Source organism: Thermogymnomonas acidicola, from assembly GCF_014646795.1.
Lineage (GTDB): Archaea > Thermoplasmatota > Thermoplasmata > Thermoplasmatales > Thermoplasmataceae > Thermogymnomonas > Thermogymnomonas acidicola.
Genome location: NZ_BMNY01000001.1, coordinates 1033144 through 1087797 on the forward strand (window position 1 = coordinate 1033144; position 54654 = coordinate 1087797).

Genomic DNA, 54654 nt, shown 5'->3' on the forward strand with positions numbered 1-54654 from the left:
GGAAGAAGATAATGCAGTACAAGGGCTACACCGTACTCCCGGGCCACGGGGAGACGGTCACACTCTGAGGCCTTCCCTCCCAATGTTCCTTATTTCACCGTATGTTGTGCTGATACGTGCGTAGGCGTTGTGGGGGTGTATGCTCTCATCGCTCTCCGAACTGACCTCAAGCGTGTAACTGTCAGGCATGTCCCTGAACCTCTCTGCCAGTGATGCCGCCACTTCCCTCACTATGTCCTCCACGAACATTGGCCTGCTGTGGGCCCTGTAAACGAACTTCCCCTCGTCCATCCTCTTCAGCACGGAAAGCAGGGCTCCACCAACAACCCCCTCCACGGTGTCTATGAGGTCGTCAGCCTCAACCTGGTGTTCCTCGGATACCTGCGTGATGACCCTGACCCTGTTCCTCTGGTTGTGCGTGACTGAAGGCATTTCCCTCAGTGCATCCGATAGCTCCGGCCTGGCGTCCAGTACCAGGGCCCTGGTGGTCTCCATGGCGCATGGGCACGCATTCATGGTCAGGACAGTAACACCGAGCCTTGAGAATTCACCATCACCCGATAGCCTTGTCTCCCCCAGGAGCTCGTACTTCACGTAAGATCCGGCGCCACGGTCACGTTCCCTGAAGTAGTTCGATGCAACCGTCACATCTATGCCTGTGGCGTATGGCATCCTCTCCATGATCTCCATGCACACCCTCCCCGAGAGGGACTCAAGGCCACTGTGCTCCGAAGACACCACTGCACCTATGGCCTCGAGCAGCCTTGAAAGGTCTGCACCCCTCCTTTCCCCGGGTATGCCAACGAACGCGTCAAAGGAAACGAAGGCTGGTATCCTCTTCCCTCCCCTGACCAGGGTCACTGGTGCCTGAACTCCCCTGACTCCCACCTGCTGGATGGGGATCCTGAAGTGTGGGGTCTGCGACTGTACATCCGGTATCTGCATCTACTGCTGTCCACCCTTTCTAAGGTCTTCCATTCTCTGCTTGATCAGGCCTTCAAGTTCCTTGTACTTGTCCTCAAGGGCCTTCTGCTGTTTCTCAAGCGTCTTCAGCCTGATCTCCGTGAGTTCCTTCTGTTCAGTTAGCTCGTCCACAACGGTCTTCTTGTCCTGCACCTGGTACATCACGGTGCCGAGGTTCTTGTACACAGGAACACCCTCAGGCACCTTCTCGAGTTCCTTCAGCGTCTTCTCGATCTCCTTGACCCTCAGGTCAAGCTGGTACCTCTGGGTGGCTATCTGCTCTATCTGGGTCTCAAGCTGCTGCGCCTGCCTTATCTGGTTCTGTATATACGTGCTGAGATTCGGTTCCATCTCTTCTAAACCTCCTCATATACCCTCTTTACAGTGATAAGCAACCTTGTCAACATGCCCAAGGAAGCCCGGAGCGAACTCCTGTCTGGGCATCGAAGTGAAACGTAAATACTTTCCCCATCCCTCCGTAGCGATACCTTTGACCTGCCCACCTCGGTACCCATGTCCGGTAGCAGGATGGCATCTATGCCAGGCATCTCCTCCTCGCTTATCCTGAGTTCCACCTCGTACACGCATTAATATGTGCACGTTGTAAATGTCCTTTTGGATCGCCAGGCGGAGAACTCGCCTCCCAGTCTTGCTGAAATCCCCATTTCACTGCGGGAAATACGCGCCGGAGGACGAAAAGTTAAAGTCACGACTTAAACTTACAGTCACGGGCCCGTGGCCTAGTTTGGATAAGGCACCGTCCTTCTAAGTCGGTGACCGTGGGTTCAAATCCCACCGGGCCCGTCTTCTGCGGCTCCCAGGCACTGAATGCTGCCCGTCCATCCAGTGGGCCTTGGGAAAAGGGGCCTGTGGATCCGTCTCCTGGGATATCGGTGACAACAGCGTGCTGGGGGTGAAGCGGTAAAAAGGACAGCAGATGGCAAACACTGCATTCCTGTGGTCTAGAGTCACCTGGTTCCGGCATTTTCGTGCGGAACCGGGAAATCCGATTCCTGCACATTCAATGAAGTGACGTTTTAGTTACTGGGGTTTGTGGATCCATCTGCCGTTATAACCTCGGACACGCACAATACGAACGGCCTGGTCATTTTCCAGGACATTCGGTGCGTACCCTGAACTCATGACAAGCTTGGGGCAGGATCGGGCTGGGGAGAAAGGGATCGGCATATGGTGGGCATCCTTACAGGAAGTCCCTCTGCATAGTTGCACTGGTGGACTTGGGATCACGGGCTATCAGCGCTTTCGTCCGTTCCCGCCCATGATGGATCCCATGGCATCGGAAATCTCCTTCCCTATCCTTTCAGCCTCTCCCTCCGCGTAGCTCTCCCTGGGCCAGAAGAAGCCCCTTAGGCCGTCCTTGTGCCTCCTGGGCACGACATGCACATGGAGGTGAGGGACAGTCTGGCTCACCTTGTTGTTTATCGCAATGAATGTGCCATCGCAGTGGAGGACCCTCTGCAACGCTAGCGAAGCAGCCCTGGCCACGCCCAGTATGGATCCCTCTATCTCTGGTGGCACACTGTCGAAGTTCTCCACGTGCGCCCTCGGTATGACAAGGAGGTGGCCCTTGAACAGCGGGCTCCTGTCCAGGAACACCACGAACCTCGGATCTGAATACACCGTTACGCTCTCCACCTTTCCCTGTGCGATGGAGCAGAAGACGCACTCACCGGGAGTCTCGTCTTCAAAGAGCTTCAGCTGCCTGCCGGGCATATACATGCAGGTATGGTGATCACAAAATATACTTAACCGGCGGAATGGTGGAGGCGCGGCTGACGGCAGCACCACCTCATATAACTGCAATGGCCTGCTTCACAGGCGTGCCCGTTGCCTTGCCCATTGCCATATAACTGCACCGCTTCCAGAGCCGGTTGTTCCAGAAAGATGGAAATACATCCAAGGCACTGGCTTTACGTGGAGATCAGGGTGGGCTGCTCAGGATGGTTCTACAACCACTGGTCTGGCTTATTCTATCCAGAGGGCATGCCGAAGTCCAGGTGGTTCCAGTTCTACTCCTCCCGCTTCGATACCGTGGAGATCAACTCCTCCTTCTACACCTTTCCCAGGAGGGAGAGCGTGAGGAGGTGGGCTAGGGCCGCACCGGAAGGCTTCATTTACAGCGTGAAGGCTCACAGGTCCATAACCCATGAGGGCAGGATGCGTGGTGTGCAAGAGGCCATCAGTGACTTCTATTCCACAGTGGGCCTGCTCGGGGGGAAGCTGGGCTGCATACTCTTCCAGTTCCCGCCATCTTTCAGGTACAGCGATGAGAACCTGTCTGCCATCATAGGTTTGCTGGACAGGCGTTATGAGAATGTTGTGGAGTTCAGGCACAGGTCCTGGTTGGAGGGAAAGGCAGCGGGAGATCTGATAGCCCAGGGCATACACGTGGCAGCAGTGAGCTCTGAAAGGATGCCATTCGTCCTTTTCGAAGACAGCGTCCTCTACATAAGGATGCACGGGGATCAGCAGGGCTACGCCACGGATTATTCGGACGAGAGGCTCCTGGGGCTGGCCAGGGAGATCGTTGGAGCATCGCCACGCGCCGTCTACGTTTACTTCAACAACGACTACAGGGCCATGGCACCGAAGAATGCCTCCACTCTCATCACAAAGATAAGGGAGATCATGAGATCCTGATGCCGCATATCCCCATGTGCAGGCAGCATTCAGGAAAACCCCTTTATCTGGACACAGGCAGCCATCACCGCACCTCCGGGGTGCTTATGGGTATGTAGGAGAGGAGGCCCCCATCGACCATGACTGCGGATCCGGTCATGAAGGATGCGGCATCGCTGCACAGGAATGCTATGACCTTGCCCACCTCCTCAGGCCTGCCTATCCTGCCGGTCAGGTGGGCCCTGCCCCACTCTGATATCTTCTCTGCCACCCTGTCCTCGCTGTTTCCCACCTCAAGTACAGCGGCTTTCCTCACCAGGGGCGTGTCTACCGTCCCGGGGCAGACAGCCAGGCACCTTATCCTGGGCCCGTAGTCAAGGGCAACGGATCTGGTGAGGCCAAGGAGGGCGTGCTTGCTGGTGACATAAGCAGCGGCGTTCCTCGTGGCCGAAAATGACTGGACAGAGGCCACATTGATAATGACACCCTGCTCCATAAGGGGAAGCACCTCCCTGATCATAAGGAACGCCCCTGTGACATTGACATCCATTACCCTCCTGAACATTGCCTCGTCCGTCAGGTGCACCGGTGCGTACTCCTCTATGCCGGCGGCGTTCACAAGTATGTCCACCTTCCCCATGCTCTCCTTGATCTCTGACACGGCCCCCAAGACTGCACCTCTGTCCGTGATATCTCCATTTATGTATTCAGCACCTGGTACCCTTTCCGTGGGTTCAGTGTTGGATACCGATACAGGGTGTGCACCCTCGTCCCTGAGGGCCTTCATAACAGCAGCACCTATGCCACCGGTTCCACCTGTCACGACAGCAACTTTCCCCCTGAGGTTTAGGTCCATGGGCTCATGAGGTGAAACCTGTATTATAAGGGATCACGGTGGCGCTGCGGGAGGTTCAGGCCCTCTCCAGGTGCTCCTCTGGCACCAGCTCGCTGCTCTCCACAATCCGGGCCCCGTAGACCCTCCTGAAGTACTCTTCCCAGTTCCCGTCGATCCTTGCGGCCACAGCATCTCTCACTACAACGATGCCGTATCCCCTGTAGAATGCATCAGCCGCCGTGTGCCTCACGCAGATGTCTGCGTCCAGGCCAACCAGGTACACCGTATCACAGCCCTTGACCCTGAGCAGTGTGTCCAGCTCAGTGCCCTGGAAGCCGCTGTAGAAGTGTTTCTCAAGGACGAGCTCGCCCGCCACGGGCCTCAGCTCCTCTATCACCTGTGCCCCCTCGCTACCCTTCATCGCATGCGGGCCCCACAGGGGCATCTCCACATCCTCATCTATGTGGGCGTCGTTCACGAAGAACACCGGGAAGCCAGACCTCCTGAAGTATGCCAGTGTCCTCGCGCATGGCCCCACGACCGATAATGAGGACGGCGTACTCAGGGGGCCATGGACAAAGTCGTTTAGCACGTCTACAATAATAAGTCCAGGTTTCATGCATTAAGTAACATATTCTGGTACAAATCATTTACGAACATGTGTACGTATGGCACTCACATCTGACACTTGATTTATAGGACATTTGAATATGATTTCGCGAGAAGTGACAAATTTCGTTAGCTAACGAACAGCTTAATAGCCCATTAAGCATGCTGACCGCATGCTCTTTGAGGGCATAGACTGGCTAAACCCGTTCGAACAGTACCGCGTGATGAGGGACCGCTCACCTGTGTACTATGACAGTTACGATGGCAGCTGGAACCTCTTCCTCTACGAGGACGTGGCAAGGGCGCTCAGCGAACACCAGACCTTCTCATCGCAGCTCAACGAGGCCGCTGAGATGCCTCTCTCGCAGAGTCTAATACAGCTGGATCCTCCCAGGCACACCAGGCTCCGTGCACTTGTAAGCAAGCCGTTCAGCCCGGCCTGGATAGGGAAGAGGGCTGACAAGATAAGGGAGATTTGCACCTCCCTCCTTGAATCAGTGAAGTCGGATCAGTTCGACTTCGTCAGGAATTTCTCATACCCACTTCCTGTCATGGTTATTGCAGACATAATAGGCATCCCCAGGGATCACATGGAGAGGTTCAAGGAATGGTCAGACGCCGTTGTCACGGGCCAGGCGTTCATGGGCCAGAGAGACTACATGTCGGAGATGGTCACATACTTCTCTGAGATGGTAAGGGAGAGGCAGAGGGACCCCAGAGACGACCTCATCTCGATGCTCATATCCTCCGAGGTAGACGGGAAGCCCCTGTCACCACAGGAGCTGATGGGATTCCTGATCCTGCTCCTCATCGCGGGCAACGAGACAACCACGAACCTGATAAGCAATGCGGTCTACAGCATGAACGAGAACCCCGGAACCTACGATATGGTCGTATCGGACAGGAGCCTCATACCTGGAATGCTTGAAGAGACGCTCAGGTACAGGTCTCCGGTCCAGTCGATGTTCAGGAGGACGAAGGCCGATGTTACTGTGCGAGGCGTAACAATACCGGCAAACTCCTATGTAACTGCATGGATCGGGTCTGCTAACCATGATGAGAGGGTATTCGAAGAGCCGGAGAAGTTCAACATAGAGAGAAAGGAAAACAGGCACATAGCGTTCGGCAACGGCATCCACTACTGCCTGGGTGCCCCCCTAGCCAGGCTTGAGGCGAAGATAGCGTTCGAGGAGATCACGGAGAGGTTCAGGGAAATAAGGGTCGGAAACATCGATTCCGCTAGCATGGTCAGCAGTACAATCGTCTACGGCTTTAAGTCCCTGCCCGTCTCCGTTGTTAGGTAACATAGATATATCTTTTTTTTAATATAGATAATAGTTATTAGAGTGGAGGTTATTGTGGCCTATGGAAATACCCGGCTACAGGGAAGAGCCATTCGAGTGGTACCGGAAGATGCGCAGCGAAAACCCGGTCTACAGGGAGGACAACAACGTCTACATATTCAAGTACAGGGACGTCACAGCAGTACTCGACGACTACAGGACATTCTCCTCGCAGTTCAGGGACCTCATGGCGCCGGAGATGAGGAGGCAGCTCGACGAGCTATCATCACCGAGCATCCTGATACTTGACCCGCCGAAGCACACCAAGCTCAGGAACCTGGTGAGCAGGGCATTCACCCCAATGAAGATCGCATCATACGAGCCAGAGATCAGGAAGATAACGAATGCCCTCCTGGACGTCGTGGATGGCAGGAGTACCTTCGACATAGTGAAGGCCCTCACTTACCCCCTGCCCGTTCTCGTCATATCGAAGATCCTGGGCGTCCCTGACAGGGACATGGAGAAGTTCAAGGAGTGGTCCGACAACCTGGTGCGTGTGCTGGGCTTCGGTGTGGACATGGACACGGAGAGGGAGATGGCCCAGTACTTTTCGGGCCTGATAGATGAGAGGAAGCACTCACTCTCCGACGACCTGATCAGCCTCCTCATAAGGGCAGAGGTCGACGGCGAGCACCTCACCAGGCAGGAGATCATCGGCTTCTCCATCCTGCTCCTCGCTGCAGGCAACGAGACAACCACGAACCTCCTGAGCAACGCCATTGTGACATTCTCCGAGCACCCTGGCTCGTTCGAGAGGCTTAGGGAGGAGCGTTCCCTTATACCGACGGCCATAGAGGAGGTCCTGCGGTACCGCTCACCAGTGCAGTCGACCAGGCGCCTGGTCAAGAGGGAGGGGCGCATAGGAGACATGAAGGTGGAGCCCGGGGACTTCATCTTCGTGTACCTGCAGTCTGCCAACAGGGACGAGGACGTATTCCCGAACTCAGAGGAATTCATAATCGACAGGAAGGAGAACAGGCACGTTGCATTCGGCGAGGGAATCCACTTCTGCCTGGGTGCTCCACTGGCCAGGCTGGAGGCAAGGGTTGCCATGGAGGAGCTAACGAAGCGCTACGGGGACATCAGAGCTGTGCACGTGTCCCCGGAGGACAGGGTGGACAGCTTCATAATGTACGGTTACAGGAGGCTCGAGGTTCAGGCCAGCTGATCCAGACATTTTTTCAACCCCCACCTGAATTCATTTATTAATCCAGGTCTCATACCTGAGGGATGTCAGATAAGCCCATACGTGTGGGAAAGGTGAAGGACGTTTACGATGAGGGCGACACGCTTCTCTTCAGGTTCAGTGACAGGATATCGGTGTTTGACAAGATAATACCCAACACCGTACCCCACAAGGGGGAGAGCCTGTGCAGGACATCGAGCTTCTGGTTCAGGGTGGCCAAGGAGAGCGCCAGGGTTGAGACCCACTTCATCGAAATGGTCTCGCCCAACGAAATGAGGGTGAAGAAGTTCTACATACCAGAGAGCGGTAAGGGCGACCCGCACGAGATCGAGTACGTCATCCCACTGGAGTTCATCACAAGGTACTACGTTGCTGGTAGCCTCTACGACAGGGTCAAGGAGGGCAAGGTCAGGTACGAGGACCTCGGCCTAAACCATGCACCGAAGTACGGTGAGGAGCTGGATGACCCTTTCTTTGAGGTCACAACCAAGTTCGAGAAGTACGACAGGCCCCTGAAACACGGCGAGATCATAGAGATCGGCGGCATGACTAACTCCGAACTCAACGAGATAAAGGAGGCCATACTCAGGGTCGACAGGCGCATCAACAAGTCCGTGTCGCAGAGGGGCCTCATACATGTTGATGGAAAGAAGGAATTTGCCTTCGGCATAGGCAGGGAACCCGTGCTCATCGATACCTTCGGGACCCTTGACGAGGACAGGTGGTGGGACAGGAAGGAGTACGATGAGGGGAAGATAGTGGAGCTGAGCAAGGAGTTCGTCAGGCAGTACTACAGGTCAACCGGCTACCACAGCGAACTTTACTCCGCAAGGGAAAAGGGCCTGCCAGAGCCAGAGATACCTCCGCTCCCCCCAGAAATGGTGAAGAAGACAAGCGACCTTTACGTGACCATGTACGAGAGGATAACCGGGGAAAAATGGTGATTCACTGCGTCCCGAGCTCCACCTGCGTCTCTATGAAGTGCCACAGGTGGTGCTCGAGCTCGTAGGGCCACAGGGATTCTGGTATCTCCAGGAAGTATGAGAGCGGGCTCTGAAATATCTTCTGGGCATCCTGCTGCTGTATCTCCACCTGCCACCTGGAGACGCCTATCTTTATCTTCGTATCTGACGGGTTCCCGTCTATGAGTATCAGGAATGCCCTGTCGGTCCTCAGGAGTGCCCTGTAGATTCCCCCCTTCCTTGCCATGAAGACCACACCCTGTGGGCACGTGCAGGACACTGTCCTGAAGCCCTCATCCTTGAAGAACTCAGATATGAGTGTGACCAGCTTCTCGCTGTTCACGTTTTTCCCGACGTACTGCCTCATTGCGTACAACATACCGGTGTGATGCGGAGTCCTCTAATAAAGTGTGCCACTTGGGGGTAATCCGGATTACCGGTAATCTTATTAGCAAGGTAGGTATGGACGTTCATGCCTGAAGAAGAGAAAAAACAGGACGAACAGGGGGAAGGCAAGACAGTGATATCCATAAAGGGCGTCAGGAAGGACATATACCAGAGGATGATGAGGCTCGCCAGGGATACGGGCAAGACCGTGGGGGAAATAACGAACGAGGCCTACAAGAACTTCCTGGGCACAGTGGACACTGCGAAGAAGGTATCAAGGGAGTTCATCGATTCTGCAAGGGCCCAGCAGGTCAGGTACATCGAGAACCTGGGCAGCCTTGAGATAACGGGGCAGGAGCTCAGGGAGTTCGGCAGGAAGGTGGTCTTCAGGAACATCAAGGAACTCAGGATTACGGATGTGGACGAGGACACCTTCACGTCTGTGGTGGACGGCATAATAAACGTGAACAGCCTGACGGTAACCGGCAACGTGAGGAAGATGACTGTCATCTCCAGGTGCAGCTTCGTGGAAAAGGTGAACAAGGAGTAAGGCCTTCCACTCATCGGTAGGTGGTTCTTTGGAGAGCTGGAACGCAGACCTCTACAGGGCCCTCATGGCCAGGGTCAGGGAGATGGACTGGAAGGGCCGCATCGTTTCCCTGGACCTCGAGACCCTTGTCAGGGGTAAGGGCCAGTTCCTGACCGGTGAGAGGATCATCGCTTACTCCATGAGCATTGCTGGTGACAGGACGGAGGACAGGGTCTACGTGGCCGACAGCGATGATGACGCATCCGAGATGGCACTCCTCAGGGAACTGGACAGGGACTTCGGGAAGTACAGGCCAATGGTGCTGACGGGCTACAACATCTCCGGGTACGACATACCGCTCCTGAACCTCAAGATGAGGAACCTCTCGTTCGAGAACCAGCTGTGGAACGTGAAGTACACCATTTCCACAGCATTCTGTCTGGATGCCATGTACGTCATAGCGGACGACCTCTACAGGTTCGACGGTGACTGGCACATAAGGAAGCTCAGGGACGTCATATCCCACGAGGCCTACGCAGGCCTGAACCTCATGAGGAAGAAGCAGAACGTCATGATGGAGGGCCTTGATGTCAGCGCTGCCATAGAGAGGCTTTGGAGGGAGGACAGGGAAAGGTTCAGGGAGTACTGTGCGGGCGATTCCCATGACGTCATGGAGATAGTAAAGGAGATATTCTCACTTCGATGACCTCCTGAGCATCACTGCGAAGACAGGCACTGCCACCAGGCATATCAGGCCCGCGGCCAGGAACGAAACGTCTATGCCGGTGACGAACGCAGCCTTCTGTGTCTCCGTCAGTGAGACCGATAGGCCCAGGAATGCAGAGCCCAGGATGCTCTCCGGCACGTAGGTGGCCACGATGGTGAAGACTATGGCCATGCCGACAACGGAACCCATGTTGACTATCAGCGACCTGAAGCCGGCCACGATGCCCCTCTGGCCGGGCTCCACCGACAGCATGATTGTGGAGTTGTTGGGCGTGTAGTACAGGCCTATGCCAACACCCATGAGGAGCATAAGGATAGCCAGGATGTAGTATGGTGTGCCTGTGCTGGAGATGAATAGCGCAGCCACCGAGGCACCTGTGAAGGCCAGGCCCAGGGTCTGCACTGTTATGTCGTTCACCCTCTTCACCACGTGCGGCGACATGTAACTGACAAAGCCAAGGCCTGCTGCATAAGGCATGAGGAGTATTCCGGCCAGCAGCGGGTTTATCCCCAGAGGGCCCTGGAAGTAGATGGTGAGGAGGAATATGGCCGAGAACCTGGTTATGGAGTTGAGAAGGACGGATATTATAGAGCCCGTGAACCTGCGGTTCCTGAAGAGGGAGAAGTTGATCAGCGGGTACCTTACTCTCCTCTCCATGATAAGGAAGAGCACCAGGAAGACCAGTGAAACCAGGAGGAAGAGGACCGTTGTGAAGTGTGCCCAGCCCTCGAGCGGTCCCACCGTCAGAAAGAGGACAATGAGCGTCATGAACGCTGAGAGCGTCACCGAACCCACGTAGTCAGGCCTCACGCCGGTCTCCACTGGCTTGACCTCCTTCAGCAGCCTTGATGATAGTACGAAGCCTGCAAGTGCTATCGGCGCGTTGAATACGAACACGTACCTCCAGTTTATGAAGGAGAGGAAGCCGCCCACCAGCGGCCCAACAGCTATTCCCACCCCCATGACACTGGAGTTTATTGCCATGGCCCTCCCCAGCTGGGGGCCAGAAAAACTGTCCGTGATTATCGCAAGGCTGTTGGAGAAGAGGCAGGCTGCGCCGGAACCCTGCACAACCCTGCCGAGGATCAGCACCTGCGGGTCAGGGGACACTGCGGCGATCGTGGAGCCTGCGAAGAACAGTATGTAGCCCGTGGAGTAGATCCTCTTCCTGCCCACCAGGTCCGCTTCCCTGCCGAGAAAAGGCGAGAGCACCGTGAGCACAAGGGAATATATGAGGAGTATCCAGACCGCAACGAAGAAGGTGGTGTGGAGGCTGATCATCACCGTCGGCAGGGCAACCAGCAGGGAGGTGGAGTTGACCACAGCAAGGAAAGTACCCATGCTGGTTATCGCCAGTACCCAGCCTCTGTATTCCATACCGGTCAGAAGGTGCCGAACCTGCTGATTATCTCTGACAGGTTATCCATGTAGTCCCTGAATATCCTCAGGATGTCGCGGGAAGTTATGACCCCGACAAGCTTCCCGTTCTCAACGATGGGGAGCCTCCTTATGTTGTTGGCGCTCATTATCTGCGTTATCTTATCCGTTGGCGTGTCAGGGGTGGCAGATATGACACCCTGTGTCATGATCTCGCTGAGCTTGACCTTTGATGGGTCGAGCTCCTTCGCGACCACCTTGCTGACATAATCCCACTCGGTGACTATGCCTTTCAGCTCACCGTTCTGGTGGACGATAGCGAAACCGACGTGATCGTTCGCCATAATCTTTGCAGCCTCGAGCGCGGTTATATCTCCCGGCAGCATGGTCGTGTACTTCTTCATGATGTCTCTGGCATAGAGAACCATAGAAAATGTATCATTATAAAAATAATAAGGATATTGCTTACTGTGCCTGTCCTGCACCGTAGTCTATGTCTATGCCTCTCGTTTCGTATCCGAAGAAGTACCAGATCGCTGCACCGGCCAGGCCTATGGCCCAGAGGATGAGGTTAACGAGTATGAACTGCCCAAGGTTGAGGGATGATGTAGCGTAGGTGAATATGGCATAAGCGATCATGGGGGCTAGCCTCACCATCCCTATCGACCTTGCCCTCACCCTGGTCGGGAAGAGTTCCGGCTCAAGCGTAGTCCTCGAGGCCCAGCCGAACTCGCTGGTGGCCATGTTAACGAAGAGCAGCGGAAGGAACAGGTCCATGTCATGGAGGTAGGGGACTGTTAGGAATATGGCCACCATCGATACAACCCCCGCCAGGTAAGAGTAGAGTGTATATGACTTCCTCTCCCTGTTAATGAGGGGTGCCGCGGCAAAGCCTGCAACCGATGCTCCCAGGAGTGCCACGAATATTATCTCGTTGTCAACTGCCGTGGACGGGAACTCGTACGGGCCTATGACGTATGCCATGAGGCCGAAAGTAAGGTACTGGGATATGCCTATGAGAACAAGTGTGGCGTATATGAACGGAACACCCATCCTCTGTGCCTTCGTCCCTTCTTCGTCTATCGAAAGGTGTGCCTTCTCCTCACTCGCGTCCCTCTCCCTGCCCACGGACGATAGCCACCTGTATGACTCCGGTATGCTGAGCCTCGAGTAGACCATGACACCGACCATAGCGAGCGAGGACCCCAGGAGCATGAGGCGGTCGAAGAGTGAGGACGAGGTTATGAGGAACAGTCCCGATATAAGGGCGCTGCCTATGTTGCTGAAGTTGGCCACCAGTGTGAGGTACTTGGCCCTCTTTGAGACAGGCGAGTCCTCAGCTATCAGTGACAGGGACGGGCTCTCCTCTCCGCCCACTCCGAACTGCGCAAGCATGAGGCCAGGCACCAGGCTCCAGACCGTTGAGCTCGCAGCCACTATGATTATCCCGATTGTGTAGGAGAGCATTGTGACCACGAAGACCCTCTTCCTGCCGAACATATCTGCAAGGAAGCCCATCGTGAAGTTCCCTATGGGCGCGAAGATCGGGCCGATTAGGAGGAGGAAGACCTTGAGCGCTCCCGTGACATGCCCGACTATTGAGCCAGATGCTGCCAGCGGGCCAATGGTTGCCACGATGCCCCAGAACGTGTAGCTCGCTGAAGACGACACGAGAAGAGCCTTCTGCCTGCTGCTCAGCTGCACAAAAACACCCCCTCTCGGGGGGCAGCTCTCCAAATACCATTTCCGTAACCCTTTTCCATCAATACGATCACTCTCCCTACGCCGGCATTACCCGGATCAGGTTCAAAGGGTCGACCCCAATGGGTCCTCTCAGCCCCCTACGGAGCTCCCCCGAACGGGGTTATATGGATATGAACGGTATAACCTTTGCCATCGCCGCAAGCCCTTCAGCGGCATGAATGGAGCACAAAAAGGGTTTAATAGGATGTAAAAATCTATGTGTGGGGTTTTACAGAGCGTGGTTATTATGGAGCAGACTCTACAGACAGGAACAACTACAGTAGGTGTAGTTGTCAAGGACGCCGTTGTGATGGCAACGGAGAGAAGGGTGACGATGGATCACTTCATAGTGCACAAGGACGGTAAAAAGCTTCACCAGATAGACACCCATGCCGCCATGACAATAGCGGGCCTGGTGGGTGATGCCCAGGTCCTGGTCAGGTACATGAAAGCAGAGCTGGAACTATATAGGTTACAGAGGCGGGTGAGCATGCCAATAGAGGCTGCCGCCACGCTGCTATCAAACATACTGAACCAGTCCAAGTTCTACCCTTACATGGTGCAGCTCCTTGTCGGTGGGTATGACAAGGCACCCCACCTCTTCTCCGTGGACGCTGCCGGGGGTGCAGTGGAGGACGTTTACGTGAGCACAGGCTCCGGCTCACCTTTCGTCTACGGTGTCCTCGAGAGGGACTTCAGGAAGGACATGCCCGTGGACGATGCCATCGAGATGGTGGTACGGGGCATCACTGCTGCAAAGCAGAGGGACTCGGCCTCGGGGGGCATGATAGACGTGGCCGTCATAGACAAGAAGAACGGCTTCAGGGCAGTGCCCGAGGACGAGGTAATGGAGATCATAAGGAAGCTAAAGCTTCCTCTCTGATTTTAATCAACGTAACATCATATCCATTTCATTTCCGCGGGTGTGTATGCGATGGCTTTTAGGGATTACGTTTCAGAGGCAAAGGCGTTGTTTGACAAGCTGCTCCCAGACAACCAGATAACGGAAATCGATTACGAGGGCCCAACCATTGTAGTCTACACGAAGAACATAGACCTCTTCTCCAGGAGGGATGACATAGCAAGGCAGATAGCCCAGGAGCTCAGGAGGCGCGTGATGATACGGCCCGACCCGTCGATCATGGAGCCGGAGAAGGAGGCTGAGGAGACAATAAGGAACATAGTACCCGCCGAGGCCGGGATACAGGACATCTACTTCGAGCCTGACACGGGAGAGGTGATAATAGAAGCAGACGAACCTTCCATAATAACGTCCAGGAGCTCGGACGTGATCAGCAGGATAAAGGAGAAGACCAAGTGGTCCCCCAGGGTTGTCAGGGCCCCACCAATGTATTCCAGAACTGTGAAGGAGGTCAGGGAGTTCCTGCGTGAGGTGAAGGCGGAGAGGAAGAAATTCCTCCATGACCTTGGCCTAAAACTGAACCAGCCCACCATGCCCGGTGAGACATGGGTCAGGATAACCGCCCTCGGTGGCCACAGGGAGGTGGGAAGGAGCGCCACCTTGGTCTCGACCAACAACTCAAAGATCCTGGTGGACTGCGGCATGCTCAACACCAACGAAATAGACGAGCAGCCGTGGGCCGGCGCCCCGTACCTGTACGTGCCGGAGGTGCAGCCGTTCAGCTCCCTGGATGCCGTGGTCCTCACACACGCACACCTTGACCACTCCGGCCTGCTCCCCATCCTGTTCAAGTACGGCTACGACGGCCCTGTGTACATGACCGCACCGACCAGGGACCTTGCCGCTCTCCTGCAGCAGGACTACATAAAGGTGGCACACGCGGAAGGCCACAAGGCACCCTACGAGTCGAAGCACATAAGGGAGATGCTGAAGCACACCATAGTACTGAAGTACAACGAGACCACCGACATAACAAGGGACGTGAGGCTCACATTCTACAACGCGGGCCACATACTCGGTTCCGCCTCCGTGCACCTGCACATCGGCGAGGGGCTCTACAACGTTGTCCTTAGCGGAGATGTGAAGTTCGAGCGGACCTGGCTCTTCAACCCGGCAAACAACAGGTTCCCCAGGGTGGAGACGTTCATGACGGAGAGCACATACGCTGGCAGGGACGATTACCAGCACTCCAGGCAGGAGGCATCCAACACACTCATCGACATAATAAACAGGACATTCGACCGGGGAGGTTCCGTGCTCATCCCTGTCTTCGCAGTGGGGAGGAGCCAGGAGGTCATGCTTGTGCTCGAGGACGCCATGAGGAACGGGAAGATCAAGAACGCGCCTGTTTACCTGGACGGCATGATAATGGAGGCAACCGCGATCCATGCGGCATATCCGGAGTACCTGAACAAGACGCTCAGGGAGAGCATCATGGTGAAGAAGGAGAACCCGTTCCTCTCGCCCATATTCAAGAGGGTGGAGACCAAGGAGCAGAGAGAGGATATATGTGACAGCGACGAGAACCAGATAGTCCTCGCCACGTCAGGCATGATGAACGGCGGGCCAGTGATGGAGTACTTCAAGGCATGGGTGGACGACAGCAGGCACACCCTTGTCTTCGTGGGCTACCAGGCAGAGGGCACGCTGGGCAGGAAGATACAGAGGGGTGCAACAGAGGTGACACTGACAGAGGGAGGAAAGCAGATAAAGCTCCCCGTGAGGATGGCCGTGGAGACTGCGGACGGCTTCTCCGGGCACTCAGACAAGAGGCAGCTCCTGGCCTACATAGCCACGATGCAGCCAAAGCCCCACAGGATACTGGTAAACCACGGTGATGGTGAGAAGACCGTGGAGTTCGCCAAGCTGATAAAATCAAGGTTCGGCATAGAGGCAGTGGCCCTGAGGAACCTGGAGACCATCAGGCTCTACTAGAGCGGGAGGTCTCCAGACGGGCTCACCTTTTTCCAGTCCTCCAGGAACCTGGCAAGCCCCTCGTCCGTCTTCGGGTGCACTGGCAGCTTCTTCAGCACCTCGAACGGCATCGTCACAACGTCTGCACCTATGATGGCTGCCCTCAGGACATGGACAGGGTGCCTCACAGATGCCACGAGGATCTTGGTCTTTATGTCGTAGTTGACGAATATGGTCTTCAGCTGGTCTATGATCTCCATCCCGTCCTGGCCTATGTCATCGAGCCTGCCCACGAACGGTGACACGTACTCTGCACCTGCCTTCGCGGCCAGCAGTGCCTGCACAGGGTTGAATATGAGGGTGCAGTTCACAGGTATCCTGGACTGCGACAACGTTCTTATGGCCCTGAGGCCGTCAGTTGTCATGGGTATCTTCACAACCGCGTTGTCCCCGAGCTGCCTTATCTTCTGGGCCTGCCTGACCATATCCTCGTACTTCGTCCCCACGACCTCTATGCTCACGGGGCCAGGCGTTATCCTAAGTATCTCCTTAACGACCTCCGAGAAGCTCTTGCCTTTCTCCTTGGATATGAGCGTAGGGTTCGTGGTGACGCCGTCGACAATGCCCCACTCCACTCCCTGCCTTATCTCGTCAACGCTCGCTGTGTCAAGGAATATTTTCATACCTCTTTTCCTCCCTGAAGCAGCTCTCTGCGATCCTCACTATATCCTCCACGCCAATATGAAAGTAATCGAAGAGCTCCCAGGCCTTTCCCGACTTCCCGAAGGTATCCCTCATGCCTATCCTCCACACCGGCACGGGATACTCCTCCCCCACCACCTCGGCAACCCTGCTGCCGAGGCCATTGTATATGGAGTGCTCCTCCGCAGTCACGATCCTTCCGGTCTCCCTGGCTGCCTTGATTATTGCGTACCTGTCTATGGGCTTTATTGAGGACATGTTGATGACCCTTGCATCTATCCCCCTGCTCTTGAGGGTCTCAGCAGCCTTCAGTGCCATGGAGACCATCACGCCCATGGCCACTATGGTTATGTCTGAGCCGTCCTTGAAGGTCACGGACCTTCCGGGCCTGTATTCGTAAGATTCGTCGTTCAGGATGGGGAACTTCTCCCTGCTCAGCCTCACATAATAGGGGGTCTTTGTCTCCTCCACAAGGTACTCGATAACGCTGGTAGTCTCCACGGAGTCCACTGGGACTATGACCCTCATGTTCGGGAGGCCGGACATTATGCCCACGTCCTCTATTATCTGGTGAGTTGCGCCGTCCTCACCCACAGTAATGCCCGCATGCGTTACGACGAACTTCACGTTCAGGTTGTTGTAGCACACGGACTGCCTGATCTGCTCGTAGGTCCTCATCAGGAACACTGCGAATGTGGACGCGAACACAATCTTTCCCGACAGCGCCAGGCCCGCCGCAGTGGTGACCATGGACTGCTCCGCTATCCCCATGTTGAAGAACCTGTCCGGGTACTTCTTCCCGAAGAGTGCGGTCTTTGTTGATGTGGACAGGTCTGCGTCCAGAACCACCAGGTCCCTGTACCTCCCGCCCAGCTCAACAAGCTTCTCCCCGTAGGCGTCCCTCAGGCTCTCCGTCACCATCATGCTCCCTCCAGGGTCAGTTCAGAGAGGGCCTTCCTGTACTCCTCCTCGTTGGCGGGCGGGCTACCGTGATACTTGGGGTTGTTCTCCATGTAGCTCACGCCCTTGCCCTTCACAGTGTTGGCGATGATGAATGTCGGCCCGTCCCTGTATGACTTGCAGAACTCTATTGCCGAGATTATCTGGTCGTAGTTATGGCCGTCTATCTCCAGAACCTTCCACCCGAAGCCCTCCACCATGGCCTTTATGTCGTTCACCGGCATGACATCCTTCGTGAAGCCGTCCAGCTGGACCCCGTTCCTGTCCAGTATTGCAGTGACGTTGGATACCCTGTACTTGAACCCTGCCATGAGGGACTCCCATACGTTCCCCTCCTGGATCTCGCCGTCTCCCAGGATCACGTAAACGTGGTAATCGAGGTTGTTCAGCCTTGCTGCCAGGCCCATGCCTATGCCTATGCCAAGGCCCTGCCCCAGGGAGCCCGTGGACGCCTCCACGCCCGGTACGCCCCTGTGCACATGCCCCTCCAGCTTGGAGTTGAGCTTCCTGAAGCCTGTCAGCAGTTCCTCGGGGAAGAAGCCCCTGACAGCCAGGGTGGCATAAAGGGCAGGTGACGCGTGGCCCTTGCTCATGATGAGCCTGTCCCTCCTTGGGTCATCCGGGTTCTGCGGGTCTATGCGCATCTCCCTGAAGTAGAGGACTGTGAGCACGTCGGTTATGCTTAGGGAACCGCCGGGATGGCCGCTCTTTGCGGAATAGACCATCTCGATTATGTGCCTCCTTATCCTGGTGGCCACCCTCTTCAGATCCTCAACGCTGTATTCATAAACCTGAGAATTGTCTGCCAATTTTACCATCCACCCGGCCTCTGGCCAGACTCATAACCTCTGCCTAATCCTAGACTGCTTTAAAAACATTTTTTGACCTTTGCTGCCACAATAATGCAACGGGTCAGTTTATGAAATCCAGGCCTGGCCCCTTGCTGTTGGGTGTTATGTTCATCTCCGCAAGCAGTGGCGATGTGACCCCTGTGGCGACTATGAGCACCTGGATCTTTCCGTTCATCTCCTTGTCAAGGGTGGCCCCCAGGATTATCCTTGTTCCCTTGCCGACCTTCTTCCTGACCTCCTCTGCCGTCGCGTTGACCTCCTCTAGTATCATGTCGAGCCCACCGGTGACATTTATTATGACGCCGGTTGCGGTCTTCATGTCCACCTTGAGGTATGGGAAGTTGAACGCGGCCTCTATGGCCTGCCTGATCCTGTCACCCGGCTCTCCGGTTGCCTGGCCGATGCCCACCATTGCCAGGCCGCTGTCCCTGACAACAGTTTTGAGGTCGTTGAAGTCCAGGTTTATGACCCCCGGCTTGGTCACGAGCTCCGATATGCCCTTTATCGTCCTCTCTATCACCTCATCCACGAACCTGAAGGCCTTGTCAAGTTCAGTGTCGGGGGATACGCTGGCCAGGCTGTCGTTAGGGATCACGAGGACGCAGTCTGAGGCGGAGAGCAGCTTTGTGAGGCCCCACTTGGCATTGTTCATCCTCACAGCGCCCTCAGAGGAGAACGGCAGTGTGACCACAGATATGGCGAGCGCCCCGGCCTCCCTTGCCCTCGAAGCTATGTATGGGGCACTCCCGGTGCCCGTGCCGCCCCCGAGGCCAGCAGCTACGAAGACTATGTCTGCGCCCGATATGTATTTCATTATCTCCGCATCCGCTTCCCTTGCCGCCTGCTCGCCGATCTGCGGGTTGGCACCGGAGCCAAGGCCCCTAGTGAGGTTCTTTCCCAGTATGATCTTGTGGTGCGCCTTCTTCCTCAGAAGGTGCCTGGCGTCTGTGTTGGCAGCTATGAGCTCGACCCCAGTCAGGTTGTCGTTGAAGAGCCTGTCAACCGTGTTGGAGCCTGCACCCCCGGCCCCGAAGACCTTGATCTTGACCCTCAGCTTCTCTATTATCTGCCTGAGCTCCTCATCCGTCACAAGCACCGATCTGTCGTCGTCATCAAAAAACTCGACGGACATGTATGTTCAACATATATGATTGGCAAGGTTAGATAATAACATTTTGACTCAACAGGCGATTGGGCGCTCACCTTGTCAGCCAGCGTCCCTGCTTCCAGAAGGTGAACAGCCCGTACACCGTGGTTATGAACATCAGCAGCAGGGCGATTGCACCGTATCCCCACACCCTGAGCCTCTCCTTGCCCATCTTGGCGTTGAGCGATATTGCGAATATGGACAGGCCGAAGAAGTCCAGGATGCTGGTCATGGCCCTCGTGATGAAAACGTCCTTGAACCTGGTGTTGAAGGCGATCATTGCTGTTAACAGGTGCTCTGGATGGAAGTGGTGGTAGAACTCGAAGTGGTGGACTGCAAGGTGCCAGTAAATGACATCGTAGAAGCGCATGAGGCCCAGCACGATCAGGAGGATAGGGAGAGTGTAGGCATAAGTCTGCTCGAAGGTGTAGAGCGCGCCTGCTTTCCTCGCGGTGCCGTTTAACAGTTCCTTGAAGTAGTAGTACCAGCCTACCCTGGCCCACCTCACCTGCTGCCTGAAGAACTTCCTGAAACTCTCCTGGGACTTCGTGAGGACCTTCACATCAAAGTCCTTGATGGCCCTGTAGCCCTTCGAGATGATGTAACTGGTCATCTGCCTGTCGTCACCCATGACGCTCCTCTTCCCAAGGACCCTTGGATCGGTGAACTTCTCTGAAAGTATGAGCTCTGAAATCAGGCCAGTCCTGTACAGGCAGCAGCGGCCGTCCAGGACCATGGTGCTGCCGTTCTTTGACAGCGCCCTGAATATGATCTCCCTCATCCTCTCAACAAATTCCGAACTGTATGAGACCTTCCTCCCGTCATTGATTATGCCTATGTTCGCTCCAACACCACCTATGTTCGGCCCTACCTTGGAGGCCATGCTCATAATGGCCCCATCGGGGACAATGGTGTCGCTGTCCACAAACATGACAAGGGGTGTCTTCACCATCCTCATCGCGTATGCCAGGGCCTTCCTCTTTCCCTGCCTGGGGATGTTCAGGTAGAACTCGGCACCTGCAGATGTTGCTATCGTCCTGTACGGCTCATCACTGGAGTCGCCAACCACTATGAACCTGGCCGGTTTCTGCCTGGCGATGGAGTTGACAGCCATCCTGAAGGTCTGGACGTCCTCGTTGTACACAGGCATGACGACCGTGACATCGCCGGGCCCGTAAATGCTGTACTCCCTGTTCTTTGAGTAGAAGACGGAGGCGAAGCCGTTTATCATGTAGTATATGAATGAAACGACCGATGATGCGATGATGATGTAGATCTCAACTGGTATATGCACGCTCTCAACAATAAGGTGCATGTATTAAAGTGTATCGCCCGTTGGGTTCCCTACAGCACTCACAGATATTAACAACGTCGCTTGCCGAAACCAGGCAAAGAGGGAGTGACTGCCCATGGTGCAGGCCCTGCAACCTGCAGCATGCATGTCAGAGGCGTCCACTGCCCATCCACGCAGTGTGCGCCGGGGACTTCTGTGGGCATTCACAGCATCTCCTCCAGGAGCTTCAGTGTGTCGCTCCCTCCGACCTTGCCGGCAATCTCGCCGAGGTCGTCGTGTGATATGCCGAAGTCAGAGAGCCTGTGCCTCAGGCCGAACTTCTCGATCAGTATGGATATGGCCTCCGCTGCCTTGGAGGCCAGCATCTCCTCATCGGATCCCCTGAACCCTATTGCCCTGGCCACCTTGGCCATCTGGGCGGTGTGCCTGAGCGAGTAGTACCTTGCCATCACAGGCAGGGTTATGCAGCTTGTCATGCCGTGCGGTATATCCCACTTCGCCCCAATGGCACGCCCTATCCTGTGGCCAGTGCCAAGGGAAATGTCGGAGGCCTGGAAGTATGAGTACCATGAGGCTATCTGGCACTGCAACCTCGCCCTGGTGTCCCTGGAGCCCAGGTTTGTGAAGAGCTTCTCTATAGCCATGAGTGCGAACGTCTCTGATATCTCCGTGTTGCCGCTGTCCACAAGTGTCTCCACTGCATGGTCGAGGGCCCTTATCCCCGTGGACAACCAGAGCCAGTCAGGCGTCTCAAGGGTGGCCCTGGGGTCCAGGATGACGTAGCCCGGAACCATCTCAGGGTCCCTCATGCCCATCTTTTCTCCACCCAGTGAATAGCCGGCGGAGGGTGAGAACTCTGCTGCTGAGAGTGTTGTGGGCACTGCAACATGCTTTATCCCGGTTTCGTAGAACTTCCTCATGAGCTTCGATGAATCCTGGACGCTTCCCCCTCCTATGGAGAGGATGCAGTCGCAGTTCCTGTTCCTTAGCATCTCCACCCCGTGCTCTATCTCCTCCACAGGTGAGTGCTGCGTCACCTCATGGAACTCCTCTATGCTGATGTCCAGGCTGTCAAGCAGCTCTGAATAGAAGTGGCTCCTCCACACGGAGTTCGAGGAAACAACGAGCAGTCTCCTGCACCCCTCTTCCTTCAGTATCTGCGGGATTTTCCCGAGGCTGCCCTCTCCGCTCAAGACCTTCTTTATGAGGGGGTACGAGAACTCCGTTATCTCCTGTGCCATGACCCCATGTAATCCTTATCCTCTATTTGTGCGGATTGCTCCGTGAATCTGAGAGGCCTGTACGCTTCAACCATCACTGCAACCTCGTCTGTGCCCTCCTTGCCTATGGCTGCCTCAACTGCACCGGGCTGCGGTCCGTGTATGAGGCCCCTGACGTGCACGGTGATCGATTCTGCCTCTATGCCACGCCTGCTCATGAAGTTGCCCGATGAATAGAAGAGCACCTCGTCGGTATCGATGTTGCTGTGGTAGTAGGATATGGGTATGGCCCTGGGGTGGAAGTCGAACTTCCTGGGCAGGAATGTGCCGACCATGAAGCCCTTCCCGCTGAATGTCTCGTGCACAGGAGGGGGCTGGTGCAGCTTGCCGACTATGGGCGCCATCCTGTCCACATTTATGGCGAAGGGGTAGAGGTGGCCGTCCCAGCCAACCACATCGAACGGGTGCCTGTCCCTGGTTTCTATCACGTAGCCGTCAGAGTATTCGACCATGACCTTGAACTGGCCCCTCTCCTTGCTGGCCTCCCTGAGCTCCGGTACCCTGATGTCCCTCTCGTAGTAGGGCGTCCCTTCCTTCAGCTGCCCGTAAGCGTTCAGGTACCGGGGTGGGACGCCTATCCTCGATGCGGCCCTGACGTAGAAGAACCTGTTCTCACCCTGTGGCTGGAACCTGTAAGTGGTGCCCTTCGGGACGTAGAGGTAATCGCCTGCAGAGTACCTGAGGTCGCCGAATACAGATTGGAGGGTGCCAGTGCCGGAGTGCACGAAGAAGAGCTCGTCCATCAGTGCGCTCCTCCTGAACACCTCCGTGGAGCCGCTGAAGTGCGCCACCCCTATCTCTATGTCCTCGTTCAGCATGAGGGGTGTCATCGAGCTCTGGAAGTCCTGCTTTACCGGTATGCCTGATGCCCTGAGGTGCCTGTGCCTGAAGCCATCTTCTAGCACATTCACGCTCCTCCTCTCGTAACTGACAGACACTATGTCCGTGGGCTCGTTCAGATGGTAGAGCAGCGAGTACGGGCCATCGAAGCTCTCCTCGCCGAACAGCTCCTCCCTGAGCAGGTTGTTCCTGTCGGTGTATGTGTGCCTGCTCTCTGGCATTATTCCCTCCTTCACGTAGAACATGAGATCACCTCACCACATTCTCCAGGGTGCCGAGTAGGTCGCTCTCTATCCTCACGTGGTCGCCCCTCCTTATCCATCCGTACTTCTCCGGGCCGAGCTCGAGAATGCACCCGGTGGCCACGGTGCCGCTCATGAGGATGTCCCCGGGCCTGAGTGTTGTGTCCCTCGAGGCCCATGCGATCATGTCCGCAAAGCTCCAGTACATGTCCTTCAGGTTCCCCTCCGAATACTTGGTGGAGTTCACGTACGCCTTGACGGTGATGTCGAACTTGGCGCTCTCCGCCTGCCTGGGCACGATCTCGTCCATTGTGACTATGTATGGCCCTATTGAAGTGGCGAAGTCCTTGGACTTGGCCGGGCCCAGGCCTATGGCCATCTCCTTCCTCTGCACGTCCCGGGCGCTCCAGTCGTTCATCAGGACCATGCCGAGCACGTAGTCCATGGCCTCTCCCTTCTGTATGTCCCTGCCCTCCCTCCCTATGACTATGCCGACCTCCATCTCGTAGTCCAGTTCCTGGCTGTAGCTCGGGTACTTCACAGCGGAACCACTCGGGTATATGTTGGAGGTGCCGGAGTAGTAGAAGGCAGGTATCTCGTACCACTCCGGTGCCATGTCCAGGCCCCTTCTGGCACGCCCCTTCCTGACGTGCTCCTCGAACGTGTAGAAGTCCCTTATGGACGGTATCCTGGGAATCGGGCTCAGTATGCTCTGGTAGTCTATGCCCTGCCCCTCTTCCTGAACTGCCTTCTCTATCCTCTCCCTGTTCCTCATCACGAACTGCACAAGGTAACCCTGGAGCTCTCCCTCCTCCACGTCCATCACTGAAGATATCGGCACAGCAGAGTTTTCCCGGAAGACGACGGCGTGGACACCGTCGTCTGACCTGACCCTTCCGACCCTCATCAGAGGTTTCCCCTCTTCCTCTGCTCCTCCTCGATGGACTTGAACAGGGCCTTGAAGTTTCCTGCCCCGAAGGACTGTGCACCCTTCCTCTGTATTATCTCATAGAAGAAGGTGGGCCTGTCACCTATGGGCTTGGTGAATATCTGGAGCAGGTACCCGTGCTCGTCCCTGTCCACCAGGATCCTGAGTTCCCTGAGCTTCTCTATGTCCTCACCTATGTGGCCCACGCGCTCCTCCAGGTCATCGTAGTAGCTGTCGGGTGTATAGAGGAACTCCACGCCCCTCCTCTTCAGCTCGCTCACAGTCTTCACTATGTTGTCCGTGAGGAGTGCTATGTGCTGCACACCGGGCGAATTGTAATAGTCCAGGTACTCCTGGATCTGCGACTTCTTCAGGCCCAGGGCAGGCTCGTTTATCGGGAAAATGATCCTCCTGCCACCGTATTCAACCACCTTTGACCTGAGCGCGGAGTACTCGGTGCTTATCTGCTTGTCATCGAAGCTTATCAACTGGTTGAAGCCCATTCCCTTTATGTAGTAGTTCACCCAGGGGTCCATCTTTCCCTCCTCAACGTTTCCCACTATGTGGTCGAACTTCAGGAGGCCGGTTGGCTCAGCACTGGCGTCCAGCTCCTGATAGCCAGGGGGCAGGTTGTGGTCATAATCTGAGAGGTCGAGGAGTGTGTGCACCGTCTCACCGTAGGTTGGCACCTCCCCGGTCCTGAGCTTCCCCCAGTCGGTCCTGAGTGTGCTGAGGTTCCTGACCTTCACAACTCCCCTCCTGTTGAGGCCATTTATGGTCTCATCGAGGTCAGGAACGTCCATGGTTATGTCCTTTATCCCATCCCCGTGGAGCCTCACGTGCTCCCCTATGGGCGACCTGGGATCGAGGAAGCTCGTGAATATGAGCCTTATGCCGTTCTGCTCGAGGATGTATGAGACCCTGTCCCTGACCCCTGTCTCGGGGCCGGCGTAGCCCACAGGGCGGAACCCCATGGCCATCTGGTGAAAGTAGGCCCAGTGCTTTGCGGAGCCAACATAGAATTCAACGGACTTCACGGTGTTGAAAAGGTTCTCCTCTTCCATATTTTAATATTGCTTACTGGGTATATAATTTTTCTATTCAGAAAATATCTGCGTCTGTATGCGATTGTTTATCACGCTCATGCATGTCACTCAGCACACTGCAGGGCTGGAAACTGATTTGTAAGAGGATGCGATCTAGGGACGATAGGCTTGGGCGGTGAGATCTACATATCAGTCCTGTGCCTCTCCTGGACAGATGAGGCCTGGTCAAGGCCGGCAGATATGGAAGGGGCCAGGGCCAGGATACTTGAGAGGGAGGGGTATCCTGAAGACCTGATAAACCTGCACTTCTACTCGTCCCTAAGGTGGGATGCGGACATCATCCTGTGGTTCTCCTCCAGGAGGCCCGAATCTTTTGCCGAGGTCAAGGCAGCTGCACTGGGCAGGGGCGCTGGCCTGATCAGGGCCTCGTACAGCATGATGTCCATATACGAAGGCTCCCCGTACCTCAGGGACGGGGCGAAGCCAGAGGACACCCTGACAAGGGAGCCCAAGAAGTACTTCATCGCATACCCCATGAGCAAGACACCTGACTGGTATCTCATAGGCTTCGAGGAGAGGAAGGAGATACTCCAGGAGCATATACGCATGGCCGTGCAGCACCCGGAGAACAAGGACATAAGGTCCTACACCACATACTCCTTCGGCATAGGGGACCAGGAATTCGTGGTGATGTACGAGACGGATTCCTTGCTCAACTGGTCCCATGTTACGGAAAAGCTTCGCGAGGCAAGGGCCAGGAAATGGATCGTGAAGGAGACGCCAATATTCCTAGGCTCACTCATCTCCTGACCGCACCCTCTGTGGCCCTCTCCCTGAAGATCAGGAGGAAGATGTAGGCGAAGAATACCAGGATCATGGAGAGGTGGCCAACCAGGAGCACTATGACGGTTATTATTGTGCCCGGGTGGTAGGTGAAGTAATAGTAGAGGAATATCACGTAGTAAATGACAAACGCAACGACCAGTGCGAACAGTGCGTGGTAGAACCTCTTCGATCTCAGGATGGAGGCCCTCCTGCCCTCCTCGTCCGTGTCCTCCACAGACCCTATTCCCAAGCATACGGGGCAGATTTCCTTTCTCCCGTCATCTTCCACGTAGCCGGTGCCCTCGCATCTGTTGCACCGGATCCTGTACATATGGATACATGCGTTAAACGGATAAAGGTATTGCTGATACCTCAGGCACAGATGGATCGTGCTGTGAACACCGGAGATACGTTTACACCATGGGACGCATCTTCTCTGGGGGGTGCGGGTCTGACTCCCACGGGTCACGGCAGGCTTGAGCCGGTGGTGATAGTCAGGTACTCCGAGATAGGTCTGAAGGGAACCAGGGCCAGGAACAGCATGGAGAAGAAACTGATGGAAAACATAACCTATTCCCTGCTGAAGGAGGGGGAACCTGCAACGGTGAGGAGGGGCTACGGAAGGGTCTACGTCGAGGGCTACGTGGATGCCAGGGCCGTGGCGAAGGCTCTCCGCAGGGTGTTCGGCGTGAAGTCCTTCTCCTTCGCACTGAGGATGAGGTTCCAGTCCCTGGACGAGATAGTCTCTGCAGCCACACTTGTTTTCTCAGAAGCAGTGAAGGACAAGTACTTCGCAGTGCGCTCAAGGCGCATGGGAAACCACCCCTTCACCTCCATGGACGTGTCGGTGCAGGTGGGGGCGGCCCTGCTGCCGTTCGCCAGGGGTGTGGACCTGGAGAGGCCACAGGTGGAGGTGAAGGTGGAGGTGAGGGACAACTTGGCCTTCTTCTACGGGCAGGAGATAGAGGGGCCAGGTGGCCTGCCGCTGGGTTCACAGGGGAGGCTTGTTGCACTTGTCTCAGGGGGCATAGACTCTCCCGTGGCTGCCTGGATGATGATGAAGCGCGGGAGCCCAGTGGACATTCTATTCTGCTCGCTGGCGCACCCTGTGGACACAACAGCATTCCTGAACGTGGTGTCAAGGCTCGTTGACAACTGGTCCTTCGGGTACGATGGCACCATATTCATCGTGGACGGCTCGAAGCTGGTGGAGGCACTCACTGACCACACCAGGTTCAGGAACTCACATGTCACGTTCAAGAGGTTACTCTACAGAATGGCAGAGCGCCTCTCTCCTGAGAACGGCTATGCGGGCATAGTGACGGGCGAATCGCTTGGGCAGGTCTCATCGCAGACAGCAGAGAACCTGCTGGCAGCAGAGCACGGCATAGGCCTTCCAGTGTTCAGGCCACTGATAGGGATGGACAAGGAACAGATAGTGGCCCTGGCCAGGTATATAGGCACGTTCCCCGACTACAACCCGGGCGAGTTCTGCAGCATATTCTCTGACAGGCCCAGCACTGCGGTGGACGCCGAGGCAGTGGATAGGGAGGAAGCCACGTTCGGGGACGTATCCCACCTGCTTGAGGGTGCCACCAGGATCAGGTTCTCCCAGGTGCACGAGTTCACGGAGAGGAACTCGGTGGAGAGCGTGAGGAGGAAGGAGAGCATGGTGGGCTCGGTGATCATTGACCTCAGGAGGAAGGAGGAATACGAGAGGTGGCATGTCCCGGGGGCCCTGAACGTGGATGTGCGCGACGTTGAGGACTTCGTGAGGAAGAACGGAACAAACAAGACTTACGTGGTATACTGCAGCACTGGCCTCCAGAGCGCCTATGCGGCGCTGAAGATCAAGAACATGGGTGCAAGGGCGCTCTACTCCGACCAGAGGTCCATAAGGAAGCTGGTGGAGGAGGAGAGGGTTGAAAGTAATGTACGATGACACATGCCGCCTGTGCAGCGTCTCTGCAGGCGCCCTTGACCCCTCGGAGCTGGTGAGGGCATCCGAGGTGGGTGATCCCTCGGGGCTGGAGGGCGTCATTCTGATCACTGAGAGCGGGAAATACGTTGGGTTCGACGCGGTGCTGGAGATAGCGAAGCGTAAGGAGAACCTGTTCCCCCTCCTGCCTGCGCTCCTGTTCCTGCAGGTGACAGGCCTCGGAAACCTGCTCTACAGGGCAGTTGCTGAGAGGCGCCACTCAAGGGCTGCGGACTTCCTGGCGTCCTTAATCGGGGTTTTCACCAGAACGTCCCGCTCCAGAACTGGTCTTTCTTGAGGTCCCTCTCCCTCTGCTTGCTCGCCTCACTGATGGCCAGGTCAACGGCCTCCTCTGGCGTCCTGGCCTCAAGGACCTCTCCCTCATTCTCCTTTGACTTCCTTACTGGTATGGGACCTATGTGCACCAGGGACTTCCCCTCGCTCACAGTGAAGGCCGCCTCAGAGAGCGTTCCCGTGGATCCGTCTATCGCTATTACAGCCTCAGAAGCCCTGACGATTAGGAAGTTCCTCAGGTAGCCCATGCCCGTGGGCACAGGTACAGTGAGGTAGTGGTTCCCGTTGACCGCACTCATGCCTGGCAGGAAGCCAACGACTATGCCACCCTCCTCGCTCACGCCCTTGGCCACGTACTCCATCACTCCTGTGAGGCCGCCGCAGAAGACCCTGCAGCCCCTCCTTGCCAGCAGCCTCCCGATCTCCTCGGCGATCTCCAGGTACCTCTTCTCCGGCCTGCTCCCCCCTATCACTCCTATGTTGTACAAGAGATCACTCCCTGAAGAAGGTATCGAGCCAGAGGTCCCTGAGCCTGGCAAGCTCCTTGACCGGTTCCATGGAATCCTCCACCCTTATGTCCATGAACTTGGAGGAGCCCGGTTCGAACTCCCTTGTGAGCGAGACGATCAGCAGGGCAGCGCTCTGCCTACCCCTCCTATCCCCTCCGCTGGCCTCTGCTGCCTCCAGGGCACTGACCAGCCTCTCCTCCAGCGGCCCCTGCCTCTCCATGGCCTCCATCATTGCCTTCAGGACGCTCTCGCCTGCCAGTATGTTGCCCTGGACTGAGAAGTTCCTTCCCGTCATGTGGCCGGCGTACTCCATGCACTGGCTCCCGGTGTGCACTGCCACGTCTCCCTTCCAGTCCACCAGGGCAACCTGCCTCCTCTCCCTGTCAGGGTCGGATGAGAGGAGCAGCCTCAGCGTCTCCGCTGCACCCATGGTGCCCAGCAACTTCAGTGCCCTCGGGCCGTAGGTGTAGTTGGCGAACGCCTGCGTTGCCACCGCACCCCTCCCTGCCCTGGCCCACGGCACAACGGAGCCCACGGACAGGAACCTCGATGCCACGGCCACTCCCCACTCCTTCCTCTCCGGATCGTACGAAACAACAGAGTATGTCATTTGCCCATGGTGAATGGATAACTACTTTTAACGCATGCTGCTCATGTGAGCATGCGTCCACCCGTGGTGAAGAACAGGGATAGGATCGAGAAAACGCAGAGGAGGAAGGAAGCCCTCGACCTCATAGAGAGCATGCTAGCCGAGAACGACCCGGCCCTGAGGGTGGAGGGCGCAGTTAGGGGTCTCAAACTTGGCGAAAGCGTAAAGGTACTGGCCTTCGGAAAGGCATCGCAGGCCATGTTCGAGGGCGCAAGGAGGGCGCTCGGGGGGAAGTACAGCAGGGCGGCAGTGGTTGTGCCAGAGGGTGAGGACATATGGGTCGAGGGCCATGATCTGGAGGTCTACACGGCAACACACCCGGACGTGTCGCAGAAATCAGTGGAGGCAGCGCAGCTCTCCATTGAGCACCTGGGCCCGTTCGGCGAGGGCGACGATGTCCTCGTACTCATTTCAGGCGGAGGGTCGGCCATGTTCGAGCTGCCCGCCCAGGGCCTGGATGCTGAGAGGATCATGGAGGTGAGCAGGTGCGTCATGGATGCGGGTGGGGACATATATGAACTGAACGCCGTGAGGGCCCTGATGTCCAGGGTTAAGGCGGGTGGCCTTGCTGTCATGCTCTACCCAGCAAGGGTACACGGTCTCGTTGTTTCTGACGTGATGGGCGATGACCTCTCGGTGATCGCCAGCGGGCCCCTCACCATGCTTAGGGACACCAGGAGGGTTGAGGAGGCTCTGCGTAAGTTCAGGGAGAGGTGCCTCCCAGGGGTCATGGTGCAGCAGGTGGGTGAGAGGAGCGACCCGAGGTACTTCGAAAGGGTGGAGCAGCAGATCGTGCTGAGCAACTCAGACTTCGTGCAGTCAGGCATAAGGTACCTGGCCAGCAGGCGCGTGGACTTCGTCTCGTTCGGTAGCAACCTCAGGGGAGAGGTATCTGAATTTTCCCGCAGGCTCGCCCAGGCCCTGAGGCAGGCCTACTCGCTCAGGGGATCACCGTTCTGGTTTGTGTGCGGGGGCGAGACAACGGTGCAGGTGAGGGGAAACGGCAGGGGAGGGAGGGCCCAGGAGCTCGTCCTGAGGTTCATGGAGGAGATGGGTGATGACGAGGACTTCCTCCTGGCGTGCTTCGGCACGGACGGCATCGACGGCCGTTCAGATGCAGCAGGTGGGATATCGGATAACTGGCTGAGGGAGAGGGTGGGCCGTGATGAGGTGGAGCGGTACCTCGCAGGGAGCGACAGCGGCACGCTCCTAATGTCCAGGGACAGTGCCATAGTGACCGGAAGGACAGGCAACAACGTTTCCGACATAATGGTGGGCTACTATGGCAGGCGGTGAACTCTTCCTGATAGGCAACAGGAGGAAGGGCACCCTCTCGGACGGCTATGCCACCGTGGGTGGCCAGAGGTTCAGTGCACTCTTCACAAGTGACCCATCACCCGGAGACACGCTGAGGCTCGGAGGGGATGTGTTCGTGGCCGAGAGGCCGAACCCATGCGACCTGCCGGCAGTCATGGCGAGGAAGGCCCAGATAATACAGCCCTGGGACGCGGCCTACATGGCACTCCGCGCGGGGGTGAGGAGCGGCTCCCGCGTCCTGGAGAGCGGCGTGGGCTCTGGCGCACTCTCCGCAGTGCTCCTCTCAATAATAGGGCCCTCGGGGAGGCTCGTTAGCGCAGACACGGACGCACAGGCCATATCCCTGGCCAGGTCGAACTCCTCACGCTTCACGGATGCAGACAACTGGGAACTCGTAAACTCCGATATCCACTCGGTTCAGAGGGGTGATGGTTTCGATGCCGTTTTCCTCGACCTGCCGCAGCCATGGGACTACCTGGAGAGGGCATCCGAGCTGTGCAGGCCAGGCGGCATGGTTGTCTGTTACTCCCCCACGTACAACCAGGTGGAGAGGACGCTTGAGGCCAGCAGGGACACGCACCTCATGCTCGTTGAATCATGCACCCTGCGCAAGGAGAACATCATCGTTAGGCCAGGCTCCACCAGGCCGGACAACAACGTCATAGGGCACACGGGCTTCATATCCTTCTACATCAGGCTCTCCGGGATGGAGCTGCAGAGTTTCTGATACCCACTATTGACACTGGAAGCGGGGAAGGCGATCACCCGGCTACGCACCACTGCCAGCGGAGAAACGGGAAATCCGCACCTCGCAGTAACACCGCTCAACAGGGAGTGGGAGTGGATATGGCCATACTGCCCCCTACACCGTCATGGGGACCGGGCCCGCGACCATGCTCCCTACCACCAGGCGCGCCACAGGCCAATTCCCGCCCAATGGAACCGGCTTGCGCCCCCATTCAATGGCATCCCTGAACTGCTTCAGGGCCTCCCCGCCCACACCACCGATACAAAATATTGGGATCCCGGCTTCCGGACTCGAACCGGAGACCTGCGGATTACGGCGGTATTCCATTAAGGAGATTCCTCTACAGTCCGCCGCTCTACCAACTGAGCTAAGCCGGGTGGTGCCTAATCGGTAAATATTATTTATTTTTAACGTCTGCCGGCTGCTCCTGCCCTGACCCGGAAAGTATGTAATCCAGTGGCAGGGGGCTCCTGCCAAGTGCCATGATGCAGAGGTCGCTGTACTGCCTGTCCGGGACACTGCCGATTGTGCAATCCGTGATCCTCTCGTCTCCCCTTGTGAGGTTCTCCATTATCCTTACAGGCAGGTCAGGCGGGATCCCGCTCTCAACCAGGTACCTGGACACCTCCCGCGGCATGAAGTCGTAGGGCCTGGGGAGGACCAGGGCACAGCCCCCTTTTTCAAGCACAGACCTCAGGCTCTCCTTCCTCTGGTTCAGAGGCCCCGTGACGTGGAACGAGATAACGCTGCACACCTCCAGGGGGAACATGGACTTTGCAGAGGCCACCTGGACCGAGCTGATGCCCGGTATCACCTCATATCTGTCCACCTCATCCAGGAAGCGGGAGATCAGCTCGCCTTCGCTGAAGCAGGAATCGCCTGTGAAGAGGAAGGATATCTTGTGCCCCTCCCTGAAGAGGCGCTTCACCTCGCTTATCGAAGTAGCCTGCTCCTTCCACCTGACCGTTATCACGTACTTGTTGCGCAGGAGTGGCTTAACCACCGAGAGTGGAGTGGAGTAGCCGGCCACAACGTCACTCCGGGCTATGGCCACCCTGGCGGCCTCCGTCAGGTACTCCGGGCCCGAGGGCCCCACACCGATGAAGTAGACCTTCCCATGGCCGGAGGGCCTGTGTGCGAACGCAGCCGCGACTGTCACCTTCGAGTGAAACGATTCCTTCGGAAAGAGGATCCTGGAGGTGGGGCCCAGGGCCAGGAGGGCACACGGCTCCGACATGCCCGGGATGCCCAGGGCCTCCTGGGCCATGTGCGAAGTTGAGCTCAACCTGGACGCATCGAACTCCTTCACCCTTTCCATGCCGATCCTCTCGAACCTTATGCCGAGGGACTTCGATGCCTCTTCCGCAACGCTGTCCTCCTTCGCTGATGTCACGACATCGATGTCCTCTACGCCGAGGTCGTGTTCCTCCAGAAAGGCCCTTATGGCATCCTCAACATCGGCCACGGTGGCCCCTCTGGTGTAGCCGAGACCTATGGATATCCTGTACGGGAGGAGCCAGTGTCCCGTTTCTGGCCTCTCTTTGGAAATGACCAGTTCTATGGAATCACCCGCTACCTTGCCTGAGTACGCAGCGACCCTCTTCCGCCTGAGGCCGCTGGGGTTCCTGACGGCAACACGCCTGCCCCTAACTATCTCCGCATTGGCCCTGATAATGGATTCCCTGTCCGGTATGGAGCAGAGAAGCCTCTCTGCGATGCCCTCAATGCTCTCCCTCCCGAGGCTGTCCGTTGCAGTCGTTATCACTGGCGTCGCGTTCAGTATCCCCGCTATGTCCTCCGCCAGTTCGTTGGCACTCGCCGAGTGGCCCGAGAGCACGGGAACGGCGAAGCGTCCGGAATCGTCAACGCACACCACTGCGGGGTCACTGAGCTTGTCCACGGTGTACCTGGAGATGTAACGGACAGCACCCCCTATTGCCATGAAGAGGACTATGGCGTCGTAGCTGACAAAGGCCTCCTCGATTGCGTCCCTGACACTCGATCCGCTGCCTGAATGCCTGGCCTGAACGCTGTATCCCAGTGGTGGGAGTGAGTTCTCCAGGATCCCGGCCATCCTGTCCCCGTTAGGGGTCACGCTGAGCAGGAACACTCTCCTCTGCCCTGCTGGCACCGGAGTTCCCCCTCCTGAAGGAGTGCGTGTATCCAGGGTCGTAGAGCTTCGACCTCCTGTAGTTCTTCGGGTCCACCACATCGCCCACGACGATGAGCGCAGTCCTGTATATCCTGGCCTCCTTGACCTTCCTGACTATGTCCTGCAGCGTGCCGCGTATGACGAGCTCGTCAGGCCATGTGGAGTGGTAGACAACGCCAACAGGTGTTTCGGGGCTGTACCCACCCTCCACCAGGTCCCTGACAACCCTCTCAATCATGTGTATGGCCGCGAAGATCACCATGGTGCTCCTGTGCTGGGCCAGGGCCCTTATGTCCTCCCTGGGGTCCAGGGGTATCCTCTGCCCTCCCCTGGTGATCAGGATGCTCTGTGAGACACCTTCAAGGGTGAGCTCCGTGCCCAGGGAGGCCGCCGCAGAGGTCAGGACGCTGACGCCGGGCACCACCTCGTAGGGTATTCCCTTCTCCCTCAGCATGTCCATCTGCTCCCTGATCGCACCGTAGATGTGCGGGTCCCCACTGTGGAGCCTGACGACCTTGCGGCCCTCCAGGTAGGCCCTCTCTATCATGCTCATGACCTCCTCCATAGTCATGGTCGCGGAGTTCACAAGCTCGGCATCCGGCCTGCACACCCTGAGTATCTCGGGGTTCACCAGTGAACCTGCGTATATTACCAGGTCGGCCTGGACCAGCAACCTGTGGGCCTTCACCGTCAGTAGCTCCGGGTCTCCGGGGCCGGCACCCACTATGTAGACCTTGTTACCAGTCATCTCCTGTTCCTCCTTACCACCAGCATGGAAAAGTAGTCCTGCTCTGCCCCTTCTGCCGGGAACGTGCCCGCCTCTGAGCAGATTATCCTCTCGCTCTCCATCTCGCACCTCCTGGCGTAGAGGAGCGTATCGCTTTCACCTATACCGTACTCCTTCAGGGCCTCCACTGTCTCCCTGTAGGAGATCTGCCCCTTGATCAGGATGAAGGTGTCCACCTTCTCCATATTGTCCCTGACAAGGCCCAGGTTCTCTATGGACGTGATCAGTATGCTCTCCTTGCCCTCTCCGAGGACGAGGCCAGCCCTCGCAGGGCAGGCAGTGAAGGACGATACGGCGGGCACAAACTCCACCTCGACCCCGTACCTGTCCACCAGGATCCTCTGTATATGCCCGAAGGTGCTGTAGAGCATGGGGTCGCCCAGCACGGCGTAGCAGCACCTCTTGCCCTGCCCAAGGGCCTCCACTATCGATCTGGAGTTGGCCTCCCACGCCTCCTCGAGCCTCCTCTCGTCCCTCGTCATGGGGAATGGTAGCCTCACCACCTTCGATGTCAGGCCTCCCCCAAGGCCCATTATAACACCCATTGCCAGGCCAGCCACCGTCCTGCTCGTCTCAGGCACGAATATGACATCGCTGGACTCCAGGGCCCTGAGGCCGCGCAGGGTTATCAGGTCAGGGGCACCGGGGCCCAGGCCAACGACCGTGAGCCTCATTCGCCCACCCTGCATGATATGACAAAGACCGGGTTCCTCGCTATCATCGCGGTGCCCTGGCTCGCATACATGCCCCTGGCCACTATCACCTCAGTGCACTCCACGCCTTCGAAGCCAGAGGCCCTCATGGAGGCCACAGCCCTGGTGCAGGTCTCGAGCATAATGGCGTTCAGCACCAGCGTACCGCCGGGGAGCAGGCACCTCCTGGCCAGAGAGATCACCTCCTCTATCTCTTCAGAGGCCCCGCCGACAATGATCGCGTTGAACCTCTCTCCCCTGGAAAGGTAGTCCACCGCATCAGCCTCCACGACCTCCGCCCTGGCAGACACGCCGAAGCGCTCCAGGTTCCTGAGCGTTAGCTGGCACGCATCGTGTGACCTGTCCACGCCTGTCACCTTGCCCCCATCGCCCACCAGGCGGGCTGCCTCAACCGTGATGCTACCTGAACCACAGCCTATATCCAGGACCTTCCAGCCACTCCTGAGCCTGGCCTTTGAGATCGTGATGGCCCTGATCTCCTCCTTTGTCATGGGTATTTTCTCCACCCTCTCGAACATCTCGTCCGGTATGCCCGGAACAACCCAGTCCAGGTTCTGCATCAGTGCAACACCTCCTCCGCGCTGCTACCCATCAGTGATCCCTGGGGGGAGTGGAGGTAGACGTCCACAGCCCCTATTCCAGGGTACCTCTCCTTCACCCTCTCCCTTATGCGCCTGCACAGCATTCCTGCCACCTCCCTTTCGAGGCCGGCCCCTGAGACTATTCTGAAGGCCTCCTCGGTGTTCCTGCAGGCCAGGATGGATCTCACCCCCTCTGCATGGAGGCCTGCGGCCGCAGCCAGCGCCGCTATGGTCTCCATCCTGGCGTCCCCGAGCCGGCTGTGTGTGTTGAACAGCCCGGCGGCAAGCTTCGATAGCTTCCCTGGCATGCCCAGGATCACGACCCTGCTGAACTCCCTTTTCTGGGCCTCGTCGAGCGCTGTGTCCACCCTGTCCCCTGTCACTATGACTGCCTCAGGCAGGACGCCGAGCGTTTCACGCGCGATCTTCTCGGACGTGTTCCCGGGACATACAACCAGGGTATCGGACACGCAGCGGGCCGAGACCACCATGCGCCTGATGTGGCCAGAATAGGCCTCGTTCGACACGGGTTCCTCAATGCCCGTTGTGCCAAGGACCGAGATGCCCCCCTCGACCCCCACCCTGGGGTTCAGCGTCTTCTTTGCAACCTCTGCGCCGCCTGGCACCAAGATCGTTATGGCCACACCACCGCCTGGCATGGCCTCCAGGACTGCCTCCTCTATCATCCTCCTGGGCACAGGGTTTATGGCGCTCTCACCCGGTGGCACGGGAAGGGCATGGGAAGTGACTATGCCCACGCCCCTGCCCCCGCGCACCCTGACACCACCACTGCCATCTGGCCTGGCCACCGCAACGATGAGCCTCCCGTCGAGGGTGTCGGGGTTGTCGCCGGAGAACTTCCTGACCGAGGCTGCTGCGGAACATGAGGGGAGCACAGAGAGGCCATTCACAGGCACCTCTACCCTCAGGCCTATTGGTGTCGGAACGACAACCCTCTCCACCCTCGTGCCCTGCAGCAGCAGCGTGGCTGCCTTGGAGGCTGCTGCGGCACAGGTGCCGGTGGTGAGCCCGAACTTTGCAAGGGGATCCCTCATCTACGCCCTCTCTATCCTGTACTTGTTCTCGTACCCCCTGGGTGTGACCATCCTCCCGCCGGAGACGAAGGTGTTCGAGTTGCCCACAATTATCGTGGTTACCATATCGATCCTATGGGAGAGCATGTCCGCAAGCGTGGTTATCACCCTCTCCTCGCCTTCCCTGTAGGCCTTCCTCACGATGCCCACCGGCGTATCGGGTGGCCTGTGGCGCAGCATTATCTCCCTGAACCTCTCGAGGTTGTGCTCGAACCGGCTGCCCTTTGGGTTGTAGACAACCACAACGAAGTCTGCCCTGGCTGCCGCCTCGATCCTCTCCTCTATCTTCTCCATTGGCGTCAGCATGTCGCTCAGGCTTATGCACACGAAGTCGTTCATCAATGGCGCGCCAAGGACTGCGGAGCATGAGGAGAGCGCGCTGACACCCGGTACCACCCTGATCTCTAGGTTCGAGTCCCCTGCCACCTGGAAGACAAGCCCGGCAAGGCCATAGATGCCCGGATCGCCGCTGGAAACCAGGGAAACTGTGTACCCGGCCTCCGCCATCTCAAGCGCCGCCCTCACCCTACCGATCTCCTCTGTCATGCCGGCGGAGATCACGGTCTTCCCGGCAAGCATGCCCTCTATAAGCCTGAGGTACAGGTGGTACCCCACGATCACCTCAGATTCCTCAATGCACCTCACGGCCTCCAGGGTCATCTGCTCCCTCCCGCCGGGGCCTATACCCACAACATAGAGTTTTCCCTTCATGCCATACCACCTATGGTGTTGAGTATGGAAGAGGCCATCGGGCTCCCGCCCCTGTGGCCGGGCACGGTCAGGTAGGTGAGGCCGGAGCGTGCCAGTGCATCCTTCGCCTGGGCCGCACCGACGAAGCCTATGGGGACGCCGATGACAACTGAATCGCTCGCTTCACCGTGCCGGAGGAGCTCCATGAGCGCAGTGGGCGCGTTGCCTATGACAAAGAACGCGCCCCGGTGCCTTTCCAGAGCCAGCCTCACCGCAGCCGCGCTCCTCGTGATGCCCTCCCTCTCGGCGGTCTCCCTTGCCTCAGGCTCATGGACGTAGCAGTGCATCCTGCACCTCTTCAGGACCCCACTGGAATAGACGCCCGCCATGGCCATGGCACTGTCGAACACTATGTCACAGCCCGACCTGACTGCCGACACCGCCCTTTCAACAAAGTCGCCGCTCATCCTCATGATCCTCGCCACGAACGGGTCCGCCACGGCATGTGCCGCCCTCAGGCGCAGGAGGTTCTCCGGGCTGTCCGGGCGCACACCGGAGATGCATGAAATGATCCTGAGGCTGGCCTCAATTATATCGCCTTCACTCTCCTTCCTCCGGTGTGCCAGTAGTTCAGCTTTCACAAGCATGGAGATTTCCTCAGCCAGGTATGCCTGGTCGGGCTCACCACCGTTCTCCGGCACCTCAAAATCGTAACCTGCGCACTCAGGGCCTCTTAATGAGGCTCTCCTCATGAGTTCGCGGATGAGCGTCTCAAGGTTGCCATCAGAGGTAACCCTCACTCCTGCTCGCCTCCTCCCTCCTCATGGCAAGGCCCACTGTCGGGCCCATGATCACCGTGGCAGGGCTCTGGAAGCCGTCCAGCTCCGATATCTCCCTGAGCGTGCCCATGATAACCCTCTCCTCCGGAGTGGAAGCCTTCTCCACAACCGCAACGGCCAGGGACGAATCGGTGCCGGCCTCCAGGAGGGCCCTGCATATCTCGTGGAGCCTCCTTGCTCCCATCAGTATCTCCACCGTCCCGTTCAGGGCCAGGTTCCTCAGTATCAGGTCGGTGAGGAGCCTCCCGTTCATGTCCACAGCTGTGATCACCGCTACCGACGACGAGAGTCCCCTGTGCGTCAGCGGTATCACCGCGGAAGACGCGCAGGCGGTTATGGAGGAGACGCCAGGTATGACCTCAACCTCCACCCCGTGTTCCCTGAGAAAGGCGATCTCTTCCCAGCCCCGGGCGAACACCATGGGGTCACCGCCCTTGAGCCTGCACACCATCTTCCCGCTGAGTGCGTGTGCGAGCATCATCTCGTTTATACGCGCCTGCAGCTCGCCGCTCCCCGGCCCTGCCTCCTTTCCCACAGGGATGGCCTGTGCTGAAGCGCCAGCAAACCTGAGTACTGCTGGGTCTACGAGCCTGTCGTACAGGATCACGTCGCACTCCCTGAGGGCTTCAACGGCCCTCAGGGTGAGAAGCCCTGGGTCACCGGGGCCGGCACCCACAAGGTAGACCTTCCCTTTCATCTGTACCTTGACCTCATTTCCTCCATCAGCACACTGGCCCTCGCTGCAGCGGCCTGCACATCGCCGGCAAGGGACAGGCTTTGGAAAGTGGGGTCCATAAGGAGCCTGTACATGAAGACCTTTCTTGATCTTGCCTCACTGAAGGCACCCCTAACCCTTTCCCTGAGCCCGCCAATGACCTCAACGGCACTGGCCTCGCCTGGCCTGACAAGCGTGCCGTTCCTGGCGAGCACATCAAGCCTCCTCCTGACTATGTGTGCCATGGCAGGGCTCTTTCCCGATGTGGACACAGCGATCTTCACGGGCCCAGCCCTTGTTATGGCACACAGTGATATGTGGCTGAGCGACATGTCGTCCGGCACGTATACTATCTGGCTGAAGGGCCTGCATGCCTCCACGAGTGCGCGGTTCAACTCCCTGTCCTCTGTTGAAATGAACGATATGACCGGCATGACCTCCCTGGCCGTATCTCTGACCCTATCACGGTCAAGGCCAGGCGAGTGGGAAGCGAGGCCGGATACATGCCCTGCCCGCCCCACCAGGTGCACAAGCGCACCCTCCTCCAGGAACATGGGGACCTTTTCGTCTACCTCCCTGCCGTGGCCGGCAATGAGGACGGGCCTCCCTCTCAGGGGGATGTCAACCATCATAGCATGCCATATCGTTCAGTATACTTTAAATTTTTCAAGTGAACTTAAAGCTGGCAAAACTAAAATGTCCCAGATGGAATAAAAACCGTAAGGTTAAATCTAATTATCAAATTCTCCCCACATCGCCGGCGCCGACGGTGTGGCGGAGAGCCTGAAACCGGGCCCGGTGGTGGGAGGAGAGTGGGCCTTTGATATCCGAGGTTACTGCGGAGATCAGCAAACTTTACACCGACAGGATAGTCACCGCGCTGGTGGGCATCGAGACGGATGTGAGCAGGGTCGAGAACGTATCTGTGGAGCTCGCCAAGGAGGGTTACGTGGAGGACGTCTTCATAGTGACCGGGGACTACGACATCGTTGTCAAGGTCAAGTGCCCTGACTTCAACGAGTTCCAGGAGTTCCTGGTGGGAAGGCTCACTAAGATACCCGGCATCAAGTCCTCAAAGACCATGATGGTTATATCTATCAAGAAGGAGATGGGTAAGAGAGTGGAGGAGTGAGAGGATGGACCAGAAGCTGTATGAGGAGATACTGTATCTGCTGGATGAGCTTTCGCAGGACACCTCCGTGCCGAAGAACGTGAGGAAGAGCGCCACCGATTCCAAGGCAAGGCTGACCAACGAGAAGGAGAGCCTTGACCTGAGGTGTGCCACTGCGGTATCGATACTGGATGAGATGGCCAACGACCCCAACGTCCCGGCTCACGGCAGGGCCTCTCTGTACACGATTATCAGCAAGTTAGAGGCACTTGCCAAGAGCTGATTGTATCGCTTTTTAGAAAATTATATATACCTTTTATATTGATTTACATTAAATATATATACAATTATAATATACAGTAACTATGCCCCTTACAGAGCAGGATGAGAGGCTTGTGAAGTACCTCATGACCTCGGATATTCCCCGCAGCGTTGCATACACCCTGGTCTACATCAGGGACAAGGGTGAGATAACCAGCGTGGAGATAGAGAGGGAGACGGGCCTCAGGCAACCTGAGGTTTCCATCGCCATGCAGTGGCTGAGGCGTAAGGGCTGGATAAACAAGAGGAACATGAAGAAGGAGGGGAAGGGTAGGCCCATACACGGGTACAAGCTCTCCAAGGACTTCAACGAGATACTCGAGGAGATAATACAGGAGCAGACGAACAAGATAAATGAGATAAATGCCACAATAAACCAGCTGAGGAGCTTCCAGACCTGATCACTTCGGGATGCTGTAGACCTGCACCCCATCAACGGTGCCCTCTATGATCCTGGAGGTGAGGGACGTGAATATCCCCACCTCCACGACCCCAGGCACCATCTTGAGCCTCCTCTCAAGCGCAGCGGGGTCGTCTATCCTCTTGAACCTGCAGTCCGCTATCACGTTTCCGTTGTCCGTCCTGTAGGCACCACCACCGCGCAGTGAGCAGGAGCATCCAGCCTCCTCCAGGTTCTTCAGCGTCCTCGATACCATGAAGGGCAGTATCTCAACTGGCAGCGGGAACCTGCCAAGGTAGTCCCTCTTTATCTTCGTGCTGTCCACCATGACCCAGAGCTCCCTGCTGTTGTACGCAACTATCTTCTCCCTGGTGAGGGCGCCGCCACCCCCCTTGATGAGGTTTCCCTTCAGGTCAGCCTCATCGGCGCCGTCGAAGTCTATGTCCAGTTTCTCAGGTATGTCCTCTATCACCCTGAGCCCGTTCTCCTCCGCCAGCCTCCTCGACTGGCTGGAGCTGACTACACACGTGACCGAGAGCCCCTCCTCCTTCACCCTCTCCCCCAGTGCCCTGATGAAGTGGTTCACCGTCGAGCCGGAGCCGATGCCTATGGTCATGCCGGAACGCACGGCCTTTGCTGCCTCTTTGGCAGCGTTCATCTTTTCCGCTTCGAGGTCCTGCATCTGCCCTTTAATGTGGAAAGGGTAATTATGGGTTGCGTGGGCCAGACACAGTGATATTCACCCATGAAATATCCCATTGCATGCCTGGGGCGGGTGTAAGGGACAGGATACTTGACCTAGTGAGGAGGAACGTGGTCAGGGCCGGGAAGTACTCGCTCTCAGGCTTCATCGGGTTCCTGGTCATAGAGGGCATCACAGGCTCACTCGTTGCCGAACTGGGTACAGGCATGCTGGTCCCCATAGACGTCCTCGCTTACTTCACCGGCATAGCAACTGAATTCCTAATAAACGAGCACTGGACAACTCTCCACTCAGGCCTGCACACTGGCAGGTTAAGGGGAAAACTTGTGAGGATGATGAAGTTCGAGGCACTCAACGTCCTCGGCAACTCCGTATCAATAGGCACCCAGCTGGCACTGTTCAGGTTCTTCCACCTTGACCCCCTGATCGGAAACTTCATCGGTTCCTTTTTCTCCTTCCCTGTGAACTATTATTTCCAGATGAGGGTGGTGTGGGGCATAGACGTGACCAGGGAGTGATCATATCTCGTTCTTGTGGCTCTCCCTGACCCTGGAGAGCTGGGCGAGCCTGGCCTCGCTCCTCTTCGCCCCCTCCTCGAACCTCCTCTTTGTCTCTTCGTCCTCAATGAGCAGCCCTGGAACGGGTGTGGGCCTCCCGTCCTGGTCTATGGCCACGTATGTGAGGAACGCGGTTGTTGTGAACCTCCTGACGCCTGTGAGGCCCTCCTCGCTGTAGACGTCAACCTGTATCTCCATTGTAGTCCTGGTGACGTAGTTGAGCCTGCCGCTCATTATCACGATGTCCCCAAGGTGTATGGGGGAGAGGAAGAAGAGAGAGTCTATGCTCCCTGTGACAGCGCGCCTCCTGGAGTGCTTCGTGGCCACTATGGACGCCACGTTGTCAATCCATTCGACCAGCCTGCCACCGTAGAGGGCGTTGTAGATGTTAGTGTCAGCCGGCAGGACAAGCCTCTGGAGTTCTGTGTACGATTCCCTCCATGACTTCTGCTCCATCAAACCTTGATGGTGGCACCGATTAAATAGGTTCGCAGGCACAAATGCACCCGGATCGGCAGGCGTGCAGTCGGCGGGATTCACGGGTGTGTGAGAAACACAATATATGTGAATTATGATACAATGATATAAATACAATTAAACTATCTATTACAATACATAGACAATGGAAACAGTTTAATTTGATGGTGATCATAACCGGAGCCATGCTGGATCCGAGGATGTACCTTTCCGCAGTCGGTGGCCTGGCGTTCACCGGGGTGCTCGAAAGGCTCCTGGAGGTTGCCATAGGCGTCAGCTCGGTCGTCATAGCCATACTCTGGATTCCTGTGGCCCTGGGGTTCTTCAGCGTGGATGAGAACAGGCGTTACGAATCGCACCTAAGGCTCAGGAATGCAATCATAGGCACTGTCATCTATGCCCTTGCGGTGAGCGGCTCCATATACGGCATCTTCAAGTTCATAGCCTTTGGCACATGAGCCTCTCAGCGCTGGTGCAGGCCATCTCCTCCGCCCTCCTCTCCCTCGACTACCTCCTCTGGCACTTCGCGGTGATGCACGCCCTGACCCCAAATTACGAGTTCGGCATAGAATCGAGGGTTGTGGCAGAGGTGCCCCTTTACCACCAGCTCCTAAGGTACGCGCTCCCCTCACTTGACACAGCAGGTTGGGCCCTGCTCGGCCTAGCCATGCTGGCAGGCGTGGCCGGGAGGGAAAGGGCAGAGCGAACCATTGCAGCCGCGCTCACATCACTCACAGTCTCCTCGCTCTCATTCGCGATCACGCACTGGACAGAACGCACCTTCCTCTCCCTCTATTCCATTGCCTGGGGTGACTTTGGGCGCCACATTTCATATCCCCTTCCGGTGGCTGCACATGCAGGTGGCCTCATCCTCCTCGTCCTCTATTACTCTGCACTGATGGTATCCCTCTCACTGCTTCTGGCAGTTGCCCTGGTGCTGGAGGCGCTGACACTTGCCCTTCAGTTTGTGCTCCCCGTCGTGACAGCCATTGCCATACTGCCTGCGGCCAGGAGGGAGGCCATCAGGCTCTGGAGCCTTTACATGCAGTCTCTGGCCTCTCCATTCGTGATCCTCCTCTGCGTGTACCTCTCATCCTTCCTAATGGGCTACGCTGGCCTCCAGATAGGCATGCTGCTCCTCGCCCCACTCTCCGTCACGCTGATCGTTGGAATAGGTGGCATCTACCTGGGCCAGGGCCTCTCATACATGGCATCCTCCATCTCCATCGCCATCTGGCCAGGTCTCCTGCGCAGCTTCCGCAGGCACATTTCCAGGGACGACCGCATGCAGGACATGGAAAGGGAGAGTGATGACAGCTGAGGGCCATCAGGCTCTCCGCACCACCGCTGGGGAGAGGTGTCAGTTACAGGCTGCTATCTGTGCTGCTCATCCTGCTCACCTCCCTCTGGCTCTCCTCAACCTCCATCCCACTTGCAGCAGCCGTGGGTGCCGTTGCCCTGCTGCTCCTGGCAACACGCTCGGGCAGGCCTTTGCTCCTGGACATGCTCTCTCCAGCCATCGCAGCTGGGGCGCGCCTGGCAGCGAGGGGGATCGTGTTTGACGGGCCCTCCTTGCGCTTCAGGGGCATCAGGCTGAACGCCTCCAAACCCGAGAAGGGCAGGGTGCCGGGGAGACATGCCATTTACATGACAGCCACACAGGATGTCAGTGGCGATTTCTACAGTTCCGCTGTAGTTGCATCGCCCTCGGTTCGGCTGGAGAGCGCTGTGGAGGGGGTTGGATCACCATTCCTGGCACTCTCGTGCATGGTCTCGGGGTGGGACTGGGCAGGCAGGACATACTTCCTCTGGAAAGGACGGTACAGGTCAGTGCTCTCCGTTGAGGAGTTCCCTGAGGTAAGGGCGAACTTCTTCAGGGAGTTCCTTGACTACGGAGACCTGGACGCCATGCTGGTCTGCACAGTCAGCGAGGTGCAGAGGCCGGACAGGGTGCTGGCCAGGGCCCTGGCCGCCCTAAGGGCCAGGAGGGACCTGGCACCGGAAACGGTGCGCCGGGCCAGCAGGGTTGACGAAATGGTGAGGTACGCGGAATACCTGCTCTCCGCTTCCGCGGAGGGCGAGAGAATCTATTCATGCACCGCCAGCATAGTGGTGAGCGCTCCGGACCCTGTCGGGCTCAGGGAGAACATCGAGGCACTGGAGAGGCGTGTTGTCTCCTTGGGCGGAAGGCTGAGGCTGCTGAACACCTACGAGGTACCTGCACGGGCTATGAAGCACATGGTGCCGGGCAGGGAAAATGGTTTATATATAACACACTCGTCCCTGGATGCCATTGCAGTCCCGGAACCGGCGAGGCCAACCTCCGGTACCTTCCTGGGCTACAGGGAGGACAGGAGGAAGTTCCTGTTTGACCCGTTCAGGCACAACTCGTTCAACGTGTGCGTAGTTGGTGAGACCGGAAGCGGGAAGTCGCACTTCGTCAAGAGGCTACTGCAGGGCCTTTTGGCAGACACGGCAATCTCTGCCTTCCTGATCGTTGACCCGCTGGATGAATACTCGCCCCTCTTTCCGGGTGCAGCAAAGATAGATTTGAGGCGGTCCGCGTTCGATCCTTTCAGCGCCAGGCAGGGGAGCTTCATTTTCGTTACAGGCACCCAGCGTGACCGGGACTCTGCATTCAGGCTCGCACTCATGCTCCGCTTCATCCCGGAATGGATGAAGCAGCCAGGGAGGAAGGTCCTGGTCTTCGAGGAGATGAGCAACCTCCTGTGGAACAGGGAACTGGCAGCCTTCGCCGGCTCAATAGTGAGGCACTCCCGCCACTACCTTACCAGTGTGGTCTCGGTGACGCAGAACATGGACGACCTCAGGGCCGGCGATGGGGACTGGAACATACTCCTCAACTCCGCACACATATTCATCTTCAGGACGCCAGACCTGGGGGGCGCAACATCATTACTGCCCCTCAGGGGAGATGAGGCCTCAGGGCTCAGGGGTGGCACGGTCCAGGGCACGTCACAGTGCATCTACCTATCAGGGGGCGAAAGGCACGTCATCACGGTGCACTAGGTATTTCTCTCCTTCTCTGCAGTGTCAACGAGCACAAGCGTGAGTATCCCGAATACAACCAGAACCACGGTGAAGGAATACACGCCTATGTCTGCCCATGTATCGTATAGTATTGACCATGCCAGGTAGAAGCCTATGCCGAAGAGAAGCAGGAAAAGGCCAACAAACCTGTAGCCGTTCTGTACTGTCAGTATCCTCCTTGAATCCACCATCTTCGGGCCTCCATATCCTAAAGTCCATATTTAACTGTTGCCGGTCGCCCACCGAGACACCGGTGCCGGCCCGGCCCAGTGCTGAACACCAATCGGGACTGTGGAAAGCCCTCAGGCACAACCTGTGTACTGTGGGCCCGGGTTTTCCCTGCCAGGCCCCGGATGATGGCCGCAGGGGAACTGAATGGTGGCGGGAAACAGGACACACCCATGAGGCTACCTGCTTGGCAGGAGCCTTGTTCTGAATAGCCTGCAAAAACGGGCAACCAGTCTTATTCACTAAATAATATTTAACTACTTCCGTGTAATTAAGTGGCAATGCACGATCCTGCCCAGAAGTACTTCAACTGCACTGAGAGGGACAGGGCAGTGTTCGAGGCTGGCATCAAGCTGGGCACCCTCTACCACCAGTATGTGGGCGTACCCCTCAACCTCAGCAACGTGGACGCACTGGAGAGGGCCATGGAGGGCAGCCTCAGGGTCCAGCCGTTTGTGACCGACGCCAGGGTCAGGATAGATAGGGAATCGATACACAAGAGGCAGGGCGTGTACAAATACATAACTCTGTATGGCGAGATGCTCGACGTACAGGTGGAGGTCACCTACGGGAGTGTCAGGGTAAGGGCCAGGCTCAGGTACGTCGAGGATATGGACTACCCCTTGATGTACGTTGAGGACGTCAGAGAGGGATGATATGGCTGTGAAGATATGCATAACGGGACCTGTGGGCTCAATAAAGGCCGAGGCTCTGTCGAGGATAATCGAGATGCTTCAGAAGGACGGCCTGACTGTGCAGGGTGTCCTGGTCAGCGAGGTGGTGGAGAACAACAAGCTCGTGGGGTACTCGATCTTCGACATAAGTTCCAAGAAGAGGGCGGTCTTTGCCCAGAGCGGCATTGTGTCCAGGGTGAAGCTCGACAAGCTGGGCGTGGACACCAGGGTGCTGGAGGAGATACTGATACCGAGCCTCCAGAAGGCCAGGGAGAACGCTGACGTCATAGTGATCGATGAGGTGGGGAAGCTGGAGAACCTGACCAAGAGCGTGCAGAAGGAGATCGGCGAGACGCTGCGTACTGAGAAGCCAATAATAGTGACGCTGCACAAGAAGTCCAGGAACCCGGTGCTGCAGGAGATCAGGAGCCTGGAGGGCGTAAGGGTCTTCGATATAACGCCCATAAACAAGAACATCATGCCATTCAGGGTGCTCAGGGTTCTGAACGGCGAAGAGGGCGCGGCTTGATCGTTGAGGAGGGCTCGGTGAAGATATATGTGCCCGAGGAGCAGCCGGAGAAGGGGCCGGGCAGGGCAGTTTCAGGCTTCTACAACAGGTCTCAGAAGCTGAACAGGGACGTGACATTATCCCTGCTCTCGGCCGTGAGGCCCAGGGTGGTGCTGGACGGCTTCTCGGGGACAGGCGTGAGGGCCATAAGGATCGGCCGGGAGCTTGGCCTGAGGGTTGTGGCAGCAGACACGGACAGAGTTGCCTGCAGGCTATCAGAGGAGAACGCGAGGGCCAACGGTGTCGACCTGGAGGTGCTGAACGAGAGCTTCAACTGCGTCGTGGAGAGGTTCAGCTTCGACTACATAGATATCGACCCCTACGGCTCCTGCGTGCCATTTGCTGACGCGGCCCTGAGGTGCGTGCGCAACGGGGGCATACTTGGCATAACCGTCACGGACCTCACGGCGCTTACAGGTTCGAGCCCAAGGAAGACGAGGAGGCGTTACGGCTCCTCTGTGATCAACGACGAGCTCAGGCACGAGAGCGGGATAAGGGTCCTGCTGGGCTACCTGGCCAGGAGGGCTGCTTCCTATGACAGGGCCATAGAGCCTATCCTCTCATTCTGGCACTCACACTACTACCGGGTCTTCATCAGGGTCAGAGAAGGTGCAGCCCTTGCCGACAGGTGCCTGTCAAACGTGGGCATGTTCAACAGGAAGCACCACCTACTTAGCTTTTACGGGGACATCGATGAGGGCCCCCTGTGGGTCGCCGGGATGAACGACCCTGCCTTCCTCGGGAGGATGGACAGGTCATTCCTGGACAGGAACGGGAACCGGCTCCTCGACACCCTCCTCCATGAGGACAGCATGCCCTATTTCATAGAGGCAGTCCACCTGGCCCGGCACCTGAGGCTCTCCCTTCCGCCCATATCCTCCTTCATAGACGAGATAGAGAGGGCGGGAGCGCAGGCCTACAGGACGCACCTCTCGCCCACGGGAGTAAAGGTGAAAGGTGGCGCCGGCACGGAGAGCGTCATCGTAGCATACAGGAATGCCCTCTCCAGTGGAGGGGTGTAAACCTTAATATCTGTATGTGAGTTTATACCTGCGGTGCGGTGGCCTGACAGAGGAGAACACAAAGGTTGAGGTGGGAAAGCCAGGTTACGGCAACCCTGTTCACGTCTGGCTGCGCTTCATAAGGCCAGTCAACGGCTTCATGGGCCTCTTCGCCACATGGATATCCGCGTTCATAGGCAAGGGGACAGGCCTTGTCCACTTCGTGGTGCCGGTGGCCGTCGCCTCCGCTGTGGTCTTCCTTGTAACATCCGGGGGGAACATAATAAACGATATAACGGACATAGAGACGGACAGGATCAACCACCCGGAGAGGCCACTGGTCACCGGGAGCATATCAAGGGGCCAGGCAAGGGCCGCTGCCGCAGCCCTCTTCGTTATCCCGGTCGTTCTCTCCGCGGTATTCCTGCCACCGCTGTCGACGCTAATAGTGCTCCTTGCTGAGGCGCTCCTCATACTGTACGAGGCCAGGACAAAGAGGCTCGGTCTCACGGGGAACATATCCATAAGCGCCCTCGTTGGTCTCATATTCATATTCGGAGGCCTCGCTGTCGGTTCGCCAGAGAAGATGGTGATCCTGTTCCTCATGGCCTTCCTGGCTAACCTCTCCAGGGAGCTCATAAAGGGGGTGGAGGACATTAAAGGCGACAGGGACAGGCAGACATTCCCGAAGAGGTACGGCGTGGGAGCCACACAGGCCCTGGTGGCCTCCTGCATAGCACTCGCCGTTGGCCTCTCATCCCTGCCATACCTCCTGCACCTCCTGAACCTGTTCTACGTGCCTGTCGTTGTTGTATCCGATGCCCTCTTCGTATTCTCGGCCGTGGGGATATCCAGGGACACGCACAGGAAGCAGCAGATCTCAAAGCTCGCCATGATTGTGGGGCTCGCGTCCTTCGTAGTTGGTGGTATTTAGGATGAACGTTTACGCATCGATTCTGGAGAAGCTAAGGGAAGAGAAGGTCCACATGACGCTCATAGACCCGGCCTCGCAGACGCCGGACAGGGCAGGCAAGATAGCAGAGGAGGCGGAGGCCGCCGGGACGGACTTCATAATGGTCGGGGGCTCAACTAACATCGACGGCCACATGCTGGACAGGACAATAGAATCCATAAGGGATTCATGCACCAGGAAGATCATAATATTCCCGGGCTCCTCCAACATGGTCAGCGACAGGGCGGACGCCATATACTACCTGTCCCTCATGAACTCTGAGGACCCTGAGTTCATAGTGGGCCACCAGGTCAGGGCCGCCAGGTACCTGAGGGCCCTCGGCCTTGAGGTCATACCCATGGGGTACCTTGTGTTCGAGCCCGGCATGACTGTGGGCAAGGTGGGGAAGGCAAGGCTCATAGGGAGGGAGGACCACATCCTCGCGTCCTCGTTCGCCCTCTCCGCCCAGCTCTTTGGCATGAAGCTCGTCTACTTCGAATCAGGGAGCGGCTCCCCGACGACGGTGAGCCCGAAAGTCGTTTCTGAGACCAAGGCACTGATATCGGTGCCACTGATCGTCGGCGGTGGTATTAGGGACAGGGAGACGGCCCAGGCAATCACCAGGGCAGGGGCGGACATAATCGTCACTGGCACCCTTGCGGAGAGGTCCCAGGATGTCTACGCATCCCTGCACCCGATAATTTCTGGCGTCAAGGGGATACCGGTCCAGAAATAGAACAGTTTAATATTCAAGTGGACTTTACCCCCTTAAAGTGAGCTTGTAAAATTGGTGATCAGCATGAAGAACAGCACATTCTGGTCAATAGCCGTTGTCATCGTAGTGGTGGTGGTCGCCTTCAGTGTCGTTGGCTACCACTACAGGGCCCCACAGCCCCAGCGCGGTGAGATCGTGATACACGATGCCCTGGGGACGAAGTTCGTGTTCCAGCAGCCCCTAACGAGGATCGTCTCGCTTGACCCGAGCGCAACGGTAACGCTCTATGCGCTCGGCGCCTACAAGGACCTTGTTGGTGGGAACCCCTTCGATTACTACCCGCCGAACGAGACTTTGCCGAACGTAGGCAATTCTTTTAGCGTTAACTACGAGGAACTCGTGAACCTGAGCCCGCAGGCAGTCCTGGGCTACGGCACTACCATGCCGAGCTACGGTTACACAATAAATAACACTCTCGACATACCGTTCATACTGGACAACCCGGAGAGCTTCAGCCAGATCGAGAACTTCACCCTTATGCTCGGCGAGCTGACCGGGACTGAGAGCAATGCCTCCAAGATCGTGGACTGGATGAACGAATCGATTGATGCCATAGACAGCGCACTCTCGCAGATACACCAGAGGTACACTGTGTTCTACTACCTCTACGCCCCAGGCGACTGGACGGCTGGCAACGGAACATTCCTGAACCAGATCTTCCAGTACTCCGGGCTGATAAACATTGCAACTGCCCCCGGGTACTACGAGGTCAACCCATCGTTCATTGCCAACGCCACTGCTAACAACAGCCCCCAGGTCATACTCCTTGACCAGTACGTGAACTACTCCAACGTGCAGGTTGAGCCGTTCAACTCAACCCCGGCCTACATAGACCACAGGGTCTACACGCTCTTCAATGACAGCTTCTTCAACGAACCAGACTTCAGGATAATGTACGCCATACAGTGGCTCATATACGAGGTGTACCACGTCTACGTGCAGCTGCCGCAGTTCCCCATCGCCCTGAAATACCCGCCGACCCTTGGCATGCCGTCCATATGAGGTATGTATCACTAGACTCGGTGGCACTGAGGGGTGCGACATACATCATCCCACCACTGGCACTGGTGGCCCTATCGGTACTCTCACTCATCATCGGTTCGATAAGGATACCGGCCAGCACCACGTTCAGGATAGTGGGTAGCCAGATACCGGGCATATCCTCTTACATCCACGCTACCTGGCCCAGGGCCTACTATATCATCGTCGTGTACCTCCGGGAGCCAGAGGTGATAGGCTCCCTGGTTGTGGGTGCCTCACTGGGCGTGGGCGGTGCAGTGATACAGAGCGTGTTCAGGAACCCGATAACTGAACCCTACATAATAGGCATATCCAGCGGCGCTGCCCTGGGTGCAGTGATAGCGTTCGTCTCAGGCATCACAGTCTTCGGCATATACAGCCTCCAGGTCCTGGCCTTCGTCTTCTCCATAGCGGTGGTCTCGGCCGTTTACCTCTTCTCCTTCAGGGGAGGGAGGGCACCCCCAACATACCTGCTGCTGGCAGGCATAGCCATATCGCTCTTCACCTCATCCATGGTCGCCCTCCTCCTCTATACCAGGCCCGCGCTTGAGAACGAGGCCTACTTCTGGCTCCTGGGCTCGATTAACGGCATAACCTGGGGAGAGCTGCGCCCCGTGACGGTCGTGGTTGTCCTGTGCATGGCCGCGGCCTTCTCCATGAACAGGTCTCTGGACGCACTGCAGCTCGGTGACCAGCACGCGCACTCCATTGGCGTGAGGGTGGAGAGGGTGAGGGCAACCGCCATAGCCGTGACGACGCTGAGCGTTTCAGCGGTGGTCTCAGTAAGCGGCCTCATAGGCTTCGTGGGCCTGATCGTGCCCCACATCTCCAGGATACTCTACGGTGGCACCAACTCGAAGGTGATACCTTATTCTGCGGTCTTCGGGGCGATGTTCCTCTTAGTCGCTGAGGACGTATCTAAGATGGTTCTGCCGGGGGAGGTCATACCAATTGGCATAGTGACAGGCATCGTGGGTGTGCCGTTCTTCCTGTACCTCGTGAGGAGGGTGGTGCATGGGACAGCCCGATAGCGGCCTTATCAACGTGGCCCTGAGGCTTGGCTCCTTCTCGGTCAGGGACGTAACGATACCCCTGGAGAAGGGCAGGATCAACGGGATAGGTGGCAAGAACGGCTCGGGGAAGTCAACGCTCCTGAGGGCAATTTACGGCTACCTGAGGCTGGACAGAGGCGCTATCCTGATCGACGGCAGGGAGATAGGGGAATACAGCGAGAGGGAGAGGGCTTCCAAGATCTCTGTGGTGCACCAGGAACACCCGGAGCCGATATCGTTCAGGGTCAGGGACATAGTCTCCCTCTACGGCACCTGGTCTGGCAGCAGCCTGTCCCTGGAATCTGTGGCGGCGAGGACTGGCATAGCGCACCTCATGGACAGGGATTTCTCAACGCTCAGCGGTGGGGAGAAGAGGCTCGTCATGATCGCTGCAGCCCTCTACCAGGACACGGAGTTCGTCCTGATGGATGAGCCGACTGCCTTCCTGGACGTGGACAGGGAGCTCCTTGTCTACGACCTGATAAGGCAGGCATCTCTGATGGGGAAGACAGTGGTGGTGGTGCTGCACGACGTGAACTCCCTGGCAGCCCTGTGCCACAGGATCACCTTCATGAAGGAAGGGCAGGTCGTTGCGCATGGCAGGCCGGAGGAGGTACTAAGGACGGACATTCTGGAGAGGGTTTACGACACAGGGTTCACAGTCAGGGACGGCATATTCGTTCCGGTGAGGAGGGACCTCAGCGGGCTGAGGGTCAGGGTGACTGGCAGGGACACATGGAGGATCGAGGAGATCCTGGCCATGCACGGTGCCCAGATGGGAGGCGGGCAGATGGAACTCCATTACGACGGGTCGGTTGTGAGGGTAAGCCTTAACGGTGCCAGCAGGGAAATGCCGTGCACACGGCCCGAGGATGCAGCTGAGGCTGCCAGGCTCGTGTTTCACGGGACCATGGAGGAGTACAGGGTGTCCACCTCCTCCATGATCTCCAGGTCAGAGAGGCCCGAGGACTTCGCTATGAAGTAGGCCGCCCCCATGCCCACGCCCTCCCTCACGTGCCCCTCGGAGTACTTCCTTATGCCGGGGTGCCTGGAGAGGTCGGCCCTAACATCAACGCCCTGCACGTTTCCAGCCACCCTGGCTATGTCCTGGTACCTGTGCTGGAGCACCCAGCTGGTAGTTATTACAGGCAGCCCGTGCCTGTCCAGTATCCTTGATGCAAGGTAAGATACGCAGGCCATCTGTGTCCCCCCTGCCAGGATAACCCCATCGCTCTCGGATATTATGCCCAGGGCAACGCACATCATGTAGTCGCCCGCCTCCTTCACCGCATCACCGGGTGAGAGCGTTTTCCTGGCTATCCTGGAAACAGTGTCGTTGTAAACGCTCTCCTTCAGTTCCGTTGGGTCGTCAGGCATCGAGCTGCTGCTCCTGAAGTCCAGGCCGCAGAGGCGGAGCACTGTCATTGCAGTGGTCGTACCACCTGGCACGCTCTCCGCCAGGTAGATGTTAGAGTAGCCCCTGAGCAGTGTTGAGGCTATGTAGCGCCCGTAGGCGAAGGCCTCCTGGAACTTCGGGCACGCTGGCTTCAGCCTCGGATCACCTGCTGTGCCCAGGCCCGTGTGCAGGTGCGGCACCTTGGGGGTGTCGCTGAGGCCAGCATCAACAACCAGCCTCCTTGTGCCTGTGAGGTCCAGGCACGCCCTTGTGAATATGGCCGGTGTCGGTATGCCATCTGGGGTTGCAGGCGGCACGTCTATGCTCAGCGGTGAGCCGGCCACCACTATCTCGCTGTCCACCGTGGGGGTGAGGTATGTTGCCCCAGGGTTCGGGCCAGCCGCAGTTATTCCGGGCACTGTGGATATCTCTGTTGTCCCTGCCAGTAGGACGAATATCGAATCGGACAGTCAGACCACCACCCTTACCAGCGCAATGGGCATGGCCAGGATGAAGATAAAGAGGAGGGAGGAGAGGACAAAGATCCTCACTGCATCCCTCACGTCAGAGGGGGTGGGGTTCCGGCCACCCTCATTTATTATGTACTCCCCCGGCTTCTCCAGCCAGACGCCCAGCAGCTTGGCCATGGCGCTCATGGGCCACCCAGCGTTCGCACTGTCTGTGAGGCCAGCGAACTCTATGGCCGATCCCCTGGCCCTCCTGCCAGTGGCCTCCCCCGCCAGGGCTATGAAGGCCGGAGATACCCTCGCCGGTACGTAGTTGAATAAGGTGTCTATGAGCGCGGCTGGCCTTCCGAAGAGTATGTAGGTGCTGTCCTTGTAGCCCACCGTGGAGTCGAGGTTGTTGGCAGCCCGGTATACCATGGCGCCTATTATGCCGAAGAGGCCGTAGAAGAGGAACGGGCCGAGCACCCCGTCGACCAGGCCCTCGGCCAGGCTCTCTATCAACGCCGATGATATGTGGGAAACCCCCATCCTGGAAGTGTCCCTCCTGACCAGCCTGGAGAGCCTCATCCGCGCTTCCTGTACG

The 54654-nt window shown here is 57.4% G+C and carries 65 protein-coding genes, 2 tRNA genes and 1 riboswitch (2 of these 68 cut by a window edge); of the genes, 30 read left to right on the forward strand and 37 right to left on the reverse strand.

Annotated features, from left to right (window positions below):
• A protein-coding gene (locus IEW66_RS05300; protein ID WP_188680905.1) for an MBL fold metallo-hydrolase crosses the window boundary here: on the forward strand, positions 1–68 show its 3' end. 541 nt of this gene lie to the left of the window's left edge; the window shows 68 of its 609 coding nt (coding positions 542–609); its start codon lies beyond the left edge, outside the window; its stop codon occupies positions 66–68.
• Here IEW66_RS05300 and mptA read toward each other — a convergent pair.
• The 3 genes from mptA to IEW66_RS05315 are packed head-to-tail and all read right to left on the reverse strand — an operon-like array spanning position 58 to position 1547.
• Positions 58–945: a GTP cyclohydrolase MptA gene (mptA, locus tag IEW66_RS05305; RefSeq protein ID WP_188680906.1), complete on the reverse strand. Its 888-nt coding sequence runs from the start codon at positions 943–945 to the stop codon at positions 58–60. The two genes, IEW66_RS05300 and mptA, sit on opposite strands and share 11 nt — an antisense overlap.
• Entirely contained in the window at positions 946–1314 is a 369-nt protein-coding gene (locus tag IEW66_RS05310) for a prefoldin subunit beta (RefSeq protein WP_075056903.1), read from the reverse strand.
• Positions 1315–1319: 5 nt separating this feature from the next.
• Positions 1320–1547 carry a CTAG/PCC1 family protein gene (locus IEW66_RS05315; protein WP_188680907.1) on the reverse strand — a complete coding sequence of 76 codons (228 nt, stop codon included), beginning with the start codon at positions 1545–1547 and terminating at the stop codon, positions 1320–1322.
• 145 nt (positions 1548–1692) lie between these two features.
• On the opposite strand from IEW66_RS05315, the gene IEW66_RS05320 reads away from it, so the two are divergent.
• Positions 1693–1767, forward strand: a tRNA-Arg gene (locus IEW66_RS05320).
• A gap of 450 nt (positions 1768–2217) precedes the next feature.
• Here the strand turns inward: IEW66_RS05320 and IEW66_RS05325 are convergent.
• A complete protein-coding gene (locus tag IEW66_RS05325; protein ID WP_229657500.1) occupies positions 2218–2697 on the reverse strand; it encodes an HIT family protein in 480 nt (159 codons plus the stop codon).
• A 201-nt stretch (positions 2698–2898) separates the two neighbouring features.
• Here IEW66_RS05325 and IEW66_RS05330 point away from each other — a divergent pair, with 201 nt between their 5' ends.
• Entirely contained in the window at positions 2899–3624 is a 726-nt protein-coding gene (locus IEW66_RS05330) for a DUF72 domain-containing protein (protein WP_188680911.1), read from the forward strand.
• Positions 3625–3688: 64 nt separating this feature from the next.
• On the opposite strand, the gene IEW66_RS05335 is transcribed toward IEW66_RS05330, so the two are convergent.
• Entirely contained in the window at positions 3689–4459 is a 771-nt protein-coding gene (locus tag IEW66_RS05335) for an SDR family oxidoreductase (protein WP_188680913.1), read from the reverse strand.
• A gap of 55 nt (positions 4460–4514) precedes the next feature.
• Entirely contained in the window at positions 4515–5057 is a 543-nt protein-coding gene (locus IEW66_RS05340) for a cysteine hydrolase family protein (protein ID WP_188680915.1), read from the reverse strand.
• 163 nt (positions 5058–5220) lie between these two features.
• On the opposite strand from IEW66_RS05340, the gene IEW66_RS05345 reads away from it, so the two are divergent.
• The 3 genes from IEW66_RS05345 to IEW66_RS05355 all read left to right on the forward strand — a co-directional run bounded on the left by IEW66_RS05345 (position 5221) and on the right by IEW66_RS05355 (position 8520).
• The gene (locus IEW66_RS05345) at positions 5221–6351 is read left to right on the forward strand and encodes a cytochrome P450 (protein ID WP_188680917.1); all 1131 of its coding nucleotides are present in this window, start codon (positions 5221–5223) and stop codon (positions 6349–6351) included.
• Between the two features lie 61 nt (positions 6352–6412).
• Positions 6413–7558, forward strand: a complete 1146-nt coding sequence (locus IEW66_RS05350) for a cytochrome P450 (RefSeq protein ID WP_188680919.1) — start codon at positions 6413–6415, stop codon at positions 7556–7558.
• A gap of 62 nt (positions 7559–7620) precedes the next feature.
• A complete protein-coding gene (locus IEW66_RS05355) occupies positions 7621–8520 on the forward strand; it encodes a phosphoribosylaminoimidazolesuccinocarboxamide synthase (RefSeq protein ID WP_188680921.1) in 900 nt (299 codons plus the stop codon).
• A 1-nt stretch (position 8521) separates the two neighbouring features.
• Here IEW66_RS05355 and IEW66_RS05360 read toward each other — a convergent pair whose 3' ends face one another.
• Entirely contained in the window at positions 8522–8917 is a 396-nt protein-coding gene (locus tag IEW66_RS05360) for a hypothetical protein (RefSeq protein WP_188680923.1), read from the reverse strand.
• Positions 8918–9010: 93 nt separating this feature from the next.
• On the opposite strand from IEW66_RS05360, the gene IEW66_RS05365 reads away from it, so the two are divergent.
• Both IEW66_RS05365 and IEW66_RS05370 read left to right on the forward strand, forming a co-directional pair.
• Complete coding sequence (locus tag IEW66_RS05365) at positions 9011–9475, forward strand: hypothetical protein (RefSeq protein ID WP_188680925.1); 465 nt, start codon at positions 9011–9013, stop codon at positions 9473–9475.
• 28 nt (positions 9476–9503) lie between these two features.
• Complete coding sequence (locus IEW66_RS05370; protein ID WP_075056898.1) at positions 9504–10160, forward strand: 3'-5' exonuclease; 657 nt, start codon at positions 9504–9506, stop codon at positions 10158–10160.
• Here the strand turns inward: IEW66_RS05370 and IEW66_RS05375 are convergent.
• The 3 genes from IEW66_RS05375 to IEW66_RS05385 all read right to left on the reverse strand — a co-directional run bounded on the left by IEW66_RS05375 (position 10149) and on the right by IEW66_RS05385 (position 13262).
• The gene (locus IEW66_RS05375) at positions 10149–11558 is read right to left on the reverse strand and encodes an MFS transporter (protein WP_188680927.1); all 1410 of its coding nucleotides are present in this window, start codon (positions 11556–11558) and stop codon (positions 10149–10151) included. The two genes, IEW66_RS05370 and IEW66_RS05375, sit on opposite strands and share 12 nt — an antisense overlap.
• Before the next feature lie 5 nt (positions 11559–11563).
• Complete coding sequence (locus tag IEW66_RS05380) at positions 11564–11962, reverse strand: CBS domain-containing protein (RefSeq protein ID WP_229657501.1); 399 nt, start codon at positions 11960–11962, stop codon at positions 11564–11566.
• Between the two features lie 61 nt (positions 11963–12023).
• Positions 12024–13262 (reverse strand): MFS transporter, encoded by a 1239-nt coding sequence (locus IEW66_RS05385; protein ID WP_229657502.1) that lies wholly within the window; start codon positions 13260–13262, stop codon positions 12024–12026.
• A gap of 56 nt (positions 13263–13318) precedes the next feature.
• A riboswitch (TPP riboswitch) is annotated at positions 13319–13424 on the reverse strand.
• Positions 13425–13548: 124 nt separating this feature from the next.
• Here IEW66_RS05385 and psmB point away from each other — a divergent pair.
• Entirely contained in the window at positions 13549–14184 is a 636-nt protein-coding gene (gene psmB / locus IEW66_RS05390) for an archaeal proteasome endopeptidase complex subunit beta (protein WP_188680931.1), read from the forward strand.
• 51 nt (positions 14185–14235) lie between these two features.
• Entirely contained in the window at positions 14236–16158 is a 1923-nt protein-coding gene (locus IEW66_RS05395; RefSeq protein ID WP_188680933.1) for a beta-CASP ribonuclease aCPSF1, read from the forward strand.
• Here the strand turns inward: IEW66_RS05395 and fsa are convergent.
• The 9 genes from fsa to hppD form a co-directional block, all read right to left on the reverse strand.
• The gene (gene fsa / locus IEW66_RS05400; RefSeq protein WP_188680935.1) at positions 16155–16820 is read right to left on the reverse strand and encodes a fructose-6-phosphate aldolase; all 666 of its coding nucleotides are present in this window, start codon (positions 16818–16820) and stop codon (positions 16155–16157) included. The genes IEW66_RS05395 and fsa overlap by 4 nt on opposite strands.
• Positions 16804–17760 carry a transketolase family protein gene (locus IEW66_RS05405; RefSeq protein ID WP_188681250.1) on the reverse strand — a complete coding sequence of 319 codons (957 nt, stop codon included), beginning with the start codon at positions 17758–17760 and terminating at the stop codon, positions 16804–16806. Before IEW66_RS05405 ends, fsa begins: the two co-directional genes overlap by 17 nt.
• Positions 17760–18608: a transketolase gene (locus IEW66_RS05410; RefSeq protein WP_229657504.1), complete on the reverse strand. Its 849-nt coding sequence runs from the start codon at positions 18606–18608 to the stop codon at positions 17760–17762. Before IEW66_RS05410 ends, IEW66_RS05405 begins: the two co-directional genes overlap by 1 nt.
• A gap of 103 nt (positions 18609–18711) precedes the next feature.
• Entirely contained in the window at positions 18712–19782 is a 1071-nt protein-coding gene (gene ftsZ, locus IEW66_RS05415; protein ID WP_188680939.1) for a cell division protein FtsZ, read from the reverse strand.
• 67 nt (positions 19783–19849) lie between these two features.
• Positions 19850–21091: a glycosyltransferase gene (locus IEW66_RS05420; protein WP_188680941.1), complete on the reverse strand. Its 1242-nt coding sequence runs from the start codon at positions 21089–21091 to the stop codon at positions 19850–19852.
• 203 nt (positions 21092–21294) lie between these two features.
• Entirely contained in the window at positions 21295–22332 is a 1038-nt protein-coding gene (locus tag IEW66_RS05425) for an iron-containing alcohol dehydrogenase (RefSeq protein ID WP_188680943.1), read from the reverse strand.
• Complete coding sequence (locus tag IEW66_RS05430; RefSeq protein WP_188680945.1) at positions 22317–23456, reverse strand: homogentisate 1,2-dioxygenase; 1140 nt, start codon at positions 23454–23456, stop codon at positions 22317–22319. The genes IEW66_RS05425 and IEW66_RS05430 overlap by 16 nt, the downstream gene beginning before the upstream one ends.
• A gap of 4 nt (positions 23457–23460) precedes the next feature.
• Positions 23461–24360: a fumarylacetoacetate hydrolase family protein gene (locus IEW66_RS05435; RefSeq protein WP_188680948.1), complete on the reverse strand. Its 900-nt coding sequence runs from the start codon at positions 24358–24360 to the stop codon at positions 23461–23463.
• Entirely contained in the window at positions 24360–25445 is a 1086-nt protein-coding gene (hppD, locus tag IEW66_RS05440) for a 4-hydroxyphenylpyruvate dioxygenase (RefSeq protein ID WP_188680949.1), read from the reverse strand. Before hppD ends, IEW66_RS05435 begins: the two co-directional genes overlap by 1 nt.
• Positions 25446–25595: 150 nt before the next feature.
• On the opposite strand from hppD, the gene IEW66_RS05445 reads away from it, so the two are divergent.
• On the forward strand, positions 25596–26237 hold the full coding sequence (locus IEW66_RS05445) for a chlorite dismutase family protein (RefSeq protein ID WP_188680952.1): 642 nt from the start codon (positions 25596–25598) through the stop codon (positions 26235–26237).
• Here IEW66_RS05445 and IEW66_RS05450 read toward each other — a convergent pair.
• Positions 26227–26583, reverse strand: a complete 357-nt coding sequence (locus IEW66_RS05450; protein ID WP_188680953.1) for a hypothetical protein — start codon at positions 26581–26583, stop codon at positions 26227–26229. The genes IEW66_RS05445 and IEW66_RS05450 overlap by 11 nt on opposite strands.
• A 51-nt stretch (positions 26584–26634) precedes the next feature.
• On the opposite strand from IEW66_RS05450, the gene IEW66_RS05455 reads away from it, so the two are divergent.
• Positions 26635–28194 carry a tRNA sulfurtransferase gene (locus IEW66_RS05455; protein ID WP_188680954.1) on the forward strand — a complete coding sequence of 520 codons (1560 nt, stop codon included), beginning with the start codon at positions 26635–26637 and terminating at the stop codon, positions 28192–28194.
• Positions 28184–28528 carry a thiol-disulfide oxidoreductase DCC family protein gene (locus IEW66_RS05460; RefSeq protein ID WP_188680955.1) on the forward strand — a complete coding sequence of 115 codons (345 nt, stop codon included), beginning with the start codon at positions 28184–28186 and terminating at the stop codon, positions 28526–28528. The genes IEW66_RS05455 and IEW66_RS05460 overlap by 11 nt, the downstream gene beginning before the upstream one ends.
• On the opposite strand, the gene IEW66_RS05465 is transcribed toward IEW66_RS05460, so the two are convergent.
• Both IEW66_RS05465 and IEW66_RS05470 read right to left on the reverse strand, forming a co-directional pair.
• Positions 28491–29012, reverse strand: coding sequence for a TIGR00725 family protein (locus IEW66_RS05465; protein WP_229657505.1), 522 nt, complete (start codon positions 29010–29012; stop codon positions 28491–28493). The two genes, IEW66_RS05460 and IEW66_RS05465, sit on opposite strands and share 38 nt — an antisense overlap.
• A 4-nt stretch (positions 29013–29016) precedes the next feature.
• Entirely contained in the window at positions 29017–29643 is a 627-nt protein-coding gene (locus tag IEW66_RS05470) for a DUF1028 domain-containing protein (protein ID WP_188680956.1), read from the reverse strand.
• Positions 29644–29694: 51 nt separating this feature from the next.
• Here IEW66_RS05470 and IEW66_RS05475 point away from each other — a divergent pair, with 51 nt between their 5' ends.
• Complete coding sequence (locus tag IEW66_RS05475; RefSeq protein ID WP_188680957.1) at positions 29695–30978, forward strand: DUF4147 domain-containing protein; 1284 nt, start codon at positions 29695–29697, stop codon at positions 30976–30978.
• The gene (locus IEW66_RS05480) at positions 30965–31726 is read left to right on the forward strand and encodes a tRNA (adenine-N1)-methyltransferase (RefSeq protein ID WP_188680959.1); all 762 of its coding nucleotides are present in this window, start codon (positions 30965–30967) and stop codon (positions 31724–31726) included. Before IEW66_RS05475 ends, IEW66_RS05480 begins: the two co-directional genes overlap by 14 nt.
• A 296-nt stretch (positions 31727–32022) precedes the next feature.
• Here the strand turns inward: IEW66_RS05480 and IEW66_RS05485 are convergent.
• The 10 genes from IEW66_RS05485 to IEW66_RS05530 all read right to left on the reverse strand — a co-directional run bounded on the left by IEW66_RS05485 (position 32023) and on the right by IEW66_RS05530 (position 39950).
• Positions 32023–32124, reverse strand: a tRNA-Tyr gene (locus tag IEW66_RS05485).
• A gap of 20 nt (positions 32125–32144) precedes the next feature.
• The gene (cbiE, locus tag IEW66_RS05490; RefSeq protein WP_188680961.1) at positions 32145–33878 is read right to left on the reverse strand and encodes a precorrin-6y C5,15-methyltransferase (decarboxylating) subunit CbiE; all 1734 of its coding nucleotides are present in this window, start codon (positions 33876–33878) and stop codon (positions 32145–32147) included.
• Positions 33832–34647 (reverse strand): precorrin-4 C(11)-methyltransferase, encoded by an 816-nt coding sequence (gene cobM, locus IEW66_RS05495; protein ID WP_188680963.1) that lies wholly within the window; start codon positions 34645–34647, stop codon positions 33832–33834. Before cobM ends, cbiE begins: the two co-directional genes overlap by 47 nt.
• Positions 34644–35360 (reverse strand): precorrin-2 C(20)-methyltransferase, encoded by a 717-nt coding sequence (gene cobI / locus IEW66_RS05500; protein ID WP_188680964.1) that lies wholly within the window; start codon positions 35358–35360, stop codon positions 34644–34646. Before cobI ends, cobM begins: the two co-directional genes overlap by 4 nt.
• Complete coding sequence (cbiT, locus tag IEW66_RS05505; RefSeq protein WP_188681252.1) at positions 35357–35950, reverse strand: precorrin-6Y C5,15-methyltransferase (decarboxylating) subunit CbiT; 594 nt, start codon at positions 35948–35950, stop codon at positions 35357–35359. Before cbiT ends, cobI begins: the two co-directional genes overlap by 4 nt.
• Before the next feature lie 8 nt (positions 35951–35958).
• A complete protein-coding gene (gene cbiD / locus IEW66_RS05510) occupies positions 35959–37035 on the reverse strand; it encodes a cobalt-precorrin-5B (C(1))-methyltransferase CbiD (RefSeq protein ID WP_188680966.1) in 1077 nt (358 codons plus the stop codon).
• Positions 37036–37785 carry a precorrin-3B C(17)-methyltransferase gene (cobJ, locus tag IEW66_RS05515; protein ID WP_188680968.1) on the reverse strand — a complete coding sequence of 250 codons (750 nt, stop codon included), beginning with the start codon at positions 37783–37785 and terminating at the stop codon, positions 37036–37038.
• Positions 37782–38564: a precorrin-8X methylmutase gene (locus tag IEW66_RS05520; protein ID WP_188680970.1), complete on the reverse strand. Its 783-nt coding sequence runs from the start codon at positions 38562–38564 to the stop codon at positions 37782–37784. Before IEW66_RS05520 ends, cobJ begins: the two co-directional genes overlap by 4 nt.
• Positions 38548–39300 carry a uroporphyrinogen-III C-methyltransferase gene (cobA, locus tag IEW66_RS05525; RefSeq protein ID WP_188680973.1) on the reverse strand — a complete coding sequence of 251 codons (753 nt, stop codon included), beginning with the start codon at positions 39298–39300 and terminating at the stop codon, positions 38548–38550. Before cobA ends, IEW66_RS05520 begins: the two co-directional genes overlap by 17 nt.
• Complete coding sequence (locus IEW66_RS05530) at positions 39297–39950, reverse strand: precorrin-2 dehydrogenase/sirohydrochlorin ferrochelatase family protein (RefSeq protein ID WP_188680974.1); 654 nt, start codon at positions 39948–39950, stop codon at positions 39297–39299. The genes cobA and IEW66_RS05530 overlap by 4 nt, the downstream gene beginning before the upstream one ends.
• A 188-nt stretch (positions 39951–40138) precedes the next feature.
• On the opposite strand from IEW66_RS05530, the gene IEW66_RS05535 reads away from it, so the two are divergent.
• The 3 genes from IEW66_RS05535 to IEW66_RS05545 all read left to right on the forward strand — a co-directional run bounded on the left by IEW66_RS05535 (position 40139) and on the right by IEW66_RS05545 (position 41151).
• Positions 40139–40450 (forward strand): Lrp/AsnC family transcriptional regulator, encoded by a 312-nt coding sequence (locus tag IEW66_RS05535; RefSeq protein WP_188680977.1) that lies wholly within the window; start codon positions 40139–40141, stop codon positions 40448–40450.
• A gap of 4 nt (positions 40451–40454) precedes the next feature.
• Complete coding sequence (locus IEW66_RS05540) at positions 40455–40712, forward strand: UPF0147 family protein (RefSeq protein ID WP_075056866.1); 258 nt, start codon at positions 40455–40457, stop codon at positions 40710–40712.
• An 82-nt stretch (positions 40713–40794) separates the two neighbouring features.
• Entirely contained in the window at positions 40795–41151 is a 357-nt protein-coding gene (locus IEW66_RS05545) for a MarR family transcriptional regulator (RefSeq protein ID WP_188680979.1), read from the forward strand.
• On the opposite strand, the gene rpiA is transcribed toward IEW66_RS05545, so the two are convergent.
• Positions 41152–41832: a ribose-5-phosphate isomerase RpiA gene (rpiA, locus tag IEW66_RS05550; protein WP_188680981.1), complete on the reverse strand. Its 681-nt coding sequence runs from the start codon at positions 41830–41832 to the stop codon at positions 41152–41154. It abuts the gene before it with no gap.
• Positions 41833–41912: 80 nt separating this feature from the next.
• On the opposite strand from rpiA, the gene IEW66_RS05555 reads away from it, so the two are divergent.
• Entirely contained in the window at positions 41913–42371 is a 459-nt protein-coding gene (locus IEW66_RS05555; RefSeq protein ID WP_188680983.1) for a GtrA family protein, read from the forward strand.
• Here the strand turns inward: IEW66_RS05555 and IEW66_RS05560 are convergent, their stop codons facing one another.
• Positions 42372–42866 carry an acyl-CoA thioesterase gene (locus IEW66_RS05560; protein WP_188680985.1) on the reverse strand — a complete coding sequence of 165 codons (495 nt, stop codon included), beginning with the start codon at positions 42864–42866 and terminating at the stop codon, positions 42372–42374.
• A gap of 206 nt (positions 42867–43072) precedes the next feature.
• Here IEW66_RS05560 and IEW66_RS05565 point away from each other — a divergent pair, with 206 nt between their 5' ends.
• The 3 genes from IEW66_RS05565 to IEW66_RS05575 are packed head-to-tail and all read left to right on the forward strand — an operon-like array spanning position 43073 to position 45917.
• Complete coding sequence (locus IEW66_RS05565; protein WP_229657507.1) at positions 43073–43345, forward strand: hypothetical protein; 273 nt, start codon at positions 43073–43075, stop codon at positions 43343–43345.
• Positions 43342–44208 (forward strand): hypothetical protein, encoded by an 867-nt coding sequence (locus IEW66_RS05570; RefSeq protein ID WP_188680987.1) that lies wholly within the window; start codon positions 43342–43344, stop codon positions 44206–44208. Before IEW66_RS05565 ends, IEW66_RS05570 begins: the two co-directional genes overlap by 4 nt.
• A gap of 59 nt (positions 44209–44267) precedes the next feature.
• Positions 44268–45917 carry a helicase HerA domain-containing protein gene (locus tag IEW66_RS05575; RefSeq protein WP_188680990.1) on the forward strand — a complete coding sequence of 550 codons (1650 nt, stop codon included), beginning with the start codon at positions 44268–44270 and terminating at the stop codon, positions 45915–45917.
• Here the strand turns inward: IEW66_RS05575 and IEW66_RS05580 are convergent.
• A complete protein-coding gene (locus IEW66_RS05580; RefSeq protein ID WP_075056857.1) occupies positions 45914–46129 on the reverse strand; it encodes a hypothetical protein in 216 nt (71 codons plus the stop codon). The two genes, IEW66_RS05575 and IEW66_RS05580, sit on opposite strands and share 4 nt — an antisense overlap.
• Before the next feature lie 318 nt (positions 46130–46447).
• On the opposite strand from IEW66_RS05580, the gene IEW66_RS05585 reads away from it, so the two are divergent.
• The 8 genes from IEW66_RS05585 to IEW66_RS05620 all read left to right on the forward strand — a co-directional run bounded on the left by IEW66_RS05585 (position 46448) and on the right by IEW66_RS05620 (position 53193).
• Positions 46448–46822: a dihydroneopterin aldolase family protein gene (locus IEW66_RS05585; protein WP_075056941.1), complete on the forward strand. Its 375-nt coding sequence runs from the start codon at positions 46448–46450 to the stop codon at positions 46820–46822.
• Position 46823: 1 nt separating this feature from the next.
• A complete protein-coding gene (locus tag IEW66_RS05590; RefSeq protein ID WP_188680992.1) occupies positions 46824–47369 on the forward strand; it encodes an NTPase in 546 nt (181 codons plus the stop codon).
• Positions 47366–48430: a class I SAM-dependent methyltransferase gene (locus IEW66_RS05595; protein WP_188680994.1), complete on the forward strand. Its 1065-nt coding sequence runs from the start codon at positions 47366–47368 to the stop codon at positions 48428–48430. Before IEW66_RS05590 ends, IEW66_RS05595 begins: the two co-directional genes overlap by 4 nt.
• A gap of 16 nt (positions 48431–48446) precedes the next feature.
• On the forward strand, positions 48447–49343 hold the full coding sequence (locus IEW66_RS05600) for a UbiA family prenyltransferase (RefSeq protein WP_229657508.1): 897 nt from the start codon (positions 48447–48449) through the stop codon (positions 49341–49343).
• Position 49344: 1 nt separating this feature from the next.
• Positions 49345–50097, forward strand: a complete 753-nt coding sequence (locus tag IEW66_RS05605; RefSeq protein ID WP_188680996.1) for a geranylgeranylglyceryl/heptaprenylglyceryl phosphate synthase — start codon at positions 49345–49347, stop codon at positions 50095–50097.
• Between the two features lie 63 nt (positions 50098–50160).
• A complete protein-coding gene (locus IEW66_RS05610) occupies positions 50161–51138 on the forward strand; it encodes an ABC transporter substrate-binding protein (RefSeq protein WP_188680998.1) in 978 nt (325 codons plus the stop codon).
• Positions 51135–52187, forward strand: coding sequence for a FecCD family ABC transporter permease (locus tag IEW66_RS05615; RefSeq protein WP_188681001.1), 1053 nt, complete (start codon positions 51135–51137; stop codon positions 52185–52187). The genes IEW66_RS05610 and IEW66_RS05615 overlap by 4 nt, the downstream gene beginning before the upstream one ends.
• A complete protein-coding gene (locus IEW66_RS05620) occupies positions 52171–53193 on the forward strand; it encodes an ABC transporter ATP-binding protein (protein ID WP_188681003.1) in 1023 nt (340 codons plus the stop codon). Before IEW66_RS05615 ends, IEW66_RS05620 begins: the two co-directional genes overlap by 17 nt.
• On the opposite strand, the gene IEW66_RS05625 is transcribed toward IEW66_RS05620, so the two are convergent.
• Together IEW66_RS05625 and IEW66_RS05630 are read right to left on the reverse strand one after the other, a co-directional pair.
• Positions 53109–54023, reverse strand: a complete 915-nt coding sequence (locus IEW66_RS05625) for a nicotinate-nucleotide--dimethylbenzimidazole phosphoribosyltransferase (RefSeq protein WP_229657509.1) — start codon at positions 54021–54023, stop codon at positions 53109–53111. The two genes, IEW66_RS05620 and IEW66_RS05625, sit on opposite strands and share 85 nt — an antisense overlap.
• A gap of 51 nt (positions 54024–54074) precedes the next feature.
• A protein-coding gene (locus IEW66_RS05630) for a cobalamin biosynthesis protein (protein ID WP_188681005.1) crosses the window boundary here: on the reverse strand, positions 54075–54654 show its 3' portion. The gene runs 356 nt beyond the window's last position; 580 of the gene's 936 nt are visible here — the last part of the coding sequence; its start codon lies off the right edge, out of view — the gene reads right to left on this strand; the stop codon is at positions 54075–54077.

Bases quoted from the DNA above. Each gene is read 5' to 3' on its own strand.
- mptA (WP_188680906.1), bottom strand. From the start codon at position 945: ATGCAGATACCGGATGTACAGTCGCAGACCCCACACTTCAGGATCCCC.
- IEW66_RS05310 (WP_075056903.1), bottom strand. From the start codon at position 1,314: ATGGAACCGAATCTCAGCACGTATATACAGAACCAGATAAGGCAGGCG.
- IEW66_RS05325 (WP_229657500.1), bottom strand. From the start codon at position 2,697: ATGCCCGGCAGGCAGCTGAAGCTCTTTGAAGACGAGACTCCCGGTGAG.
- IEW66_RS05335 (WP_188680913.1), bottom strand. From the start codon at position 4,459: ATGGACCTAAACCTCAGGGGGAAAGTTGCTGTCGTGACAGGTGGAACC.
- IEW66_RS05340 (WP_188680915.1), bottom strand. From the start codon at position 5,057: ATGAAACCTGGACTTATTATTGTAGACGTGCTAAACGACTTTGTCCAT.
- IEW66_RS05345 (WP_188680917.1), top strand. From the start codon at position 5,221: ATGCTCTTTGAGGGCATAGACTGGCTAAACCCGTTCGAACAGTACCGC.
- IEW66_RS05350 (WP_188680919.1), top strand. From the start codon at position 6,413: ATGGAAATACCCGGCTACAGGGAAGAGCCATTCGAGTGGTACCGGAAG.
- IEW66_RS05355 (WP_188680921.1), top strand. From the start codon at position 7,621: ATGTCAGATAAGCCCATACGTGTGGGAAAGGTGAAGGACGTTTACGAT.
- IEW66_RS05360 (WP_188680923.1), bottom strand. From the start codon at position 8,917: ATGTTGTACGCAATGAGGCAGTACGTCGGGAAAAACGTGAACAGCGAG.
- IEW66_RS05365 (WP_188680925.1), top strand. From the start codon at position 9,011: ATGCCTGAAGAAGAGAAAAAACAGGACGAACAGGGGGAAGGCAAGACA.
- IEW66_RS05375 (WP_188680927.1), bottom strand. From the start codon at position 11,558: ATGGAATACAGAGGCTGGGTACTGGCGATAACCAGCATGGGTACTTTC.
- IEW66_RS05380 (WP_229657501.1), bottom strand. From the start codon at position 11,962: ATGAAGAAGTACACGACCATGCTGCCGGGAGATATAACCGCGCTCGAG.
- psmB (WP_188680931.1), top strand. From the start codon at position 13,549: ATGGAGCAGACTCTACAGACAGGAACAACTACAGTAGGTGTAGTTGTC.
- IEW66_RS05395 (WP_188680933.1), top strand. From the start codon at position 14,236: ATGGCTTTTAGGGATTACGTTTCAGAGGCAAAGGCGTTGTTTGACAAG.
- fsa (WP_188680935.1), bottom strand. From the start codon at position 16,820: ATGAAAATATTCCTTGACACAGCGAGCGTTGACGAGATAAGGCAGGGA.
- IEW66_RS05405 (WP_188681250.1), bottom strand. From the start codon at position 17,760: ATGGTGACGGAGAGCCTGAGGGACGCCTACGGGGAGAAGCTTGTTGAG.
- ftsZ (WP_188680939.1), bottom strand. From the start codon at position 19,782: ATGTCCGTCGAGTTTTTTGATGACGACGACAGATCGGTGCTTGTGACG.
- IEW66_RS05425 (WP_188680943.1), bottom strand. From the start codon at position 22,332: ATGGCACAGGAGATAACGGAGTTCTCGTACCCCCTCATAAAGAAGGTC.
- IEW66_RS05430 (WP_188680945.1), bottom strand. From the start codon at position 23,456: ATGTTCTACGTGAAGGAGGGAATAATGCCAGAGAGCAGGCACACATAC.
- IEW66_RS05435 (WP_188680948.1), bottom strand. From the start codon at position 24,360: ATGAGGGTCGGAAGGGTCAGGTCAGACGACGGTGTCCACGCCGTCGTC.
- hppD (WP_188680949.1), bottom strand. From the start codon at position 25,445: ATGGAAGAGGAGAACCTTTTCAACACCGTGAAGTCCGTTGAATTCTAT.
- IEW66_RS05450 (WP_188680953.1), bottom strand. From the start codon at position 26,583: ATGTACAGGATCCGGTGCAACAGATGCGAGGGCACCGGCTACGTGGAA.
- IEW66_RS05455 (WP_188680954.1), top strand. From the start codon at position 26,635: ATGGATCGTGCTGTGAACACCGGAGATACGTTTACACCATGGGACGCA.
- IEW66_RS05460 (WP_188680955.1), top strand. From the start codon at position 28,184: ATGTACGATGACACATGCCGCCTGTGCAGCGTCTCTGCAGGCGCCCTT.
- IEW66_RS05470 (WP_188680956.1), bottom strand. From the start codon at position 29,643: ATGACATACTCTGTTGTTTCGTACGATCCGGAGAGGAAGGAGTGGGGA.
- IEW66_RS05475 (WP_188680957.1), top strand. From the start codon at position 29,695: ATGCGTCCACCCGTGGTGAAGAACAGGGATAGGATCGAGAAAACGCAG.
- IEW66_RS05480 (WP_188680959.1), top strand. From the start codon at position 30,965: ATGGCAGGCGGTGAACTCTTCCTGATAGGCAACAGGAGGAAGGGCACC.
- cobM (WP_188680963.1), bottom strand. From the start codon at position 34,647: ATGACTGGTAACAAGGTCTACATAGTGGGTGCCGGCCCCGGAGACCCG.
- cobI (WP_188680964.1), bottom strand. From the start codon at position 35,360: ATGAGGCTCACGGTCGTTGGCCTGGGCCCCGGTGCCCCTGACCTGATA.
- cbiD (WP_188680966.1), bottom strand. From the start codon at position 37,035: ATGAGGGATCCCCTTGCAAAGTTCGGGCTCACCACCGGCACCTGTGCC.
- cobJ (WP_188680968.1), bottom strand. From the start codon at position 37,785: ATGAAGGGAAAACTCTATGTTGTGGGTATAGGCCCCGGCGGGAGGGAG.
- cobA (WP_188680973.1), bottom strand. From the start codon at position 39,300: ATGAAAGGGAAGGTCTACCTTGTGGGTGCCGGCCCCGGTGACCCAGGG.
- IEW66_RS05530 (WP_188680974.1), bottom strand. From the start codon at position 39,950: ATGATGGTTGACATCCCCCTGAGAGGGAGGCCCGTCCTCATTGCCGGC.
- IEW66_RS05540 (WP_075056866.1), top strand. From the start codon at position 40,455: ATGGACCAGAAGCTGTATGAGGAGATACTGTATCTGCTGGATGAGCTT.
- IEW66_RS05545 (WP_188680979.1), top strand. From the start codon at position 40,795: ATGCCCCTTACAGAGCAGGATGAGAGGCTTGTGAAGTACCTCATGACC.
- rpiA (WP_188680981.1), bottom strand. From the start codon at position 41,832: ATGCAGGACCTCGAAGCGGAAAAGATGAACGCTGCCAAAGAGGCAGCA.
- IEW66_RS05555 (WP_188680983.1), top strand. From the start codon at position 41,913: ATGCCTGGGGCGGGTGTAAGGGACAGGATACTTGACCTAGTGAGGAGG.
- IEW66_RS05560 (WP_188680985.1), bottom strand. From the start codon at position 42,866: ATGGAGCAGAAGTCATGGAGGGAATCGTACACAGAACTCCAGAGGCTT.
- IEW66_RS05565 (WP_229657507.1), top strand. From the start codon at position 43,073: ATGCTGGATCCGAGGATGTACCTTTCCGCAGTCGGTGGCCTGGCGTTC.
- IEW66_RS05570 (WP_188680987.1), top strand. From the start codon at position 43,342: ATGAGCCTCTCAGCGCTGGTGCAGGCCATCTCCTCCGCCCTCCTCTCC.
- IEW66_RS05580 (WP_075056857.1), bottom strand. From the start codon at position 46,129: ATGGTGGATTCAAGGAGGATACTGACAGTACAGAACGGCTACAGGTTT.
- IEW66_RS05585 (WP_075056941.1), top strand. From the start codon at position 46,448: ATGCACGATCCTGCCCAGAAGTACTTCAACTGCACTGAGAGGGACAGG.
- IEW66_RS05590 (WP_188680992.1), top strand. From the start codon at position 46,824: ATGGCTGTGAAGATATGCATAACGGGACCTGTGGGCTCAATAAAGGCC.
- IEW66_RS05605 (WP_188680996.1), top strand. From the start codon at position 49,345: ATGAACGTTTACGCATCGATTCTGGAGAAGCTAAGGGAAGAGAAGGTC.
- IEW66_RS05610 (WP_188680998.1), top strand. From the start codon at position 50,161: ATGAAGAACAGCACATTCTGGTCAATAGCCGTTGTCATCGTAGTGGTG.
- IEW66_RS05615 (WP_188681001.1), top strand. From the start codon at position 51,135: ATGAGGTATGTATCACTAGACTCGGTGGCACTGAGGGGTGCGACATAC.
- IEW66_RS05620 (WP_188681003.1), top strand. From the start codon at position 52,171: ATGGGACAGCCCGATAGCGGCCTTATCAACGTGGCCCTGAGGCTTGGC.